Consider the following 51,473-nt stretch of genomic DNA (forward strand, 5'->3'; position numbering starts at 1 on the left):
GCCGCACCTGGTTGCGAACCTCTTCAAAGCGTGCCCAGTGGGTGCGTTGCTCAGCTACCGGCATACTGTTCCAATGTCTCAACGCCCTTCTGGCATCGCTAAAGAATCCCGCAACATTCTCTTCGGGCATATTCTCACTGATGATTTCGATTGCTTCTCCCAAAAATTCACGTACGTTCCGATTTAGGATGCCTTCTTTTCGCTGCCGCACATGCTCCAGCTCATGGGCAATGGTGTGTACAAGCGCTTCGAAACCCCGGCTAAAACCAGGTCTGCCAATCCTCACAGTGGAAGGACCGGGTATGATACCGCCGGTGCTGGCGTTTGAGGTAGTTAGGTTGTGATCATAGCTAATATCCAGCAGCGCGTCGAACGTGCTCATATTATAGAAATCCATAATCAGGTGGATGGCCACATTCTGTTGCATGCGCGCATCCAGATCGGCCACCATTTGCCGAAGGGTATCTTCACCGGTCATGCCATCCACAGTGAGGCCGTGACCGTGCTGGTAATCAGCAATTCGCTCTACGGTATCCTGTCCAAAAATGCCATCCGCAGGCGTACCTACCAGTCCCTGCATCCCCCTGATCGCTTTTCCAGTGGTGTATTTCGACTGATTGTAACGAATGGCTGCCTGTTCCTCGGCTGCATTCAGGTGCGTTGGTCTGGGTCCACCGGGGGCAACGGCCGGTGCAGCAATGGCCAACTCTGTTTCAATTACGGACTTGAGAAAATCGGCGGAAAGGAATGACAGCAGACCCAGTCTTATGACGCGAAGTCCACCGGGTTCAAAGGTGGTAGTGGCCAATGTTAACAGCAGTGAGGGGTCATGCGTGATGGTGAGCGTATCGGAGAGGTCGAGGTTATGGAAGTCAACGACCAGCTGGATGGCGTGCTCATGCAGTGTCGCGGCTACCCGGTTCTGGAACATTTGTTCCAGCGTATTGGGGCCTACTTTTCCATCAACGGTAAGACCGTTTGTATTTTGGAACGTGGCGATTGCTTCTACCGTCAACGGACCCATAATGCCATCCTGGTTGCTGCCCACGATGTTTTGGATGATCATGATTGAGCGCAGGTCGTAGCGCAGGTTGTTGTAATTGATGGCCGCCTGCTCCTGTGCTGGAGTCAGCAGTCCTTGCTTGGCCACTCGTTCTCCTGCTCCGTTTTGCTGAACAACATGCGTCAACTCGTGTGCCAGCAGGTGTTTACCCTTAGAAGATTCCGGATTATACTGGCCTTGATTAAAATAAATGTCGCTGCCGTGGGTAAAAGCTTTTGCTCCCAGTTCCTCATTCATCTGCACGGCTTTACTATCTGTATGGATAGCAACATTGCTAAAATCCGAGCCCATTTTCTGTGTCATCTCTCGCTGCAAGCCGGGCGACAGCGACTCACCAGCTCCTCGGCTGGATTGCAGCTGTTGACTGATTCCTTCAGGAGCAAATGTGCCCTGCCCGTCAGATTGCTGATTGGCTGATTTCATCTGCAGCTCTTCTTCCTCCTCCATCGGCTGCATCTGCAATTGTTCTTCCTCATCATCCATGGCTTGCATTTGTAGTTCCTCCTCTTCCCCGGAGGATTGCATTTGCACCATCTCCTCGTCTTCGTCTTGGGTCTGCCGCTGGACCTGTCCGTCTGGCTTGCGCATGACGGTATCAGCAACGCGGTTGGCTTCCTGCTCATACTTGTCGCGGGGGTTTCCGACCTTCAGTTTCGGTTGGATTATATGTTTTGACTTTGCCTTTAACATCGAAATTACCTCCATTAAAAGATTATCTAGGAGCTGGTAACTGCCTTGCTTCTCTTCTAACTTCATCTATATCAGGTACAGGCATCGGCAACACTTTTTGCCTGCTGCTCGTACTGGTCTCCGGGCTCACCTATTTTGAGACGCGACTTTACACTTGTTTCACTTTTTTTGATTTTACCAATCTGATATCTGCTGAAAAAGACACAGGCTGATTTTATGGCATTCCCGTTACTCGGCTTTCATCCAGTGTTGGAACAGAAGAAACTTGGGCCCTAGCCAGTTCAGCTAGATCCTCATCAATCCAGCGAACAAACCTGAATGTGGTGTTCGTATTTTCAATGTCCAATAACCAATGTAATATGCCACGGGAATGGGTGACCTGAGTATGCGTTATCAAGGCAAGCCGCGTGCTGCCGTCATTCATCCGCACATTAGCGGGAGTATTCCGATGGATATCAATGGTAGCACCAAAGGGGACGATTCCCGGAGATTGATCGCCGATGGCTAGAATCTGCTGTTCATATCGAGTCCATTGTTCTTGGAACCAAGTGCTCCAGGTATTTCTGTTGTTATTGGCTAAACTTTCCCAATACTGTTGCAGATCCCTGAGTTCTTGGTCTGAAATTGTATCACGATTGGTCTTATTTTCTCTGAGATACCGTATTTCTCGCCGGGCGGCCCTCTCCATAGCTTCCGTGATGATTACAAAAAAATTAGTGGGCTGAGTACCGGCATATGCGCTATCGATAGCCTCATTACCTAAACTTTTTGCTGCCTCACCTATCGCATTTCCAATGTTGGTGGCCGTACTGCCGGCAAGGTTAATTCCAAATCGTGCAAATCCACCGGCCACCACACCTCCAAAACCGGGCACGATGAGGGCCATCGTCATTGAAAAAATAGTTTTAGCGACATTTGCATCTGCTGCATTGGCCGCGGCAATAGCCTGTTCGGCCAGGGTTGCCCCAACATTATATTCGGTATGGGTAGTCCCCATTAAGTCTGAAATTTCTTCTACCATATTCCCCCGTTCGTCATCCGTCATAGGGTTGAATTGAATGATCGCCCCCGGCAACTCCTTCGCGGCAATATCTGTCTTCTTCCCTTTCTGCTGTTCAACATGGGTTAGTTCGTGAGCCAGTAAGTGTTTGCCTTGATGAGAATTAGGATTGTATTGATTATAGTTGAAATAGATGTCATTGCCATGTGTGAATGCCCGTGCTCCCAAATTTTCATTCAACTCTGCAGCCCTGCCATTAGTGTGCACCTGCACGTCACTGAAATCACTTCCCATTTTGGCAGACATCTCCTGCTGAATATTGGACTCTAAAAGAGTTCCTGAACCTTTTGAGGAGTTAATTTTTTGGGAGATTTCACCTGAAACCTCTGATGCTCCTTGGTTACCTGCCTCTGAGTTAAATTTCATTTGCAACTCCTCTTCCTCCTCCATCAGCTGCATCTGTAACTGTTCTTCTTCCTCTTCTTCCACAGGCTGCATTTGTAGTTCTTCTTCCATGGCTTGCATCTGCACCATTTCTTCTTCCTCTTCTTCGATGGGTTGGCGCAGAAGTTGTGGATTGGGCATCCGCATCACGCTGTCGGCCACGCGGTCGGCTTCCTGCTCGTACTTGTCGCCGGGTTCCCCGACCTTTAGACTCGGTTGCAGCAAGGATCCGTTGTCCGCGCCCAGAGAGCTGGTGTGATTGCTATTACTAGACAACATTTTGAATAAAGGGGCCATTATGTTCAGGTTTTTCTTTTTGGTATTTATTTATATGAACTACGATCTGCCATCATATTTCAGATGTAATTATGGGGCATTCGAAACCTCGTCAAGGTATACCTGCATAATCCACCCCACTTGGTTATTAAGTTCTACTTTCCACCATTGGTAGATTTCATCCGTATTATTAAATGATTCTCCGCTGCCTTTCTCCAGCAATTTGACCTTAGTTCCTTTTGCAAGCTTCGAAATAAGAGAACGTTTATCACTCCAGTGCAGTGGATCTGAGACAAACCAAACATTATCCGCATTGACAAGCAGCTCAGGATTCCCTTTTACAGGCTTTGAAGCGGGCGGGCAACAGTTGCAGTATTCTTGTTGCCTTTGCTTAAACGATCCCCAGCTACCCCAAGGCAATAAGTTTTCTGCCTTTACCACCGCTTTTAAGCATCTGAATTTGACATCAATTGGCTCACTGGACGCATTGCATACCTTCGCTGCATTCTTAATAAGCTCCTGGTCGCATTCTTCCCATTTTTGTTCCCACATATGAGACGGCCAGCAAGTCTGGTAACATTTATCGTGAATATCACATGGTAGTTTAGGGATAAAGCTTTGCGGTTTTGTACCATGGATGGAAGTATCGGAAAAGTGTGTATCAGTTCCATCAGCCGGATTATCTTTATCCTGACCGATCGAGAGCCACTTAGGCACGCTGCATCCATCATATTCATTCATCCTGTTGGTGTTTTTGGCCCTGTCCGGGCAATCCTCCAGACTTGTTATCGGATTTTGACGCGTCAATTGGCCATTGATACAGCAATAATACTTCGGATTATATTCTATATTATTGCATTTAGGTTTTGGATGAGCTTTGCGTTGGATCTGTTTTGAGTTGCCTGGGCTTTGCTGTATAACATAAGTCAGCTCATGGGCCAGCAAATGCTTTCCCGTAGCGGTACCAGGTGAGTATTGATGCTGATTAAAGTAGATATCACTTCCATAGGTAAACGCTTTAGCCCCCAGTGAATCGGTCATTTCGGCCGATTTTGAATCAGTATGCACTTTTACATCACTGAAATCGGCCACCATTTTGGTAGACATCTCTCGCTGCACCTTGCGAGGTAACCTATGCCCGCCTCCAGTTGACGATTGAAGCTGATTGTTTATTTCCCGGGGCGCGTAATCGGGACCATTTTTGGGGTTTGAACCAGATTTAGCCTGTAGCAGCTTTTCACGGCACTCGGGGCAGTCAATGGGTTTTCCCTGCCTGAAATGGTCCTGGCATCGCGGGCACATTTGATCTATTCCGTGAGACTGTTCCTCCTGCACAGCGATTGGGCGCATCTGGATTGCTTCTTCGTCCTGCATCACGTTCATTTGGAGCTCCTCATCCACTGGCTGCTGCTGAATGTGATGGTTGGGCATCCGCATTACCCAGTCGGCCACGTGGTCGGCCTGCCGTTCATATTTATCTCCGGACTTGCCGCCCTCCAATTTGGGCTGGATAAAGTGATTACCCGCCAGGCTGGCTGGTTGATGGGATATCGGCTGGAAAGGTGCTGCTGTCCCCATAGTAGGGCCTCATGTCAAATGGTTCTGCGGTTTTTATGGTACTCCCGTTTTATCCCGGCCATGATGTCAGCCAGGTGGATCTCGTTGCTGTCGCGGCCCAGTGCACGGAGCGAACTGTGCTGAATAATATTCACAATGGTGCCGCCGGCCAGTTCATACTCATTGGCAATGGCCGACAGGTCAATCTTGTCTTCCAGCCGGACGGCCTTACTGAACCCATTTTCCCATAGTGTTAATCGCTCTTTTATACCAGGCATGGGAAAGTGGACCATCAGCTGCAGCCGCCGAAGGAAGGCGTTGTCGATGTTGTTTTTGAGATTCGAAGCCAGTATCACTAACCCATTATGATCTTCAATACGCTGCAACAGGTAGGAAACCTGCTGGTTGGCAAAGCGGTCATGGGCGTCTTTGGTGCGCGTGCGGTTGCCGAACAGCGCGTCCGCCTCATCAAAAAACAGGATCCACTCCTTGTTTTCGGCACGGTCAAACACTTTGGCCAGGTTTTTCTCGGTCTCCCCGATATACTTGGAAACGGTCTGCGAGAGGTCAATGCGATACACATCGCGTCCGGTTTTTTTGCCCAGCAGGCTGGCTGTCAGCGTTTTACCGGTACCCGGCGGACCGTAGAACAGGGTCTTGTAGCCGGGCTTCAGATTCTTCTCCATGCCCCAGTCCTTCATCAGGGTATGATGATTCAGGATCCAGGTTTCAATTTCCTTGAGTTGATCCAAAATGTTATCGCCCAGCACCAAATCCGTCCACTCCATGTTGGTAGTCAGAAGTTTGGCGGGAAATTCCGTGCTGAACTGCGGCTTGCGATACTCCCCGATCGTCAGCAGATCCAGCACCTCCTTGGAGATTTGCAGGGCGCCACTGAGCCGCGGTTCTCCGTTCTCCATATCCTCCAGCCACAGAATATTTTCTTTGGCAAACGTGTGGGTGCTGTCAAACAGTCGCTGGATTGAAAAACGCCGTTCCAGGTCGCTGCCTGCCAGGATGAAGGCAGCCGTTTCTCCTGTTGGAATAAACCCGAGGTGGTTTTTGCCCTTCTTGCCGCCAAATTCGGTGTACACCTGCTGAGTCTGCTGATTTTTGGCGAGGAACATATCCAACAATTCCGGTTTGATGTGGGGGACCATCGCCAAGATGAGCAAAAAGCGCTCTTCGTAGTCCAGGTTGTGCTGCCTCACGAATTGGCCATAAGACGATTCCCGGCCGTTAAACAACGGGGGCGTAATATCATAGACGTCGCCGTAGGGCGTCTCTTCGCCGCCGTTCAACTTTGAGCGTGTTTTAAGAATCTCCCGAAACCAAGAAAGCTCAGTTTGAATATCACGGGCGTTATGTAAAATTGATGAGGCTACCATTGTACGTGAATCAGGTGGTCGTTCCAGGGCAGTTTGATTATGGAGATGGGCCAAGGGAGCTGGTCGAGCAAAATATCATAACTGAGGCGTTCCACCTGCAGCTTCCAGCCATTTATATCGGGCGTCAGAATTCCATCTCGCTGCAGAAACGCGTCGCGGAATCCCTCAATGGAGGTGTTCTTGAGCGCATCCCAGTTGTTGATTGCAGCCTGAATCATCGCTTGGGCCTCATCCTTTTCCCGGTCGGTCAGTTCTATTTCATAGGGTACAAAGCTTTCCGGCGGCAGCCCGCAGAGCAGTTTGTTGAGCGGCCATTCGTGTTCTTCACCGGTGTTCTCACCTGTACTGACAAAGTGCAGCAGGTGTATGGCCCGGTGAACGGCCTGCTCATTGACGAATTCCTGTTCATCAACATACCCGAGCGTACTAAAAAGCCGGGCAAGGTTGGTCCAAAGCAGTACCAATCCCGCATTTTCGATCTCCAAAAATTGTTCGCGGCTTGTATGCCTCGATGGTTCCGAGGCAGACTTATTGCCGGAAGACACCGGCGGTATATCCGATTTGCCCGCTGACCCTGAACCCGAATCAAGATCAGTCAGGTCATACATTTCTTGCCATTCATCGGGTGTGAATAGCATTGTTGTTTCGGTAAGACTGCGGATTGCCCGCTCCATAATGTCCTGAGGCAGATCATGTGACTTTTCCAGGGCACGAATCGTATGGGCTAATGCAATTTTTTTATGCCGGGACGAAAAAGTTGCACTGCTTAATTCTCCGGCCCCCGATTTCTGTATACCGCTCAATTTATACACCCATAACTGCTCCAGCAGTGTTTCCAGGAAGGAATTTCGAAGCTGTCTCCACGGTACGGTTCTGTGCTGTTGGACATTCTGTTGATGAATCTCATCCTTGATCGACAGGTATAACTGAAACAGCTTCTCCAGTCGATGATGCATGAAGAATAACCGGAACTGCTGATCGGAGAATGAGTGAACGGTTCGGCTTCTGAAGGCTGCCTGTCCCAGTTCATTTCCCACAGCGGTGATCAGTGATTGGGCATCCTCCCGGAATTGCTCCCTGATCCATTGGTTTGTATCCCTGTTGGAATAAGGATTCCACCACGGTACCGACCCATGACGGAAGAAATGGATCAGCAGGTCCACCCGGCTTCTGGATTCTTGTTCGGCCAATCCCGTTTTACTGCCCGCTTCGCCAAAAGAGGGATCAAAATCATACATAGAGGCCAGTTTCAGCTTTTTGACCTCCTCTTTGAACTGAGTAAGCAGCCGATCAGTGAGTTCGTGATCCAACGCGCCTTTGTTGAGCACACCGATGTCGAGCTCCAGTTTATCCACGATCATGCGGCCCTGTTCTGGCGAAAGTTCATCGCACAGCCGGGACAGCGCGGGAATAATCTGCTCATGACAGATACGCGATACGCGCTCCTGGATCTCGCCGGCACTCTTCTGCTCGCCCAAGTGCAGGTCCATCACGCAGCTTCGGATGATATGTTTGTTTGAGGACTCGATCTATTTGAGCCTGAGGTTGCTTTTTACATTGCTTTGGAAATCCTGGCTGACATAGCCTTTGGATTTTTTCTCCCATGCTTCCATGGTCGTCTTCATGTCAATATCCTCTGATGCATTGAAGATGTTGGCCGACTCGTTCAACACATCCTTGGTGGTGCTGGTCAGGTCGTCCGGCTGGGTATAGGCCAGGCGATCCAGGTAGGCCACCGTAACGTTATTCAGTGCTTCCTTGTGGAGCTCTTTCTCAGCACCCTTGGTATTCTGGATTTGTTCAACCAACTCGTTGCGGACGTTGTTATACTCATTGTTCAGGCGCACGACGCTGATATCCTCCTCATCCGAGAACTCTTTCACCGCATTGGCGGCCTTGGTGATGGCCGTTACCTCCTCTTTACCCTCCAGCTGTACCAACTGGTCGGCCTTCGCCTTGGCATTATTCATGGATGTGGAGTAGTACTTCCTGATCTTCCGAACTTCTTCTTCCTGCTCCTGAATCTCCAGTGTTTTCACAATACGCTCGAAATTTATGATGATATCCTTTGCGGGACTCATCACAAAGTCTATGGAGTTGGTACCCGTCGTAATGTCCACCGTTTTTCGGGCATCTACATATCCCACAAATTTGGCGATCAGGGTCTGCTGGCCAATGGGGACATTAGACAGCGTGTAGTTCCCGTCGGAATTGGTCGTAGTACCCCGGTCGGTGCCTTCTACCACGATATTAACGCCCTGCAGCGGTTCCTGGTTTCCTTCCACTCCCACCGTAGTAACCGTTCCTGTTACCGTGCCTACCTGTGGCTTCGTCTGTCGCTGTACAGGGATAAAGATGGTGATGGTATCGCTGCCAACCGTTTCCTGGCGGTTCACATCCTGGATCTGGTAATTGAACTCGTCGATAATGAAAAAATCGTCGGTTCGCTGTATCTCGGCGGCCAGCTTCTGGGGATCCACATCATAAACCAGCATCTGCTTGGTTTTGGTGTTGTCCGGCTCGTAGGGATCATCACGGAAAATCGTGCTTCCAAAGTTGGGCTGGCTGGTAAGACTGGCTTTATAAATATCGGGATCATACAGGTCGTTGATGAGCTGAATCTCTACGCTTTTATAGCTGGAAATTTCGAGTGCATCATCTGTCATGGCGATGGCCGTCACAGGCGGCGCGAAGGGGTCGAGCGTAACCACTTCGGAGTAGATGTCCTCGCACGGATCGCAGCAGGTGAAAGGCAGGGTGAAGTCGGCGACCACGCGGCCTTCCATCTCCGAAACGACCTCAAGGTATTCATCCATATTAAAATCCATATTCTCAAAGTCGATATTGAACCCACCGAATGAGGCAAATCGCTCCGCGAACTCGTTACCATCTTCATCCCGCAGTTCATCAAACTGGTGGGGGAGCTGGTAAACCAGCAGGAAGGTCTGTCCCGGCGCCACGCCCGCTTTGTGCTCCACGCCCGGGTGATTGCCCCGGAAACGCGAAAGCTGCATCGCCTCCACCAGGGCCTCTTGTCGTTCCTGCAGGGTATCGTTGAGGACCCGGATGGTGATGTAGGGATAGATCGCCAGGAAGTTGACGATCCGGTGGATAATCCAGGCAAAGTAGAGATAGATCGTCATCATCACCCGGTACTGCGCGTTGGTGGCCATACTGGCCATCCATTTCATAATCTTGACGATAACCCGCAACACACATTTGTAATGATTGAGCCAGGTTGACATCTCAAAATCAGCGAAGTCCAGGGGCATCGCATCGATAAGCTGGTGGATACAGGTATTAAACGAGGCGAATAGCTCTCGGATTGACGTATCGGTATTGCTTTCAAAAGAGGCCGAAAGCGACACATTTTCCCGGCTGCTGGCTCGTTCAAAATTGTTCAACGTGGTGTACAGCCGGTTGGCGGATTCAGTAAATCGCGTGGGATCTGCCCCCATAAATACGTTCGTAAAGTCGGTAGTATTGACGTTGAAGGCGCTCCGCCTGGAAAAGCTTGCCCCGCTGGTCCTGAAGCCGGCTTCCTCTGCAGACATAAACATCGCCCGGTTGAGAACCGCCCGTTCCGTGGTTTTGCTGGCCTGTACAATGTTCTTGAGGAACAGCAGAATCTTGTTGCGCCAGATTGAATACTGTGGCTGCAGGTCTTCAATAAGGCAGGCGGGCATGGGATTTTCCTCCATCAAATCCCCGAAGTATACTTTCTTGATATCAAACGATAGGTTGTGCTCCGACTTCAGAATGTGGAGGCGTGCTTCCACCTGTCTCACCTGCTTGCTGATGTGCCCCTCAATACGCAGGAAGTTGTAGGAGTCCAGGTCGTAAAACAGTGGCGTTTTTATGGGATGAAAATCGTCGGTAGCAGTTTCATGATTGTCGTATGAAATCTGCTGGGGGTATTCGCTGCTTCGGCACTGGCGCTGCAGGTCAAAGTTCCAGTTCTCCTCCAGCGTGCCCAGCCCCTCGATGCTGCTTTCTCGTTTGGAATCATAATAATATGGGATAGCCCGCTCAGAAAGGGTGCTCTTTTTCTCGCAGCTGGGTGTTATTTTAATTTCCCGCTCCGAGGTGTCTTTCAATCGCCCCAGGTCAAAACTTTCCCACAGCAACACTAATCGTTTGTGCAGCATCTGTACTTTTTCAGCCATGTAGCGCTGATCACTGAAGGCCGGGGAGGCCACAAATTCATTGCGGTATTCGACCTCGGCACAGAGCCCGCCGGCTTGTTCGCAGGCCAGGCCCAGCAGCAGGTGTTTGGGGAAGCGAGTCATATCAGGGCAGCAGGCCCCGCTCAGCTCCATGGCCGTCATGCGGAATTCTTCGTAGGCCAGGATCAGATCCTTGACAAAATCGTAGAAATATTGAACGCCATAAATCGACTCCGAAAATGAGCTGTAGGCATCACGGTACTCTTCCAGCTGCTCCCTGGTATTTGTGATCGCCTCCATTTCAAATGGATTCTGTTCGTTATAGAGATCCTCCAGCACCGGTGAATACACGGAATATGATTTGATCATCGCATCATACAGCGGATCCCACACCTCGTCAACCGCCTTCAGGTATTCGCTTGCCATGCCGATATAAAAAAGGGTGGCTGGAGTTGCGGGCTTAAGCAGTGGGCGACGAACTTGAAGAACGGGCAGTTCATATTTATCGGGATATGCCTCATCCAGCATGCCGCCGTTTAGACGTTCTTTCACCTTGTTGTTGTACTCCTCTTCGGTGATCACGAGTTTCCGAAGCGTCAGGATTCGGTCGATACCCAGCTCGTCACAGCTTTTGCCCAAGCACGATTTCAGGTCCTTGTCATAGCATTCCAGGAACAGTAGCACAATTTTGTCAGACAGAAATTCCGCGTTTAGATCAGTGACGTCTTCCTCCTCTTCAGGATCTATATCCGCTTCGGCCGTCAGCAGCTCGTGTAGCTCCACATCCTGAAGCTGAGTCAGCGGATCTTCAAACGGCGGGTAACTGACGGTGTTGGGCTTCGAATAGGTGCGATATTGTGTAGTCACGCATTCGCCGATGGTAATCAGGTACCCTTCGGAGGTGACGCCCACGCCTTTTGTAATCGTCAGCTCATCCTGGTCGTCGTTGCAGATGATATCCATGCCGCACACCACGCCGATACCGATCAGGCTGACGCGGGTCAGGCGTGTTTGCTGGTCCAGGTAGTTATGCATCTGGTTCAGCTGGGAGCTGGTAAGAACCTGGTTATCTTCAAATACGGGATAGTTCTTGATTAAGGTACTCATGGCATCAGTGATTAAAAGGTTCCTAAAATAGTATTGTTCAGTATGATGGCGCCTTCCAGTGAGTCATCATCTTCACAATTGTGCAGTGTGCCCGTGGGATACACGTTGCGCATGCGGGTGAGTATGTCAATCAGCTCATCCAGTGCTTCGGATACGGAATCCGGGCTGGCCTCCCGCGTGTTGGTGGCGATCAGCCATTGTTTGTATTTTTCCTCAAACTCGGCCATATGTTCGCAGTTTATCCAGCAGACGTTCAGAAATACGTGTGCGGGCGCTTCCATGCGGAGCCTTTTTTCGGCAAACTTCCGGAAATCCATATCGATAAATCGCCCGGGCCAATAGGGCACCACAACGGTGGCGATGTGGGAATAGGGATCGGTGATCTTGCAGGATTCGCACTCTTCCTGGTCCAGGTGGATTGGCAACAGGCGATCCTGGACAAGCTGCTCCACCTTGTAAATAGTGATAATAACCTCATCACTTTCCTCATCCTCAGACTCCTCGGCAGTAGCCACCAAATAGTTACCATCATGGGCTGCATCCTGGGATCCCTGTATTTCAATATGAAAATCTGATTCCAGGGCAGCTGCATCCAGATCAGAAACAGTAATCGTATGATCGGCGGCCGTAACGCTGTCGATCGTGACTTTTTTGCGGAATGAGAGCATGCCGGCCCCGAACGGATCATCCGGCAGATCAAAAAGGATGACATCTTCGCCTTCAGCAGTTTCCACTTCAATCACGGTGTTGCCATCCTGCAGGCTGACCGATTTTTTCAAAAACTCTCCGTCGTTAAAGCTGCCGCCGCCAACGATGATCTGGTCGCCCTCAATCTCCGCCTGGATGTCACCCGCCACAGTAAAGGTGTTGGCTTCGGCATCCGCTTCTTGGATGGGTACCGTTTTCCAGAAAAAGAGGTCGCCCAGCGGAGTTGCACCCTCGTCCAGCACGGGTTCCTCAATATCCACAAACAACATCTCATCCGTCCGCGGGCGTAGCAGGATATGCTCCACCACGTGGAAGCCTTCACAGGAAAAGAATTTTTCAGTTACGAAGTTGATGGTATCGGTAATCGCCTGCTCATCCTTGCCGCCTTTTATGTAAAAAGCGCTGCCACCGATATCCACATCGGTAATTTCATAAGCTTTCCGCAACGCACCGACGGTTTCATCCTGCGTAAAGAGTTCATTCACTTTCAGGTAAATTTTATCGGTGGAGTGACGAATGGACTGAACCGTATAAAAGCCATCGTTACTTTCGGTGCCGGTCAGGTGGATGGCATCGCCCTCATAGATTTCCGGGTCGATTTCAGTGAGGATGATATTCCGGGTGCTTTTTTCAATAAAGGACACATCATAGCTGTCGCCAAACATCAGGTGCCCGTCAAAAATGGCGGTGGGTGGAGCCGGATCGACCTCAACCTCTACATTCGGACCTAAATCTACGGCCGTGGCATTGATGATGTCGTACTCACCGTCATTCCCGGAGGAACCCGAAACCAGCAGTTTGGCCGGGATTAGTGCATTCATGGCATCGGCCAGCGCCGTATTGAAATCGCTCTCCACGCTCTGGGCGATATCTTCACCACGGTTGTTGTGAATTTTAAATAGGTAAGGCGAGGTAAAGGGCGCCTCATCCGGGTCAAAGTAATAGGTTCGACGGTGGGCAGCATGATTCACCAAATCCCAAAGCACGTCATGGAGAGCCTCTTCGGCCTTCTGCTGTACCTCTTCTTCGGGATCATCAGTTTCGGTTTCTCGCGTGACGGACCCGGTCAGCAGCTCCTGCTCTGCTGTAAATTCAAACGCCTTTTCGTACAGCGTATAGCTGATGGTGAATGTCGGCGGTTCCTCGGGCAGGGGCAACATGTCTACCGTAATTTCGTAGTCGATGTAGTTGGTCAACGGGCAAGCCAGGTTTTTGCGGTTGGCCTCGGGATTTTCATACAGCTCGTCGGTAAATAGCTCAACGAGCTGGTCGATCACCGGATTGGGATCATCGGTTGGATCGCCGCTCGTCTCGTCATAATCCTGCCGCTCTGAGATAGCCAGCACTTCATCGTTGCAGGTCAAAACAAAATGCGAGCCGCCGCCATCCGTTGGACGAATCTCGAAATTATGCCGGAAGACGCCCACCACGATGATATGCTCCATCCGGGCCCGTGCTTCGCCCTCAGTAGCAAAATCCTGGTCAACGACCATCAGGGTGTTCGAGGTGCCATCGGTAATGCTTACCTGGAATACCCCGGGTGACGGATTATCGATAACCAGCTGCTCGCGGAACACGAGGTCTTCCGGTTCTTTGGGCGCCATCCCCAGTAGCAGTTCGCCGCGCTTGTCGAGACCCGCTACGTTATCGACGTGCCAGATTTTACAGGTGTCGCGGTAGTCAATGGCCATGCCGCGGCCACTGCTGAGTACCGGGTATTGGCCCAGGAATTTCAGCTTGTCGTCAATCAGCTCGCGCGGTGCTTTGGAGCCGGAAATTCTGGTGGCCAGCATGGCGTAGTCAGCAAACGATTCAGCAAAGCGGCCCAGCATGTGATCAAGAAACTTGTTCCGGCGCTTTTCAAAAAGCCGGGTGTCTTCAGTCATGAGCTGCAGCGTTTCTGAGTGATCGGTTGTATCGCGATATAGATAGTCATCGTCCGGGAGTACGCCCACCAGTGACTGCGTGTAATAGGTCTTGTCGATCAGCGTTGTTCCGACCTCGTCCTCCATTGTGAATAAGTACTTCACATTGGCGACTTGCGACAGGTAGTTGGCCAGGTACTGGTCGAACAGCAGCAGGTAGCCCTTCAGCTGCGCGACCTGTATTTTGCGCTGCTCCTGCTCGTCCAGTGTCAGTTCATCCATACCGGGGATGCCCTCCGAACCGACGCCATAGGCCAGGGGAAAATCCTCCCTGATACTTGTGTAATCTGCGGGATTGCGATAGCGCCCGGTCGGTACCGGCATATCCATCTTCGGGTAACGGATTTTCTGTTCCCGCTCGGCATCTCTCAGCTCCTTCATCAGCGTGTCAACTTCGGCATCGTTGGCCAGGAACGGCAGCTGTTCTTTGTAATAAGTCATCTTGGAGCCCTCCACATCCAGCCGCGGCACGTAGTTGTGATCGAAGGCCAGCTCGAGGCACCAGCGCACGCTTTTGGATTTGATGCCAAACTCGTTGTTCTGCGGCACATTGGCGATCTGGATATCCTTGACCGCAATAACGCCCTCCACGTCCATTATAATCTGGATCAGGTCCGACACGCGAATCACCTTCTTGCGGTCGGCCGCGGCCAGCTCTTCGTCATCGATGAAGCCGTGCTCCAGCAGTGGACCTTCAAAAATATGGTCGATCGTAAAGCACTCGTCCTCATCGAACCGGCCTTTGATCAGGTAGGCCTCCTCCTGCAGCTCCTCCTCAGGGAGTTCCTCCATGACCTCCAGGTCGAACTGGTTGACCTCATCGGGATTTTCATCCACGCAGTGCACGGTAAGCTCAATGGGACTCGTTCCCAGCCCAAACACCGTGATGGTATCATCCTTGACTGGGGGCGCCTCGTCCGCTGCTTCGATGGTGATTATCTTCTTGGCAGAATTGATATCTACGATGGAATATTGCGTATCAGCGTGACACTTGTTGCGCATCTCCTCCAACGTATAAAAATAGACCGTGGGCGAAAGGAATAGTTCGATGAGATGAAAAATGTGAGCCTCCACCTGCTCCACATCCGCCGATGCTTCGATCTCGATATCTGCACAAACGATGATCTCCTCCACACGCACCGCACGGAAGCGGAAGAAGTCCTCACAAAGATTCCGGTTGGCGTGCAGCCGCGCTTTAGCAGCCTCCACGATCTCGAAAATCTTGTTTACTTTTGCTATGTACAGCGCCAGCAGGCCATCTTCATCCCCATACAAAAAATCATTGAGCTGGTCGATGATATCTGTGATCCCGGCAATGGGGCTTGTGGTGGCGCCCTCGGTTTTATTGCCCTTGAGGATCACCTCGTTTAGGTTGGTAATCTCCGGCGTCAGGGTGTAATTGCCGGGCAAATTGTCGATGCTAACCTGGATCGACTGAATATGGCTGCGCACGCTGACGGGATTCGCCCAGTCGATATCCTGCGCGTCCCACGCTGGAAACTGGATTTTAAAATTGAACAAGATTCCCTCGAGCTCTTCCTCCAGGTCATGCTCGTAGAGCGTAAAATCTTCTTCAATCGTATTTTCGTTGAGGTCCCCAAACCGATCGCACTCATCAAATTCCAGCAGCACATCGTAAAGGGTCTTCACGTAGTAGCTTTCCTGCTCCGTTTTGCCCGGTACGGGATCCAGCGAGAGCAGGCTGTCTTTGCGATTGACAAAGATCTCCTGCTCGGCCTCATCTGATTTTTCCAGCCATGCATTCTTGATGCCGGCATACTTGCATTCCTCATCTTCCTCATCCACCACCTCCACATCAATAAGCAGCTTTCGGTAATCCTCGAGCGTAAGCGGGCGGTTGGGCAGGATCTGGGCGGCGGTGTAAAAGTTGCGCGGATCAGGATCGCTGTGGAACTCCTTGGCCAGCAGGTCTTTGATGTCAAAACTGGTGCGGTAGCCCAGGTCGGTCAGCGCATAGCTGAGCACCTCCAAAATGGTAATGCCCGGATCATGGGTGTTGTAGTCGGTCCACAGCTGACCGGCCAGCTCCTGGATGTGCTGGATGGCGAGCTCCCGCAGCGTGTCGTACTGCATGCTCTTTAGTTCGGGCGGCTGCTTCGATATGGTCAGTGAGCTGTTTTCCATGTTCTTGATTAATCTGTTTGCCGGACTATTCTCCGGGCAGTGATGTTATCTCTTCCTGGCAGCCGCAATCGTCGGCCGAAGCCCATTCGTCAGTACTCTTAATTTCGTTGTCCTCGCAGTCGCATTCTTCGCTGCCAAATGCGATCGCTGTAATGTCGTGGTTCTCTACGGATCCGAGGATCGAGACAGCCGTGGTAGCCTCGGCCTCGTCCACATCCTCATTGGGATCGATATCGCTGCTGCCTTCCACTTTGTGATACATCTTGAAGCAGGTGACGTAATCCACATAAGAGCGTTCCTCCACAAAATTCAGGATCATAGACTTGTGGATGCGCCCGCCAAAGGAGATATCCGCGCCGCAATCCGATGACCAGGGCGCCAGGAATTCCTTGATATCCTCATTCAATTTTTGCAGGTAGAAACCGGTGTCTGCAAAGCGGAACTGCACATTAAACTCCACTTGGATCTCTTCATAAATCGGATTCTTGACGTGCAGCTCCACACTTTCTGAGATGATGGTCTGCAGGTACTCATCGATCTGCGTGAGGGTGTCCAGGCTGGTCATGGGGCGGAGCTTGTCCACCGCGTTTTGATTCTGCACGTTGGATACCACGATGCAGGTGACGTGCCCGGGTGCAATTTCGGAGTAGTCGGACAGGTTGCCCTCAAAACGGGTGTGATTGATGCATTTCACTTTATACACGGAGGGAAACTGCTGCAGGACCAGGTGCTCATAATCCCAGATGGCGATGGCGCGCTGTTTGTGGCGCAGCCGTTCGCTGGTGCGCGTGTAAAAGGCAGATTGCTGCTCTTCCATCTTCCCGCCAAATGAAGCGTAAGGCTGTATCACGCTGTCGATGGCCGAGTTACTCCGCTGCAGCTTGCTGATGGTCTCCGCCTCCAGCGGATTTTCCAGGTGATCGGGATCGTTGCCCTGGTCCTCAAACTCAGCGAGCACGGCCTGCGCCTGCACATCAATCAGCCGGCAGATGGCATCCGCGTTATTTGGCACCGAGGCCTTGAGCCAATGCTGCCCCGACGGCAGACGCGTGTTGTTGCTAGTCGCATCTTTCGGGATAGCAAACTGGATGATCCCGGAGGTGAGCAACCCGTTGGTGGTGTTGATCAAAATCTCTTTATCCTTGTCGAACGGCTTCCATTCATTGTTGGACAGGTAGCTCCACTCTATACCGGGATGCGTTTTTACGGGATTGGCGCTGCCCTCCAGCACCTGGAACAGCACCGAAAGACTCTGCGGCGGCGTCATATTGCTGATACCGATATACAGGTTGCCCTCGTCGATACGATATGTTTCCGCATTGTTAAATCGCGGCAGTAGGTAGGTGTTGGATTGCGTCGTATCGATCTGCCAGGCGCCAAACGGCTCGATATGGAAAAACTGCTCGACGTTGCTTTCTTCGCCCGAGAGGGGAAAACTCACCTCAGATTCGTAGTCTACAGACAGGTTCTGGATCGTGGGTGTGTAGGGCTGATTGGGCAGGCTTCCCGTCCCTCCGTCGGCCAGGTCAATCGCTTTTTCTGCATAGGAATTGGGAAACGCTTTGTGCCCGAAATCCTGGTTTTGTAAGGTAATACGCAGGAATCCCTTTTTAGTATCGACATTGAAATCGGTAAATGGCTGTAACTTAGTTTGCCGTGGTATGGCATTCAGTTCCGGGTCGGACGAGGTTCCCACAATAATTTTACTGGGATCGGCGTCAGGAGCCGGGAGTGTGGCAAAAGTATATATGGAGTTCCCGTCGGGGTCTGTTAACAGGCGGGCATCATCTTTCAGTGTCTCCCATTTCTTTTCGTGAAGAAGGCTGATGTCGATTCTGAACTCATCATTGCTTCTGTATACAAACCCTGTATGATCATTATATCCCAAATAATGAGAATAAAACCCGTAGGTACCTTGTGGCAATTCATTCCATTTGAAATGAATATCGAGTGATGTCAGCTTTTTCTGGAAAACTTCCCAGCTGCCGACGTAAAAATTGCTGCCCAGGTAGGGTTGATTCCCAAACGGCAGAAATGGTTTGCTGGCATCGAGCACGGCTTGGTCGTTTTGCAGCACCAGGTTTTTGACGCCGTCCACGTCAACGGAGATCGTCACGCTGCCGGCCAGTCGTTCTTTAAAATATTGATAGGTAAAGGGATCGTTTTCCGCCTCGGTATTAAGCAATACCTTGATGATCGGCCAGTTGGTGGAATAGGGTTCTCCCAGTACTTCTTGGTTGTAGCGTACGACGGATGGATCTTCAGCTCCCAGCTTGCACACAAATTTCAGGTATGGATCGCCACCATCGGTCCCACTCTCGGCATCATCGGGATCTGCGGGAATCCACTCCTCTTCTCCGCTGAACAGGAACTTGAAATCATCCGCACTTAGTGTATCAGTAATCTCCTGGTCCAGGTCAAAATTCAGTGTGATGGTCCGGTCACCCTCCGCCAGGAACAGGATGGGCGAGGCGATGGCAAATCCTATTTCGGCCTGCTCGCGGTCGGGAACCGGCGGGGAGGTGTCTTTCGAGAACTGTGGTTCTCCAAAGGTGCGCCAGCTCATGTTCTCCGTTTCTATGTCAGCTCCGAGTCCATCGGCTGAGTTGGCCGTAGGGGACTTGAAAATACGATGATCGACCAGTGGATCATAATCCAATTCTGTGCTGAAACGGTCATTAACATCTATAAAAACCGATTTAAGTGAAGTGATCTCCGCTTTGCCAACCACCAGGTCCCGTTTCAGCTTGTAAATGCGCTCCACGCCCAGCGCATCCTTGCCGGCCTTCAGAGCGGTGCCTGCTTTCACCAGGTGCTGATCCACATGCTTGGCCAGCTTGAATATGATGGCCACCTGGTCGGGCACGGCGGGTTTTTCCTTGAGCTGCAGGACGTCGCGATAGTAAAACTCGAGGTGCCGGCGGGTTAGCGTATTAAGGTCATCCTGTGCTGTCTGGAACATGTACAGGAATCCGAGAAAAAGGGCGATATGGGGATCGGTCTCCCCGGTCTCCTTAAGCTGGGCGATGAAATCTTCCAACGAAAATGACGACCAGTCTTCATCGGTAAGCTTGAAAAAGACATCCCACTGCCCGTCATCTGATGTGCTGCTGGACTCAAAATAATTGACCTCACCGGTAAATTTTCGGGCGAAGTTGACCAGGTCCTTCATACTGCGCTCATCCACCGGCACATAGGAGGGGAGCAGCGTCTTCAGCAGTCGCTGACGTTGGCTGGTGCCATCGCGCACCAATGGATTTTTTGACAGACAGTGTTCACTCATTGTTCAATATCGGTTCCTTCATTCAGGTAAAACGGGAAGACCAGGTTAGCCCGGGTGTTGGTGGCAATGATGGTATATTCGATGGTGACTTCGATAAATCCGGTCAACGACTCCTGCACGGCTTCTACATTTTCTACAAAAACACGGGGTTCATGCAGCAGGATCGCCTTTTTGATCTCCTCGCCTACCAGCGTAGCGGTGGAAACATCCAGCGGCTCAAACATCAGGTCGTGGACAGTTGTGCCGTAGTCGGGACGCATCACGCGTTCGCCCCTGGTCGTGGAGAGCAGAATCGTCAGGCTCTCTTTGATATCACGCTCGTATTGGCTGAGATTCGCCGATCCGTTTTTAAACTGCACGGGGAATTTCCAGCCCCGCCCCAGAAATGCTTTGCCCTGTTCTTGCTGCTTTGCCATCGTATTTATCCTATAATTACGGTTGGTTCTCCCAATACAGAAGCCGCCCCACAGCCACACACATCCCCGACCCGGATGGCCGGCTTCCCTTCGATAAGTACCGTGGCACTACCCATAGAAAATGGCGAAGGGGGGTGCGGTCCAGCCGGTGACGGTGGAATGGGACACACATGCATGTCCCCGGCCACGGCTGCCGGCATCCCGCCGATCAGCACCGTGGGGGCGCCTGGTCCTACTATGGTACCGCCGTGATTTGTGACATCTCCTAGTTTTGCAGCTGGTGGCATAATGAGGTTGTTTTGATTTACAAGGTAGTGGATTGTTCTTGCTCTATGTTTATGATCTCTTTAAATCTCTTCTATTGTCCCCCTTTGAGAGACTGTGAGAAAATTGGATGTCAAATTTTTCTCGTACTTATTTTTTTAACCGCAAAGACCGCGACGTGAGCGCGAAGGTCGCAAAGGAGCTTTTTTCGCGCCTTTGCTGATCCTCTGCGCCCCCTGCGGTTGATTTTCTTGAACTGTTTTAATTTGCACTTGAATATTTTCACAGCCTCTTGAAGGGGATGCAGGGGGATGACCCGCCACAAAAGGCATATTCGATTACTTCACTAATTTTACCGGAATATCTTGCTAAGCCATGTTGTTTAGTTAATTTGAACAATAGATCCTTTGATCACAGCCGATGCACTGCTCGAGAGTTCGGCTCCAGAGGCACCTTCGGCCTTAAACTGCATGTTGGCCTTTTGGTTTATGTTGTTTCCTTCGATGGTAATATCGCCGCTGGCCTTAATCGTGATATCGCCAACACTCTCCAGGGAGATCGCCGAGGAGTCCATCACTACTTCATTTCCATTTTCATCGGTGAGGGAGATACTTCCTTCATCGTCGCTGATGACTACTTTGTTACCGTTTGGTGTTTCGATGGTAACGCTCTTCTTGTCATCATCAAACAGCAGTTTTAGCTCATCACGTGTGATGATGCCTTTTTCATTGTTCTCTTCCGTGGCAGTGATCGGCGCAGGCTTGGCACTGCTGTTCATCATACCGAGGACTACCGCGTCACGAGGATCGTCATTGATGAAGCCCACGATAACTTCATCTTCTACCTCGGGACGAAAAAAGGTGCCTCTGCTGTCCCCGGCATCAAGTGTGGCCACGCGGGCCCAGATACCGCTATCTTCCGGATCAATGATCGGCACGCGCACCTGCACGCGGTCTTCGCCGTCAGGGTCGTCGTGGATGGCGGTCACCACGCCCACCTGCAATCCGTGAATACCCGGCAACAAGCCGGATGAAGGCTTTTCCATAACGTTATTATACAGCTCAATCAGCCACTCCGGGGAGAGCCCGATCTGGATGTCGGTATACCAGCTGGAATCCAGCCCGTAGTAATGCCCCACCGCCGATACAAACGCCACGCCGTTAAATCGCTCGCCCAGCCCGCCGAGCTCGACGACGTCACCCGGCTTAATTTTGGAAAGTCCAAGGATGCGGATACGACCACGAATTTTGGCCAGCCGGCTGCGCAGGAACCGGGCGTCCACCCAGCTCTGCATCTCCTCACCTTCCACCTTGCCACTATGTTGGTAGGGCAGCTGGTCCAAGCCGATGACAGAGGCGAGGTCGCTGGCATTCACATTACCCTGTTCCGGCAGGCCTGGATCGGTGGCTTCCGACTCAATCACCGACTGCTGGGCAAAATCCCATGACTTGCTGGTAATGCCGCCAAACTGATCGCGGGCATCCATTTCAGCATCAAACTCGTTGATGTTCTGACCGTAGACCAGCTCTGCTACCGGCTCGCCGGCCAGTGATGGGGCCTTGACTGAAATCGTCCCGTCATCCACAAACACCAGCTTGCCGTTGGCCTCTGCACGGGTCACCATAAAATCCCAGTCAGTGCAGTGATACTGCACCATCTCGGCGTGGGTTACACTCGTCGTTTCCACATCCGCCGAAAGACCATATTCACCGATAATTTCCTGGATAATGTCGCTGTCGGTCAGTTCCTTGAAATACTTGTTCTTGCGGCCCACCGTCATTTTTATAGCCGGATCCTTAAGCTCTACAGTAAGCTGGGATGATGCCTTGTACTGGCTTTTAATCCCGTGTTTAATCACAATGCCCGAAAAAACGGTTTCCTGCTCATCGCGGTAGCCCATCTGGATTTCGATCTCGGCGCCGGGTACGAACTCTTCACGGTTGCTGGTCGGAAAATCTTCGTTGGGGATATCTCCATCTTTGAGCACCAGCTGAGCGGTGGGAATTTTATTGACCGACTTGCTGATGGAAATGGAGTGCACCACAAAATCATAGGACAACTCTGTCCCGTTTGAGAGTATCGTGAAACGGGGATTGTCGATGACACCGGTATTTAGCAATCGGTTTAGCATCAGTCGCTCTGTTTGTCAATGGGCGGCAGGATGAGCTCCGTGCCCGGGGTTACATTTCGGATGTTGGTGATGCCGTTCAACTCGGCAATCTGAAGGTAGTATTTGGTATCGCCGTAGACTTTTTCGGAGATCAGCGGCAGCGTTTCTCCGGCTTTCACTACTCGCACGTGGGTTAGGTCAGAGGAGAACAGCTTGTCAAGCGCAGCCTGCAGTACGCGGGGGCGGTCGCCCTTGAACGTAGCATTGATCTTGGCGCGCAGTGGTCGCCCGGTGGAGTTGAACATCATATACTCGATGTCGGCACTGACCATCCGGCAGTCAAAAATGAAGGTGCCCCACACCAGCGTCAATTTCGGCGGCTGGTGCTCCTGTGGATCGCGTTCGTGGGTAAGCTGCAGGAACAGTTCTATCTGGGCATCTACGCCACCCAGCTGCTTGGCCACTTCTCCCTGGATGGAGTTGACCGACCCGCCGGTGGCATCAAACAAAAATTCAAAAGATACCTCTTTCCCTTCAATACGATCAAAGGCAAGCTCCTCGGCGCTGTCGCCGGGCTGGGTTTGGGACTGGTAAATGGTTTGAATGCTGGTGGAATATCGCTCCGGGTTGTACATTACCGGGAAGGGGCGCGGTAGACCCTTGGGATTGCCATCACTGTCGGTGGCAAAGGAAAGAATCATCATTTTTGCAAGCTTTCCATCCATAGCGTCAGTTACCGTTCATTTTTTTGTTTGATCATCTTCTGCAGCTCTTCAACTCTTTGGGTCAACTTGTTGATCTGGCTCTTTTCTTTATCGTCTCCGCTCAAATAGGTGCGGCCTTTTGACGAAGATTTTTCGGTATCGATGGTAGCTCGAATAACGAGCTCTTTTATCTCAATTGGCATTGGTGCTCCCTCTTTTTAATCCATGCGCTGGAAGTATTGAAATGACAGTTCAATGGTCTCAATCACGATTTCATTTTGCTGGGCATTAAAATTCCCGATCGACCATTTGACCGGGTAGGCTTGCACAAAGCTCCAGCTCTCCAGGGGTTCATGCTCGCTGTTGAGGAGTGTCACAAGTACATCCCGGGGATCAAATTTAAAGGCTTCCACGGCATCCCGGAACCAGCCGATCAGCTCTGACCCGACGAGCATCCCGCGCTTGAGTGTCAGTTTTTCGTAGGTGACGCGGTCCGGCAGGCGATGTACGAACCTGTTTTCGCCGCCCTCATTGTAGGTAAACTCCCCCACCGTTGCGTTTATACCGGAGACCTCCTGGAAGTTTATATCATCGGCAAAGCCGTCAATATCGACCCTGAAATGAAATCCGACCGGTGGATAGTAGTTGGCCATGGCGACTACGTGAATTCAATGGTTAACCCTTCATGGCACAGTTCGATGGTCTCGACGGCCACTTCGTTGCCGGTTGAATTCAGGGAGGGGCCTTCCACCTTGCACGGCCAAGCCTCCTTCACCTTCCAGACGGTTACTGGTTCATGCTCCTCGTTCAGCAGGCTGATGGTGAGATCCCGCCGCTCGATGTTATTCATCTGAACGGTATTGAGCCACTGGAAAAACTCATTGTCGCCCCGGTAGATGCCGCGCTTGAGCGTAATATTGCTGTACTGGGGAATGCCCGGCATTTTAGTGACCTGATACTCCTTGGCGTTGCCCTCGCGATAATCGATGCTTTGCAACTCGACGGTAAGCCCCGACACCTCGGTAAACCCGATGCGGGTGCCGCCCCATTCTACGGTAAAGTGAAATACGGATACTGGATAGTTCTCAGCCATGGTCTTGTCTGTTTGTTAAATGAAATGGTTAGGATTCCTGAAGCTTGTGCATGAAGCGGATGATGATAAATTCGGCGGGTCGTACGGCGGCCATTCCGATCTCCACGATCATACGTCCCTCTAAAATATCCTGGGCGGTCATCGTCTCGCCCAGCCCCACTTTTACAAAAAAGGCCTGCTCGGCGGTGGCACCTGCCAAGGCACCTTCGCGCCAGAGTCCCGAGAGGAAATTCTCGATCATAGCCCGCACACGTACCCAGGTGTTGGCATCGTTGGGCTCAAACACCACAAACTCAGTGGCTTTTTTAACCGATTCCTCAACATAAATAAAGAGGCGTCGTACCGGCACGTAGCGCCATTCGTTGTCGTTACCGGCCAGCGTGCGGGCACCCCACACCAGTGTGCCCTTGCCGGTAAACGTGCGGATGGCATTAATCGACTTGCCGGAGGTAGCATCTACGTTCAGAGTTCGCTGGTCCTCATTGGTAATTTTTTCGATCGGCTTAACCACGGAGTTTACGCTGACATTGGCCGGTGCCTTCCAGACACCACGGTTGCGGTCTACACGGGCATAAATACCGGCTACGGCCCCCGAGGGAGGCAGCGTGATGTAATTCTTGTTGATCTCGGCTTCCAGCGAGCGATAGATGCTGGGCTGACTGCTTTCAATCGAGGCCAGGTCTGGACCCGCGGTAAGATCGAGCGCACCAGTTGGCGGCGTGCCCGTAATATTATGTGTGATGGTGGAATTGGCAGCATCGAATACATAGGTCAAAGAGGTCTCCAAAAACGGATGATAGACAGCCCCATATTTTAAATATGAGGTACCCACTTCACCCCGGAAATTCTCAATTGGGCTGGAAGAATCGTCATCGTACATATCGGAGATAGTAAACCGGTCTTGCAGCTTGTTGCACTGGGCCAGAGCTTCTTTGACGACATTTCCATATGCGGTTAATGTGCCCAGATTTACAGCATCGGGAAACACGATCAGGGTGGGCTCATCCACCTTTTCCAGGGCCTTAACACCTCCCAAAATACCGGCCTGTGGCACTGTAGTACCTTCACTCACAGTACCGGCCGTGTCCTGATCCCCAACCGAAACGATATAACACGGACCGCCCCCGTTATTAAAATAGAACTGGAGGCTGTAGTACATGATAAACGGTGACGGGGAGGTCGGTGATGCGCTGAACGTCCGGGAAACGAGCACGGAATTGGTATCATACTCGTCGTCGATGGTTAGGTCAAACTGCTCGAGCACCGGGCCGCCAAATTTCTCTACATAATCCAACAGGGAACTGATCCTAGTTGGGATATTAAAAAGTGCAGTTTCATCGCCATCCTTTTCAGCTTTTTCGGTATAGCCGATAAACGCGGGAATGGCGGTCTCCACACCGGCAATGGAAGCCGGGAGGGTCGAAATCTCTTCAATAAATACGCCGGGTGTTTTGTAATCCATGTCAGTTGGGTTTTAGGCTTCTTGGAGCTTGTGTTGAAATCGGAGAATGATGAACTCGGCAGGTCGGACGGCCGCAATGCCCACATCGATGATCAGGCGGCCCTCCAGGATGTCGATAGCACTCATGGTCTGCCCAAGGCCCACTTTTACGAAGAAGGCCTGCTCGGGAGTAGGACCAGCCAGGGCTCCATCTCGCCAGAGACCTGTCAGGAAGTTTTCGATCATCGCTTTCATTTTGGACCAGGTGTTGGCGTCGTTCGGCTCAAACACCACGGGCTCTGATGCTTTTTCGATCGATTCCTCAATAAAAATGAACAGTCGGCGAACCGGCACGTAGCGCCATTCGTTGTCATTTCCGGCCAGTGTTCGGGCGCCCCAAACAATGGTCCCCTTCTGATAAAACTGCCGAATCACATTGATCGACTTGCCGGTGTCCGCATCCACGTTGAGCGGGGCCTGCTCTTCGGAAGTGACCAAAATATTGGGCTCATCCACCAGATTCAGGCTCACATTGGCCGGCGCTTTCCAGACCCCGCGGTTGCGGTCCACCCGGGCATATACGCCCGCCATGGCGCCGCTGGGATACAGGGTCAGGCGCTTCTTGTCAAACTCATCACTGATCAGATTGTACAGTTCTTTGTCGGCGGCTACGGTAGCCATGGCCGTGACCGTGGCCCCGTCATCAGCGTCATTACTTGCGTAATTCAACGTTACGGCCCCGCTTCCACCAGGTACGGCAGCAGTGATGAGTACAATATTGCTGTGGGGCAGATGACTGGCCTCAAAGTCAGTGCTCGCCAGCCCGTTGATGGCAGCCGCCAGGTTCTCGGCGCTGCCGGCTGCATCGCTTCCTACAGCGAAATCGGTATCGGCCGTCAGGGTATCGGTTCCAATTGTAAAATCATCACCGGAAATCTCATTATTGTTGGTGATAATAAACTGGCCCACAGTAAAGTCGCTGCCCTCTTTCATCAGGCTGAAGGGAAACAGGTGGTAGGGACCCGCACCAGCGCCTCCGCGGTTATCCGTGATAATAATAGAAGATTCGGTAAAGTATCGACGGATGGTGGTTTTCAGGGAGGGGTAGTAGGCGGCCCCGTACTTCAGGTCGTTCATGCCCACCTCACCCCGGAAACCGGTGGCATCAGCCAGCACATCGTCGTCGCTGGTCGTCTCTACTACATCCATAATGGCAAATCGATCCTGCAGCTTGGCGCATTGCCCCAGCAGGGCATCATTGATAGTTTGGCGATCATTGGCGTCGGTCAGCAGTGCAGCCTCGGGTACAACCAGGATGGTCGGCTCGTCTTCCTTTTCCAGCGCGTTGATGCCTTCCTCCAGGTCCGTTACGTCCAGATCGTTGTTTGCCGAAGGATCCTGAACATCGGCGTAGGTCTCATCCCCAACCGAAACGATATAGCAGCGTCCACCCCCGTTGGCAAAATACATGCGTACCTGGTAGTACATCATGTAAGGCGACAGGCTGCCGGGATCGGTAATGGTGAAGCTGGTGTCCTCCAGGGTGGTGCTGGGGCCCGTCAGTGTAATGCTAAAGGCTTCATCATAGGCCCGGCCAAAAATCTGCTCATACTCCAGCAGGGAACTGATCATAACCGGGGTGTTGGGATCCAATGTTTTTCTGTCACGAACACGTTTTTCGGTGTACCCCACAAACGCGGGTATGGCGGTGGCAACAGGGGCCACCGATGCGGGTAGCGTGGAAATTTCCTCAATATAGACGCCGGGTGTTTTGTAATCTGCCATTTGTACAGGAATTAATAGTTAAATGAATACATAGATTTCGCTTTCCAGGGCGCCACTCTGCTCTTTCACAACGCCGTTGTGGGCGGGATTAGGCATGTTGCTGACTAATATGGTGTCGCCGGGATTCTTTTTGAGCTGCACTGATGCTTTCGGGATCTCAAAAAACGGAATCGGGGTATCGGACCTGAAAATGACCGTTTCCATCCCGTTGATGCTGACGGTGGCGTGCGGTTCGTCGCCCTCCCGCGTAAAGGTTATCGGGCTGTAATGGGCCGAGGGCAGGCCGAGATCCTCAATGAACAGGTCTTCACTTGCCAAGGTGACGTGCTGGTTTTTGTTGACTACGAAATACTTCCAGATCGTCTCCTTCCGTGAAAACTGCAGTTCGTACTGTTCTGTATCCGCATACAGGTGCCCGGTGGTCGATTCGTAAATGATATCCACAATGCCGAGCACGTTCTGGGATGCCAACTCATCGCTTACATAAAATGTTTCCTCCTTATACTGCGTGGTATCATCGGTGATGTGCAGTATGGTGATGGTATACAAGCCCGTTGGCTTATTGCGGAGGTCGATCTGGCGACTGTAGCTGTCGTCGTCATTTTTGGCCACTTCCAGCTCAGAGGGCAGCGGCGTGCCATCCACCTCCGTCCCTGCGGATACAACGTTGCCATCCTCATCACTGACAATCAGCCGAACCTGGTTGGGCGAGCCGGAAACGGTAAAATGGTAGGTGAACAAGCTGTTTTGGGTCCCGTCAATTAGTACATGGCTTATGGATTCCGGGCTTTCAGCATTGATGGAGACGGCCCCGGGGTTATTGGTAAAGTATAGGATGTTTCCCGAGCGATATGATTCGGTGGGGGATTCATCAAGGTTGGTGATATTGAGGAATTCCGCTTTGTTTTCTACGGCCATAGTGAAGGTCAGCGTCAGTTCAGCGGACAGTTCCACAATGGGTGATATCTCATCGGCCTCAGCTTTGTAAAGTATGGTAAACCCGGTAGGGATGGTCTTAAACAGCATTTGGCCGCCGCGCAATATACGCCCGGTCTCGCGGGTAGGGGCGAGCTTCATCCCGCGGAGTTTCCCATCCTCAAAATAATCGTGAGAAACTCGCAGGTTAAATAGCCGATTGTAGTTTATGCTAACCATTATGTGCCATGACTGGTGATTCCAATTTTTTCGATCGGCAGGTTCTGATCCTTGAGGTCGCGTTCCTGGAAGCGGACCAAACGGATCCGATACAGCACCGACGGCAGATACTTGGTGCCCACTACCGTCCAGAAGTTGTAGAGCTGTTCAAACGAGTAAGAGTAGAGCTCTACAATCAGTTTTTTTAGCTGTGGATCAAAACCTGACAAGGCCGGGGAGTTATCGGGCGTAAATACAAACTTGGATTGGAAAAAAGAGATCACATACGACAGCTGCTTGAGTCCCTCCACGTAGTCATCGGAGGGGTCCTGCTGGCTGGTATCCTGGAAGTTGGCCGAGATCAGGATATAGAGATTCAGCTTGAGCTCGGGGTTCATCCTTTCGGCGATCCCATCTTCATTAATGAAGGTGGTTTTTTGATCTTTAAAGACGCGTTCTTCCTCAATATTGATCAGCGACAACCCGAGGGAGCCTTCTGGAATCACAACGCCATCCGACTCAGTGGCGACACTGGTCAAAAATACACGATTAACGTCCGGAGTGTCCGTTTTGAGTTTCAGGTATTCGTTTAATTCCTGTGTAATAAAAGATAATGCAGAGTGAATCATCCCGTGACACTCTCAGTATTTTTAGAGGTGAAACTTGATTTCTTTTTCTAAAGTGATGAACCGAATCTTTTGACAACTTTGAAAAATAACAGCTGACTAACACTACCGAACTTTACTACCTAATCTTTCTAATTTCTCCCGAATTTTTTGCTCCGGCATTTTCTTTAAATCTGTTGGCGAAGAATCCAAATGGTAGTTTGTAAATTTATTAAGTCCTTTTTCATCCGGTATGCCATGGGTTCTGGCTATGTCGAAATTAGACCTGTTGGTATTGCGGAGCTGATCGATAATACTTTTTAATCGTGTGTACTCGAGCACGGGTTGAGGGCGGACGGTATAGTGGCGTAAAAATCGACGTGAAAATTTCTTTGGGTTTTTATATCCCATTAAGTTTGCCCACTCTGTAACTCTCGCAACGTCCATAAGGTTTGCTTCCAACAGGTCAACAGCTCTTGTGATATTGACGGTTTCTCTACGCATACGTTTCTCCTTTACTTTATTTTTTGTTATAAAATAGGTGCCGAAAAGTCGCTGATTAGCGGTGAGGGAAATGGAATATCAGCTGTAATAGAGCGGGATATATTACACTCTCTACCCTGACCCGGGTATATATCACGTTCTCCTTGAATAAAAATAAATAAGCGCGGTTCTTCCCGCACTATGACGACTCTCCTCTCCATCCCATTTCTGCTTAGTTTTTTTATTCTCTTGTATTGCCAAGAGAAACCAGCCAATAAATTGTTACACTTTAATTGCTTTTCAACTATTTGATTTAATTAAACTTATAACTGGTAATTTATAGGCTGGCCTTACCAGGTTCAGGCTAAAAAACACCCCAAAACTATCTTGGCTTGAATATTGTTAACTGGAAAAATCGACTCTTGTTCCGGTCTATACGGGTTTTAGATGGGTCAGCTACGAAGTTCTTTTTTTGCTGATATTTTATTGAAACTCTCATAATATTCCGTATCTTTGGTGCCCTGAAATTCATGGTGGCTCAGTAATAAGTTTGGCAGTAGCTTTTTTTATCTGAATCACCAAGGAAATGGAGCTCGTAGCTCAGTTGGTTAGAGCGCCAGGTTGTGGCCCTGGAGGCCGTGGGTTCGAATCCCATCGGGCTCCCCATCTTCGTTACTAGTTATTGGTTAAGAGTTATTTGTCGAAAGGCGTAACTAATCCACTAATAACCAAATGCCGCGTTCGTCTAGGGGTTTAGGACGCTGCCCTTTCACGGCAGTAGCACGGGTTCGAATCCCGTACGCGGTACACGAGCCCTTGCAACATTGTCTGCAAGGGCTTTTTTATTTGAGAAAACTTCTAATTCATAATCCTGGAAAGGTAAATCCCACCGCTAAAGGATGGATTAAAGCTGTCATAACTCTTTAGGAAACAGGATTTTTTAATCGGATAATTCCACTACAGTATTTACCGCTTTAAGCGGAATAAAATAGGCCTCTCTCTCCCGCTCATAGTCACCCACAACATCGTAACTCCCGACCCCATCCAGATCAGCGGGTTGTTCAACATTAAGTTTTGCCACGGGAGTATGGCCGGTTGACGAGGCCAGCTCAACCTGGACATCTCCACTTGATGAATTGATCGAAACCGTTTCAAATTTACCTGAATCCAGGGTCAGCCACAGTCCAACAGACGCCAGGTATACTCGCGAACGGGCGGAGTCCAGCGGTTTGACTGTTATCCAATCTCCATCGCTATGGAGATTCCCGCCAAAGGCATGCCAGCCGAATTTCGGGTGTTCAACCAGATATGTCCCTGTATTTACGGCATGACCGAAAAAGCCGGGCCCATAGTCCCCGGAATAGTAATCAATGCGCAGCGTGGAGGGATAGGCATGAAATCCGGCGGGCCCAAAACCATCTTGTGTAATATTGGAAATTGCCCCCATCACACCGCCATAGCCAACGCGCAGCAGGTACATATCCTCGGGGTTATCACGGAATTCTGTTAACACGGGGATCGCATTGAGTCCCGACCCGTAGTGATGCAACTGTCTTTCTATGCGTGAGAGATCCCCGGCAAAGAGGAAATCCCAGTACCGCCGTGCACTGCCGTTGTAACCCCAGTGAGGAACGGTCGGCATATACCCAAGGATAGCATTCAGCGTCACCTGCGCTTTTGCGTCAAACCCGAAATAGCGACACCAGGCGTACACCTCTTCCTGGCCGGTGGAATCCCAGGGCATCTCGCTGCCGAATGGGAAGCCCAGCGACCGCCAAACCTCGGCACGTTCTCTCATTGTGGATTCAAGCGCTTTGGCTTTCTCGGTCCATCCTTCCCGCTGCATATCCTTCAGAATGAGCAAAAAGACGGTTCCCTCCATCTGCCCGTATTGCGCATAATGTGGAGCGTGATCCACCATCGCTTCTCCCGTCTGGTAGGCACGTTCAAGGTACCAATCCCAGCTGTGATTGGTTACAAGCCCTTCGTGATTGCGTGCCAGGCGATACATCACCCAGTGCAGTGCGGCTACATGCGGATAGTTATAGGACCGACCCACAGAACGTGCTTCTTCTCGGTCCCAGCTGGACCAACCGCCATAGCGGACATCCGAATTATAGGTGCCCTCCGGCATCTCTTCCGGTTCGTAGTAAAACATGCTTTTTCGGACAGCAAATTTTTGTTCCCCCTCGCTGTATTGAAGGCCACCCCACACCACGTCATCCACAAATTGTTCCAGCTTTTCGATTTCTTCTTTCTCCGGCTGTACCAGCTGTTTCATGATGGCAGCAAGCCATGCCCCGGCACCGCCCTCGTCACTGAGACCTGCTATCCAGGCCCGGTTATCTTCCGTAACTTTTTCACTGGTTCCATAATCATAACTGATTACCGAATTCGTGCGATTAAAGGGGTCATCGGGATTGTCATACCACTGAACAGTAGTTAAAAATCGCCCGAGATCATCCACTACCTGTGTCTCAGGTTTTATAACTTTATAGTTGATCGATTGCTTAAGCCCGTCTTCATAAGTAACAGTCACACGGCTTCGCCCCCATTCCCGACCCCGCACGGCATAGGCCTTCCACCCGTTTGGAGTTGTTCCCTGCTCACTCAAAACAAGCGAGCCGGTCGGTTCCACATCGATCCACTGAACATCGCTACTGTGTTTTAAGTAAAGATGTCCCTGCTGGTCCATCGGCAACACGTAGCCGGGGAGTCCCACCGCCACCGGGCGATCATTATCTGTAAGGGTTTGCTCAATATTTCTGATGGAATCAGAAAGCAAAAACTTAACGCTGTAACTGCGGCTCTGGGTCGGTTCGAGGATTTCCGAGCTGGGTGGATTCCAAGGTTCAGCACTGCTCCACTCGTCCTCCGCAAATGCTTTGCTATGCACCATCCACTCATAGAATCCCTCAAACGTGATGCCCCGCTGGGTTCGATCTTCATTAAGAGGTTTATATGCTTCAAATGGTGTTTTCCCGTTCGGAACGACCAACAGCGCCGGCCCATGGCCATTCAACCGAGTTACCTGCAGATAACCAGCATCCCGCCCGATGTAGGGATCATAAAAAGAACAAACGGCATGTGCCGTATCCAGGTCTTTGCCACTCAAAATGTTATTAAACACCATCGGCATGCCCAGCGCCCCGATCTCTATCGTCTGGTCGGTGTTATTGGTCAGCTCAAAGCGAAGAACGAGGTTACTGTTATCTATCTCCCAGTATCGTGTCACATCCAGCGGCATATCCCACGAAAAAGTGGGCCCCAAATCTGCAGCTGCCAACGTGTTACCTGATACATCAATAGAATTTACCGGCTCCCTGTCCTCGGCTGTTGAATACTCCTGCCACTGTTTTGAGCCTTCCATTCGCAAACGCATAGTCAAATCCCCAAGATGATAAAAACCATTTTCATCCCGGTTTTCCAGTTCTCCACTCGGGGTAAAATCGAACCCATCTGCGCCCTTGGGCTGCAGACCTGCTACCGTCTGTGAAGACCGCACCAGCCTGAAATTGAATTGAGGAGTTTCCAATTCCATAACCCCCTCATCCAGCCGCAATGCCGGTGGATCACTCTCACCTTCCCGCCCCTGTTGGGCATTAACCTCCGTACCTGGAATGAAACAGATTAAAGCACAACACAGTGTTAAAAGAAAACAACCAGATATTTTAAAAAATCGTAGCATGATGCTTGTTTATGCGGGTTAAAAGAAAATTCTAATCCCAAAGGGACGACAAATCGTTGGTGTAAAATATGTTTGGTTAGCCTGTCATTTTACTCGACATTGTTTTGAATAAGCTACAATTGGAATTTAATTTCTAACAGTAAAATTGCTGATTATTATACAATCCTTGATTAAAGAATGCGTACAATTTCAATTATCAGGCCATCTGAATCTCCAGTAATTAACACTGTATGATAAAACCGTATACAATCCTCTTACTTCTCTTCTGCAGTATGCTGTTCATTGGCTGTTCACAGACGCCCCGTAAGCAGTTAAACTGGCAGCAAGAGGATGGATACCGGTGGTCGGAGCTGGAACCCGGAACAGATCAACGGGCCGGCTTTGTAGAAAAGTCATCGTCGCAAACCAATATCCAATTCACGAATAATCTCACGGATGAGGATATTACGGGAAACAGGCACTACCTGAATGGGTCCGGCGTGGCGCTGGCAGATGTCGATGGGGACGGGTGGACGGATATCTACCTTGCTCAGCTAAACGGGCCAAACAAGCTCTACAAAAACAACGGCGGCTTTGAATTTACAGATATCACTGACTCCGCAGGCGTGGCGCATGAGGATTTCTTTTCTACCGGAGTAGCATTTGCTGATGTTGACGGTGACAATGACCAGGATCTGATTGTGGCATCTATGACCCAGGATAACGTGCTCTATATTAACGACGGCTCTGGCCACTTCACCCCGAAGCCAAACAGCGGTATCACTCAAAGCAAGGGGGCACAGACCTTGGCACTTGCCGATATCGACAGCGACGGCGACCTGGACCTCTACATTACAAACTACAAGGAGCGTTCGGTGCTCGATCTTTTTGATGTCACCGAACTGACATGGGAAAAGACGGTCAAGGAAAAATTCGAGCAGGATGTAGATAAAACATACACTCTTCTTCCACCTTATGATGAACATTATGGCATCATTTACAAGAAGGTGGGCTTGCCGGAACGCAGGGAAATTGGCAACCGTGATGAGCTGTACTTGAACAATGGTGACGGAACCTTTGAGAAGATTACCGACCTTGAACAGCGTTTTTTGGATTCCGAAGGCAATCCCAAGGGACTTGAACGGGATTGGGGACTCACCGCACGATTCCATGATATCAACCGGGATGGGCTTCCCGATCTTTATGTTTGCAATGATTTCTGGACCAAAGACCGACTGTGGCTGAACCAGGGAGACGGGGTGTTCAGGGAAATCGATCCGCTGGCGATGCGCAATCTTAGCTTCTCGTCAATGGCGGTAGACTTTTCGGACGTCAACCGGGATGGTTCCTGGGATTTTTTTGTGACGGAGATGCTGAGCCAGGAGCACGAGGGGCAACTTCGCCAATACACCCCGGACGATCCCTATTCCTCGATACCCGGGCGGTATAATGATCAGCCACAGTATAATCGGAACTCATTTTACCTGAATCGCGAAGATAATACATTTAGTGAAACCTCCTATTTCAGCGGCCTGCATGCCTCGGGATGGTCGTGGGCTTCCCGTTTTTTGGATGTAGACCTGGATGGGTATGAAGATCTCCTCATCACCACCGGTTATTCCTACGATGTGCAAGACCTGGATGCCCAGGATGAGTGGAGAAATGATATGGCGCGTACTGCAAAACGAGGTGACGATATCCACATTTTCCCGCCGCTCCGGTTGCCCAACAAAATATTTCATAACAATGGGAATGCCACATTTAGCGACACCAGTTCAAGCTGGGGATTTACCGGAAGTGATATCTCCCAGGGAATGGCCGTGGCCGATCTGGATCACGACGGAGATCTCGACGTGGTAATGAACCGGCTGAATGAGGAAGTCGGAATTTATGAAAATAGGAACTCAGCTCCCCGAATTGCCGTCAGGCTGGTCGGTCGAGAGCCCAACACACAGGCCATTGGAGCTACAGTTGAGTTACAGGGTGGCCCAACACCACAAATGGATGAAGTAGCTTCTGGCGGCGAATACCTCTCGCACTCCGCTTCCCAAATTACCTTTGCCGCCGATCCCGCCAATCCAAACCATATTTTAAAAGTAACATGGCCAAATGGTCAGGTTACGAGTATTGACAGCGTAAGGACTAACAGGATTTATGAAATTCACCAGCCAGAGAATCATGAGAATCCTGCGGTAAAAATGACTTCCAAAGAACAGGTGGAACCAATTTTTCTGGATGTTTCTGACCGGATCGATCACAGGCACCATGAATCGCCATATGACGACTTTCGAATCCAACCACTGCTCCCAAAGAAACTAAGTCAACTGGGACCCGGAATATCCTGGATTGACTTTGACGGCGATCAAGATGACGACCTATTTATCACATCCGGGCGGGATGGGCAGCTTGGCCTTTTTGAAAACAGCGGCAATGGGCAATTTGTTGATCGTTCGCTCGGGGAACTGACCGAGACAACGCCGGGTGACCAAACCGCGATCCTGGGATTAAGCACTAAAGCAGGAACCCAATTACTACTGGGGAACGCCAACTATGAACCGGGAGATATCAAAACGCCTTCCGTCCTAGCCTACACGTACAGCAATGGGGGGGGTACCACAGTGCAGAACATTCCCGGCATCTTTTCCACAACAGGTCCGATCGCCTCGGCTGATTATGACTCTGATGGAGACCTCGATCTATTTGTCGGGGGACGTTTTGTACCGGCCCATTACCCGATGAATGCTACTTCCAGGCTCTTTAAAAATGAAGATGGCCAATTCGTACTGGATCAACAGAATTCACGAAAATTGAACGAGCTGGGTATGGTAACAGGGGCCCTGTTCTTCGACTTTGAGCAAGATGGCGACCAGGACTTGCTGCTGAGTTTGGAGTGGGGACCGTTAAAACTCTATAGAAACGATGCCGGTAATCTGCAAGATATTTCCGAATCAGTTGGACTTGCCTCCTACAGGGGTTGGTGGAACGGCGTAGCAACCGGCGACTTCAACAATGATGGCCGCATGGATATTGTAGCCACTAACCAGGGACTGAACAGCCCATACCAGCTTACCTCGGAACATCCACTGAAAATGTATTACCAGGATTTTAACCGTGATGGAAGAGTCGATATCATTGAATCCTATTACAGTCCTGTCCAACAGGGATATGTCCCGAGAAGGCAGATGCAGGAATATCAATCGATTGCCACGGTTTTCGCATCCGGAATAAGCAGTAACAAGGCCTTTGCCAATGCCACTGTAAATGATCTTTTGAATCGGAATCCTGAACAGGTTCCATCACGTGAGATCAATACACTGGCTCATACGCTCTTCATCTACGAAGGGAATCATTTCTCTGCTAAACCGCTGTCGGCAGAGACACAGTACTCAGCCGCGTTCTATGCAGGTGTCGCCGATTATGATAATGATGGCAATGAAGACCTGTTTTTAAGCCAAAACTTTTTTGATGTGAAACCCAATACCCCCCGATTGGATGGTGGACGCGGTCTACTGCTCAAAGGTGATGGAACCGGCAATTTCGATAGCATTCCGGGGCATATAAGCGGTATTAGGGCGTATGGAGATCAACGGGGTGCCGCCCTGAGTGATTTTAATGCGGACGGAAAGGTGGACTTTGCACTTTCACAAAATGCGGCAGAAACCAAACTCTTTCTCAATCAAACAAGTAAAACAGGAATTACGGTTCGTCTCCTGGGTCCATCCGGCAATACCAAAGCCTATGGGTCAAGCCTACGATTAATCTATTCCGATGGTCACAAGGGGCCCCGTCGGGAAGTCCAAGCCGGCGGGGGATATTGGTCACAAAACAGTGCAACCCAGGTAATGGGATATGATGATGAGGTTGACGCAATCGAGGTCCAGTGGTTTGATGGGCGTATTCAAATCGTGCAGATTACTTCAGATACTAATGTTTACCAGATTAGCTACAAACGATGATAATGTGGTTGTTGTTTTAGCAGTGCAAATAAAATAAATGTGCTTTTTTCTATATATTTAATCATAACACATAGGTATTAGGCATTACTTTTTTACACTAATCAAATACGATGGCTGGGTCTCAATCTATATTCTTCAAGCTTCCTAAAACAGGAAAGGAAGGCTTTTTTGTGCAGTATCATGATCTGCCGCATTTCTATGATCAGCTGCATCATCATCCGGAATTCCAGCTAATTCTGATCCTGGAAGGTACCGGGGATCTCTATTTAGAAGATTCCATCACTTCCTTTGGACCAGGTGATCTCTTCCTTGTTGGATCCAACCAAAACCACCTGTTTAAGAGTGATCCGGAATATTTTAAAGATGATTGCCCTAAAAAATCGCGCTCCATTTCTATCTTCTTCGATGACCGTTCACTTGGTGAAAAGTTCTTTGACCTCTCCGAGATGTCTACCATCCGTTACCTGTTGAAACGTGCCAGCAGAGGATTACACTTTTCATCCAAAACCTCTGAAACCATCGAGCCAAGGTTGTCTGGCCTTATCAATAAGAGTGGATTTGATAAATTCGTCGAAATACTAAGGATTCTCAACAAGCTATCTGAAGCCGATGACTACGAATATCTGGCTCAAAACAGCCGCCTGCATCCACCCTCAGATAAAGAAAGTGAAAGGGTGAATAATGTGATTAACTACATACTTGAAAATTACAAGGAAGATATTGAGCTGGAAACTATTGCGGATATAGCTCATTACAGCAAAGCTGCATTTTGCAAATTCTTCAAGCAGCGTACCCGCAAGACCTTCTCTGAATTCTTGAACGAAGTGCGTATCTCCCAGGCTTGTAAAATGCTTCGGAAAACAAATCTTAATATTTCAAGCATCGGGTATGAATGTGGGTATAACAATATCTCCCATTTCAACCGACAGTTTAAAAAATATACCGGGCTGACCCCGAGGGAGTACTCCCAAAAGTTTGAGTTATCAAAAGAGGATCCATCGCGATCCACCTACAATCACCTGGAAGATTAGCCGAAACGTTTAAGCACCGCGGTTACTTCAATTTACCCATTATTGAAAACGAACTTCTACTAATTTCCCGGAATAATTAACCGTTCTCTCCTTGCCTGTTCCCACCAGTATAATCCGAAACTCCTTCGTCATCTCATTCCCCTGACCCTGCGATATCGTCAATGTCTGCGCACTGTTATCCCACACAAGCCGGGTAAGACTATAGTCTCCTTCGAGGTACTCGAGTGTTCCCCCATCATCCTGGTAAAGATCAAACTCACCATCGGTTCCCGGATAAATCCGAAGCGTCGTCGGTCCATCAACGGGCTGGCTGGTGTATTGCCGCAGGGGATCCATTGGAATGATGGAACCGGCCCGGACATAAAGCGGCATCGTGGCAAGATCTACTTTTCGGGCCACCGTTTGCCCGCCGTCTTGCTGCTCATTCGTCCACCAGTCATACCACTGTCCCTCTGGCAGGTAGACTTCCCGGAATTTAGCATCCTTCTCATAAACGGGTGCAACCAGCATATTTCGCCCCCACAGGTATTGATCGCCAATCCCACGGGCATACTCGTCATCCGGATAGTGCAGCCACATCGCCCGCATCATCGGCATACCGGAATCGCGCGCCTGCCATGCGAGTGTGTAAATGTACGGCATTAGCCGGTACCGGAGCTCTGTATATTTTTTAGCAATTGGTTCAATCCGGGGATCTCCCAATGCTGTTGTGTCAGGCGGGAAGCCCTCATCTGGTCCCAGCTCATCCAATCCCCATCCCCAGGGCAGGCGCGTCCACCAGGCACGGCCATGTGACCGGAAGGATGGACAAAACGCACCAAACTGAAACCAGCGGGCATAGAGTTCACCGGTTAGTTCCTCCGTAGAAAAGAATCCACCGATGTCGGAACCCCAGAAGGGAGACAAGCTGAGCGAATGGTTAATACCCACTGCAATCTGCCCTTCCAGCGTCTTCCAGGTTGACTGTGGGTCGCCCGACCAGATCCAGCCGCCCCATCGCGCTACGCCAAGATGTCCATTGCGGTGCAGGCTCCAGGGCCGCTCGTTGGGCGTGGTCGAAAGAGGGCCCTGGTAGTATAGCTGGTGGCGTTTAACCCGCTCAAACAGGTTGAACCAATCCCCTTCATCAGGCCAGAAAGCATCGATACCGTCGTTGACTAACTCCACATGCTGTTGCCAATAATTCTTAATATGTCCCGCGTCAATACTTTCCCCGGATTTGGGCGGAATAGAGCCATGTAGGGTTGGCAACTTGTCGCGATTCCAGGGCACCATGTGCACAACCACCTTCACATTATGATTATGGAGGTCTTTGATAACCTCCTCAGGATCTCGCTTGAACACTTCCGGATTATATTCAAAAGAGGGCTGCTCTTTATTCCATCCCTGGGGCGTAAACCCAGTACCCAGGTAGATTACCGCATCCACCGGTATCTCCTTTTTACGAAACGTTTCTGCAATATCCACAAGCTGCTTATCATCCTCTAATGTGCGGTGACTCTGCATGTAGCCCAGTGCCCACTTCGGCGGCATAACGGCCCGGCCTGAGATCATCGAAACATCCTTCATGAACTGCGTTGGCTGGCTGGCATCAAACACAAAAATATCGTAGAGCCCCGGAATCATGCTGTCGAGCGGTGGAATGCCCTGTCCGCGGTTGGCATGCTGCCCTTCACGATCCTGTGGCGTATTCGAGAGCGTGGTGCGATCGCGCGGAATAAACAGTCCGTGCTCAGCATCACGCAGGTCTATCTGGCCCCACGGCGTAGGAATATACAATCCCCATCCACCGGTGCCTACCATCATCGCCACCGGGTTGCGGGAACCTTACGCATTGCTTTGCCAGCGCGGATGCATTTCGTGCAGACGGCCGCGGCGGTCAAACTCGATCGGGAGCAGCCGCCAGTTGACATCTTCCGGCGGTCGGGGACCACCCTCTCCCATCCCAAGCACCGGGCTGTCATCCAGATCAAACCTCACTACCCCGTTTTCATGAAAAACCAGATCCTGGATTTTTTCTCCTTCAGCATTTGTAACTGACACGGTAAGCGGATCCGGCGATACCTCCACCCTCAAACTCCCCACTTGGTCGCTGACAGTCTCACTAAGCTTTGTGATACTGAGTACCGGATCAGGATAATCATGGTCAGCCAGCACCGGTGTTTCGGGGAATTCCCTCTCAAAAAAAAGCGGCTTCAGGGTAACCCGAATACTGTTCTCACTTACGGGTCTGATATCCAGCTGGGCGGGCAGATTATGAGAGGTGATTTGTTGTGCATTCAATGCGCTTCCATCAAATAGCAGAAACAATGACAGCAAGAAAAATGCATACAAATTTGTGGTGTTGGAAATGTAGCTTTTCATATTGTTATGAATTTATATACCACAGCTGTTAGAAATATTTGAGTCAGAAATCACAAAATACAGGAGAGTTATTTCCCTATCCCTACTTCTTCTTTCAACTTGTCCCTATAAAATCATATTGAGTTGAATAATATTCAACAATATTAACCAGAAACAAGTCATAAAACCATCATAATATTGATTTGACAAGCCTTAATATTTGTAATTATCTTACTGGCATACTGATAATGTTGAACAATAGTGAACAATGGAAAGCTACTCTGTCTCCGACAACGGTATTGATTTAGAAAAAGATCTTGAGCAAAAAATTGGAAATCGGGTAAAGGCTCTTCGTCTTCTCCAGAAAAGGACGATCCAGGATTTGGCTAATGGCGCTGATCTTTCGAAAAGCATGATCTCCAAAATTGAAAACAACAAGACCATCCCCTCAATTGCGGCCCTGGTCAAAATCGCCTCGTCACTCGGCGTTTCGGTATCAGATATACTTGAAGCAGAGGAAGTATTATCTGCAGAGTTCATTCCTTCCAGCGAAGTTAAAAAGAGTATTACACGAACCGACAAAGGGTACAGCATCTTTCCTTTTGCTTCGAAGTATCACCACAAAAAGATGCAGCCGTTCTTGATTACAGCTAAGGAGGGGGAAGTAAAGGAACACAAACTTACTCACGACGGGGAGGAGTTTATTTATGTGATTAATGGCGTTTTAAACTTTAAAGTGGGTGACACTATTTACGAATTGAAGGAAGGTGACAGCCTTTATTTCAGTTCACTTGAACCTCACGGCATGATGCCTGCATCCCAGGAAGTGGTATATATCGACATCTTCGTTTAATCCTAAGTATTTAGTATGAAAATTAAATCTGTTGAAGCACTTCTGTACAAGTGGACTGGTCCGGTCAAAACTGACGACACCATTTTTGCGACACCATTGAGTATTCTCCCCTTCCAGGAAGATGCCCAGGCCCCGTTTCGTTTTTTCAGCTGGCTTGTCGTCAGGATCACCACCAATGATGGCGTGGTGGGATTGGGCAATGCGGGGTTGAGTCCGGATATCACCAAACAGGTGGTGGATAACAAACTTACTCCCCTGCTGGAGGGTGAAAATCCGCTGAATACTGACTACCTTTTTGAAAAGATGTATCGTTCAACCATTGCCTATGGTCGGAAAGGATCCGTCCTTGCTGCCATAAGTGCAATCGATATCGCACTATGGGACATTAAAGGTAAAGTAACGGGGCAACCTGTTTTTATGCTGATGGGCGGCAGAACAAAAGACCAGATCCCCGCTTATTACAGCAGGCTCTACACACGGGACCTCGAAAAGCTGGAAAAAGAGGCTTATACCTACAAGAAACAGGGCTTTAAAGGGATGAAACTTCGGTGCGGATACCCGATGCGGGATGGACTTAAAGGCCTCCGAAAAAACGTGGAGATGGTCCGTGTGGTCAGGGAAACGGTGGGGGATGATGTGGATATTATGCTCGAAGCCTATATGGGATTCAAACTTACCTATGCCAAACGATTTCTAAAAGAATTGGAGCCATACAATCTTCGATGGGTAGAAGAGCTCCTGATACCGGACGAGATACACAACTTCGCAAAATTAAGGTCGTCCACGGATATCCCGATCTCGGGTGGCGAACACGAGTTTTCGCGCTATGGCTTTCATGAACTTCTGCAGGCCGATGCACTGGATATTTTTCAATTTGATACCAACAGGGTTGGCGGATTTACGGAAGCCCAAAAAATTTGCAGCCTGGCGGAGACCCACGGTGTAGAAGTCATCCCCCATGGTGGCCAGATGCATAATTTACATGTTGTTATGAGTTCGTTTGCATCACCCATGGCCGAATACTTTCCCAAAACTGAAATAGAAGTCGGTAATGAGCTTTTTTGGTATATCTTTGACGGGGAAGCGGTGGCTGAAAACGGACATCTGCAGTTAGACGACAACACCGCAGGCGTGGGATTAACACTCAAAAAAGAAACCGAATTAGATAATTTTGAAGTAATCAAATAGGTATTTACAATGTCACGAAACAAGAAATCTGAGACTATGCCAAAAAGCATCCTGGAACAATTTAAGCTCGACGGTCAATCAGCATTGATTGTGGGTGGTAATCGGGGATTGGGACTTGAAATTGCCAAAGCACTGGCTGAAGCGGGAGCTGATATTACAATCGCTGCAAGAAGTGAAGAGCGGAATAAAGAGTCAGAAGACCTGATTCAATCCGAGTATGAGGTGGAAGCATTTTCGTATGGATGTGATGTGACAGAAAGCAGCGAAGTAAGCGGACTGATTGAGGCGACTGTTGAACAATTTGGCAAGATTGACATCCTGGTCAATTCTGCGGGCATTAACATTCGGGGATCAATCGAGGAACTTTCGCGAGAAGAGTTTGAGAAGGTAATGGACGTCAATGTGACCGGATCATGGCTGACCTGTAAAGAAGTGGTCCCCATCATGAAAGAGCATGGATACGGGCGGATTGTAAATATCGGGTCGATGCTCTCTTTGGTGGCGATCCCGAACAGGACGCCATACGCCACCAGCAAAGGGGCCGTCATGCAGTTAACGCGTTCGCTGGCACTGGAATTGGCCAAAGAAAATATAACGGTTAACGCCATGCTGCCCGGACCCTTTGCCACCGAGATGAACCTGCCGCTGACCAACGATCCTGAGAAGTATGAAGCATTTATATCCAACATTCCCATGGGACGCTGGGGCGAGCTCCATGAGATCGGGGGATTGGCACTATATCTTTCGAGTCCGGCCTGCAGCTATGTTACCGGTGCCGGCTTTTCGATCGACGGGGGATGGACAATAACATAAGCAACGATTTTTAAAAAGGAATACCAGGAAATATGCGATTAATCCAGTTACATCACCCTGAAAAGGGAAGGCGAATAGCTGTTGTCGATGAACCTTCGTTAACACTGGTTCATGAAAAGTTTAAGAGCTGTTATTCGCTGTTTGAGGAGATCATTAATAAGAATCATTCTGCCTCGGACTTTATCAGGGAACAGGCATCAAACGTGAAGCTTGATTACGATTCAATTTATGCCGGGATGGATCAATGGAAAATTCTACCTGCCTTTGATCACCCCTCAAGTCCACTAGCCTGCATGCTTTCAGGCACAGGACTCACCCACAAAGCCAGCGCAGAAAACAGGCAGAAAATGCATGAAAAACTGTCTGAAAATGAGAAGGTAACCGACAGCATGGAGGTCTACCTATGGGGAGAAGAAGGCGGGAAACCTGAACCCGGGCAGATTGGCGTGCAGCCGGAGTGGTTTTTTAAAGGCAACGGAACCGCACTCCGTGGACATGGCGATCCACTACACGTGCCAGCATATGCCAATGACGGCGGCGAAGAACCGGAAGTTGCCGGAATATATTTGATTGGGGATGATGGGAAACCATACCGCATTGGTTTTTCCATTGCCAACGAATTTTCTGATCACGTGATGGAAAAGAAAAACTACCTCTACCTGGCTCCCTCCAAATTGCGGTCTCCCGCGATAGGTCCAGAACTGGTGATTGACCATGATTTCCAGGACATTCCCGGCACCGTTTCTATTGAGCGGGATAATGAGCAGATCTGGGCCAAAGAGATCAAATCGGGTGAGCAAAATATGTCTCACTCCCTGCAGAACCTGGAGTATCACCATTTCAAGTATGATCAGCATCGTATCCCGGGGATGGTACATATCCACTTTTTTGGGGCCGACGCATTCAGCTTCGGAGAGAACATACTGCTTGAAGACGGAGATATCATGTCTGTATCGTTTGAAGGTTTTGGCAGATCGCTTCACAATCCGATCCATATTGAGTCGCGGAGTGAGACCCTCGTAACAGCCGAACAGGTGACTTGAGAAATCCCAACCCTTATGTAGAATTATGGTTAAGCAAGCCGTCCTCCATTTACTTTTTCTCCTGGTATTTGTGGGGACGGGTTGTGTTAGTGAGCGATCTTCCAGCAAGGACAGGTCAAATCCCAAACTGCTTGTTCGGCTGGCATCGGGCATGAGTCCCTCCACCCGGCTGTGGGAGCCGGCCAATCTCTTTAAAAACGCGCTTGAGGAAGCTTCACCAGAACACGGCATTGAAGCAGGCGAAATAAAGGTGGAGTTTTTTGACCAGGGGAAGATCGGCTCAGAACGACAAATCCTGGAAGCCACCTATTTTGATGTCATTGATGTAGTGCAGATCAACACCTCGGTCGTTACCACCGTTGAGCCGTCTTACGCTGTGCTGAATCTCCCCTACCTCTTTGTCAATGAACTGCATCTCAAGCAGGTATTGTATGGTGATATTGGCCAGAAAATGCTCCACAAGCTCCAGGAGCACGGATTACAAGGACTCAGCTTTTTCTCCGCCGGGTTCCGAAATATGTTTTACCGGGCCGGGCAATGCGCCGATACTCCGGATGAATTCAATGGATACAAAATACGGGTCATGGAGAGCCCGATCATGATCAGTGGTATTAATGCCATAGGGCCCAGTGCGACTCCCATCCCCTTTTCGGAACTTTACCAGTCGATCCGCACCGGGGTAGTCGATGGGGCTGAAAACAGTATCAACGTATTTGTAGCCAGCCGTTTTTACGAGGCGGGTATCAACTGTTTTACCTTTACCGAGCACACTACCGATCAGCATGTCTTAATCGCTAACAAAGAGTGGCTCGATTCCCTGCAGCAGAAATACCGGGACCGGATTATCCAGGTTTCCCAGCAGATCGTACCGGAGTTTAACAGCATTTGGGAAGAGGCCACACAAAACGCTCTCGAAGAGATTAAGAAACAGGGTGTAACTGTTAACCGGGTTACAGACAAACAGGTATTCCTGGATCGCGTGAGTAACATTGCAGGAGATTTCCTCAATACGCAGCCCGACTTTTCCCGGCAGCTTTACCAGCAGATCAAAGCACAGAACCAACAATTTATGACCCAATGAACGGCACAGTAAAAAAAGCTATCGACAAAACACTTGACTGGACACTGATCCTTATCCTGGGAAGTATGTCGCTGCTTGTTGCCATCAATGTCTTTTTCCGTTTTGTACTGAACTCTTCCATCTACTGGGGAGATGAGGTGGCACTGGTGCTCATGGTCTGGTTGACCTTTTTGGGAGCGGCAGTATCAACGCGTGAAAATGAACACTATGAGTTTAAATACCTGGTTCACAAATTGAGTGGAAGATCCTTGAAGGTCTACCTTTTTTCGCGGCATATCATCAATATTATAGCAATTCTCATCCTCGGATATTACAGTGGACTGGTGGCCATTCAAATTCACTCCTGGATTCTGCCAGCCACCGAAATAAGCAGATCTTTTGTATATGGGGCGTGTCCACTGGGATGTGTGTTTATGCTAATCTACAGCGTAGAGCAGTTTATCAGTGATATTAAACGATCCAGATAGGGATTTGGAGACATTATGACCATTATCTTACTCGTCTGCTTTTTTATTTTGCTCATCCTGAATGTGCCGATCGCATTCTGCATGCTTATTTCGTCTCTGGTTGCCCTCTTGTATGCCGGTGTCAATCCAATCATGGTCGGCCTGGAAACTGCCCGCTCCCTGGCCTCCTTTTACACCTTCCTGGCTGTTCCCTTTTTTATCTTAGCCGGGGAAATTATGAGCTACGGCGGACTGTCCAAGCGGCTGGTACAATTTGTTAAATCGATGGTCGGGCATCATAAAAACGGTCTTCCGGCGGTTACGACGATCTCTTCTCAACTATTTGGTGCGGTTTCGGGAGCATCTGCTGCCACTTGTGCTGCAGTAGGAGGCGTTATGATTCCTGCCATGGAGAAACAGGGATTCAAACGTACATTTTCTACGGCCCTTGCCGCATGTTCGGGGACTACCGGAGCCCTGATCCCCCCTAGTATCGTACTCGTCATTTATGGGACGGTGGCCAATGTCTCAATCGAAAAGCTCTTTGTTGGTGGCGTAATTCCGGGTCTCGTGGTAGGGTTGGGACTTATCCTTGTCAGCTGGAACTACTCCCGCAAACGAGAGATCATAAAGGAACAGAAAAGTTCTCTTTCAGAAATTGGAAAAAGCCTGTACGAATCTTTTTTCACCCTGTTTTTAGGCGTTATCATTTTTGGAGGCATCATCCTGGGGATCTTCACCGCTACTGAAGCTTCGGCCGTTGCCGTAATTTATGCTGCCTTTATCGGCTTATTTGTTTACAAAAAGCTAAAGCTCAAAGACCTGCCGAAAATTCTTCTCTCCTCAGCAAAGTTAACGGCGGCGCTAAGTTTCCTTATTGCCTGTGCAAGCCTGTTTGCTTGGACGCTGAGTATCGGTAATGTGCCAGCTGTTTTGACCTCCAACCTGGTTTCTTTTAGTGAATCCGTTACCGGCATTCTTGGGACCAGCCTCTCCCCTGAAACGTTGGCTATTCTTAAAAAAGTGATTATCCTGCTGGTGTTGAATATTTCCCTGCTGATGGTGGGAATGTTCATCGATATCGCCCCCGCACTGCTGATTGTCGTCCCCGTGGTGCTGCCGATCAGTGAAGCAATTGGCATGGCAGAGGGACTGGCGGCGATCCATTTTGGCGTGATGGTCGTGGCAAACCTGATTATCGGGTTGGTGACTCCACCTGTGGGATCGACTCTCTTTGTGGCCAGTGCCGTTGGAAAGACGGATATACTGGCGATGACGCCCTATGTACTTCGCTTTCTGGGGATCATGCTCATCGTACAGCTGATGATCACGTTTATCCCGGCCATCACAACCTATCTGCCTTCTTTTATGGGATAACTATTTTTATGTCTCATCCTCCTTTTCAGCTTCAGTTTTCGTCTTCTCGATGTAATCTTCAATATTTTGCTCCAGAGCTGTCAAAGGTACCGGACCATTCAGCAATACCGCATCATGGAACTTACGAACATCAAAATTATCTCCTAATTCCTGCTCCGCCTTTTCTCTCAATTCACGGATTTTCAGCTCCCCTATCTTGTACGCCAATGCCTGGCCCGGAACGGCAATGTAGCGATTAATCTCGGTATTTATTTCGTGGTGAGAGAGCGCGGTATTCTCCGTCATAAATTGAACAGCTCGCTCCCGACTCCATCCAAGGGCATGCATTCCAGTATCAACCACCAGCCGGCAGGCCCTCCACATCTCATAGGTTAACCGGCCAAAATTGCTGTACGGATCCTGGTAAAACCCGGCTTCCAGGCCCAACCGCTCAGAATACAGCGCCCATCCCTCGACAAATGCGGTAACACCAGCCTCCCTGCGAATTTCCGGGAGATCCAGCTCCTTCGCCAACGCTATCTGCAGGTGATGCCCCGGAACGGCTTCGTGAAACGTGAGTGCTTCAAGCGTATAGAGGGGGCGGCTGTCCAGATCATACGTGTTAACCCAGTAGTTTCCGGCATCGGTCTCACCATCAGCGGGCGAATAACGACCCCCGGTATAGCGCGGTGCAAGATGTGCTGGTACAGGTTCAACACCATATGGTTTCCTGGGCATCATATTGAAAAGCCGGGGCAGCTGACCATCCATGCGCTTGGCGATATACGTAGCCTCCTTCAACAGCTGTTCAGGCTCTTCAACATAAAATTGGGGATCGGTACGCAGGAACTGCAAAAACTCATCGAACGTACCCTCAAACTCAACGTCTTTTATGATAGCTTCCATCTCAGAACGGATACGTTTCACTTCCTCAAGGCCGATCTGATGGATCTCTCTCGGTGATAAATCGAGCGTAGTGTAGTACTGAACCAAGAAATTATAATACTTTTCTCCTCCAGGCAGGTCAGTGATGGCTATACTTTCACGCGCGCCGGGCATATACTCCTCTTCCATAAAATCCAGGAAGTCCTGGTAGGCCGGAACCACCGCTTCTTGAATCGCAACCCATCCCTCTTTCCTTAACCGCTGCCGTTCATCCTGGGAAATCGATGTTGGAAACTCCTGAAAAGGTTTGTAAAAGTCACTTTGTGTAGGATCATCAACAATTTGAGAGGTCATCATCACCTTGTAATCATCCGTCAACACTTTTTGGGGAAGTGTTTGTCCTGTGGCCAGCCCCTTGCGCATAAGCTCCATATTGCCTTCAAAATACTTCGGCACCGATTTGAGGCGTGCAATATATTTCTCGTACTCTTCCACAGATTCAGGATCCGCGGAGTTGGCTCTCCCTACGATCCGCGTATGGAATCCTCCCTCGTGGTTTATCGGCACCAGGTAATCCGCAAATTCATGATCCTGGATCTCCCTCAGCAAATCGCGTTCAAACAGGTCGTAGCTAACTCGGTCGCCCCATTCCAGCGCTCCGCGATCGATCTCTGAAAGTCGCTCCAGCTTCTCCTTCCAGTATTGATCCTGTTCTTCTCTTTCTGCTATTGAAAACGTTGAGAACGCTGTCTCCTCCCCTGCTGACCGAAGCGAATCCTCATACTCCTCTACTTCATCGTAGAGATCATATAACCGGGTCTTTGCATCCTGTGCATGGATGGTAGTACAACAGAATACAAAAATTAGAACGTTTAGCAGGGTACATGCATATTTAGTCAGTAAGGGATTCATCATCACCAATTTTTTTAGCATTGTTAGGTGAACAAATTCAACACTTTTTCGGCACAATAGATACCAAATTTGTGTTCAATATTTGTAGATAATTCTTCAATTATTTTGAGAGTGGTGCTGTAGAATGGCCAAAATATTGTAGAATTAGCTAAATAAGATACTATATTAATCAAACCAACAATGTTAAACTCCGGGGTTCCCAGTAGTATAACCAAAATCATTTTACGAACTGGACTAATAAAATGACGGGTAACAGATTATCTCAAATTTGAGGCTATTATTTTGAGTCTGAACTGGAAAACAACACTATACATCTTCCTCTTCCTGGGAATTGCATTCGTTGTCGTTTATTTGTTGCCAGATTCAGCCAATAACTCATCGAAACCTGAGACAGATCCAATAACAGAGAGTGCAGCAATTCCTCCACAAAATATAGCCAAAGGCAAAAAACTTGCTGATGTTCACTGCCAAAGTTGTCATTCTTACCCCGCCCCTGGCCTCCTTCCCAAAGGAGTCTGGCAGGAACAAACCCTCCCTCACATGGGACCTCAACTGGGCATCATTGAGCACAATGGCGATAAATACCCGGTTGAACGCACGCCCAACCTGCCGGAAAATTATTATCCAGCCGAACCGCAGATCAGCCAAGATGAATGGCAATATATCACCGACTACTACCTTGCTTCTGCCCCGGAACAGTTGGAAACAAAACAGGATCATCCACCAATCACAGAAGATTCGCTCTTTTTCAGGGCAAGGACGCCCAATTTCCGTGAACAAACACCGCCGATGGTATCCAGCATCCGTTTTGATCCGGGCAACCAGTTGATATACCTGAGTGATGCCAGCAATTCCATGTTTTACGTTTTTGATCAAAACCTTGCTTTTAAAGACCGCTATCAGCTTAGTTCTGCCATCTCGGATATCCGGTTTAAAAATGACGGGCAAACAGCGGGCAGGCGTGAACTATTGACAACGTATATTGGCGATGTTAATCCTTCAGATGCTAAATCAGGTTTTATCCAAGAGGTTTGGTATGAACCGGAAGTAGAACAGGGTGGTGCCGGTAAGATGTTGCAAGAAGATCTTGCTCGACCTGTGGAAACTCAAATCGCGGATTTTGACCTGGATGGCAGTGATGACCTGCTTGTTAATGAGTTTGCCCACCGGACCGGAAAGCTATTCTGGCTGAGCGATGCATGGGGAGACAGCCCACAAATGAATCTGCTGATTAACAGCTCGGGCTGTATTGAGTCGAAAATTATGGACTATACGGGCAACGGTTTCCCTGATATACTGGCACTTTGCACGCAGCTGGACCAATCGATCTACCTCTTTAAAAACCTTGGTGAAAGTGAATTTGAGCGAGAACGGCTGCTCCAGTTTCCAATTACAGCCGGTTCCAGCTCCTTTAAACTGGTCGACTTTAACGGAGACGGGCACCTGGATATCCTTTACACCAGTGGGGATAACGCCGACTATTCGATCACATTTAAACCTTATCACGGAGTTTATATTTACCTGAATGATGGACAAGGTAATTTTACCCAAAAGTGGTTTTATCCCATAAACGGGGCATACGATGCTATAGCGAAGGATTTTGACAAGAATGGAAACCTTGATATCGCTGTCATTTCTTTCTTTGCGAATTACCAAGAGAAGCCGGAAGAAGGATTCGTTTTCTTCAAAGGGGATAGCATCCTTGATTTCACTCCCTATCACCCACCTGCCGCCAACACCGGACGCTGGATTGCGATGGATGTAGCCGACTGGAACAGTGATGGATATGATGACATTGTTCTGGCCAACTTTTCAAAGGGACCTATCAGGGTTGTCGACCGAATCCAAGACAGGTGGTTCCAAGGACCGCATTTCCTTTTGCTGGAAAACATTGCTGGAACTTTAGAATAGAGGTATCATTTAGCGGTGACAGAACCCTTATCCTTAACCTAATTAACGTTAGTTCTATAAAAGAATTACTAAAAGAGGCCTTTGAATTACCTGCCGATTTGGGTCGTGTTTAATTTTGCGGGTACAAATAGGTAAAAACCGGCAAAATAATCCATAAATGCACCTTGCATTTTTCGTTTTAGGCCGAAATATCGGCCTCAG

The 51,473-nt window shown here is 49.7% G+C and carries 34 protein-coding genes and 2 tRNA genes (1 of these 36 cut by a window edge); 12 read left to right on the forward strand and 24 right to left on the reverse strand.

All coding sequences use genetic code 11. The annotated features are described in order from the left end of the window. The 20 genes from NC796_RS05675 to NC796_RS05770 form a co-directional block, all read right to left on the reverse strand. Positions 1–1,753, reverse strand: the 5' portion of a protein-coding gene (locus NC796_RS05675) for a DUF4157 domain-containing protein (RefSeq protein ID WP_310682884.1). It extends 83 nt beyond the left edge of the window; 1,753 of the gene's 1,836 nt are visible here — the first part of the coding sequence; it begins with the start codon at positions 1,751–1,753; the stop codon falls past the left edge of the window. A gap of 214 nt (positions 1,754–1,967) precedes the next feature. Next, entirely contained in the window at positions 1,968–3,494 is a 1,527-nt protein-coding gene (locus NC796_RS05680) for a DUF4157 domain-containing protein (protein ID WP_310682886.1), read from the reverse strand. Between the two features lie 69 nt (positions 3,495–3,563). Beyond that, complete coding sequence (locus NC796_RS05685) at positions 3,564–5,051, reverse strand: DUF4157 domain-containing protein (protein WP_310682888.1); 1,488 nt, start codon at positions 5,049–5,051, stop codon at positions 3,564–3,566. Between the two features lie 14 nt (positions 5,052–5,065). Then, entirely contained in the window at positions 5,066–6,418 is a 1,353-nt protein-coding gene (locus NC796_RS05690; protein ID WP_310682890.1) for an ATP-binding protein, read from the reverse strand. After that, the gene (locus tag NC796_RS05695; protein WP_310682948.1) at positions 6,412–7,908 is read right to left on the reverse strand and encodes a contractile injection system tape measure protein; all 1,497 of its coding nucleotides are present in this window, start codon (positions 7,906–7,908) and stop codon (positions 6,412–6,414) included. Before NC796_RS05695 ends, NC796_RS05690 begins: the two co-directional genes overlap by 7 nt. Positions 7,909–7,947: 39 nt before the next feature. Beyond that, positions 7,948–11,691, reverse strand: a complete 3,744-nt coding sequence (locus tag NC796_RS05700; RefSeq protein WP_310682892.1) for a carboxypeptidase-like regulatory domain-containing protein — start codon at positions 11,689–11,691, stop codon at positions 7,948–7,950. Positions 11,692–11,702: 11 nt separating this feature from the next. Then, positions 11,703–16,469, reverse strand: a complete 4,767-nt coding sequence (locus tag NC796_RS05705; RefSeq protein ID WP_310682894.1) for a hypothetical protein — start codon at positions 16,467–16,469, stop codon at positions 11,703–11,705. 25 nt (positions 16,470–16,494) lie between these two features. Further along, entirely contained in the window at positions 16,495–19,752 is a 3,258-nt protein-coding gene (locus tag NC796_RS05710) for a baseplate J/gp47 family protein (RefSeq protein WP_310682896.1), read from the reverse strand. Continuing rightward, the gene (locus tag NC796_RS05715) at positions 19,749–20,168 is read right to left on the reverse strand and encodes a GPW/gp25 family protein (protein WP_310682898.1); all 420 of its coding nucleotides are present in this window, start codon (positions 20,166–20,168) and stop codon (positions 19,749–19,751) included. The genes NC796_RS05710 and NC796_RS05715 overlap by 4 nt, the downstream gene beginning before the upstream one ends. Positions 20,169–20,173: 5 nt before the next feature. Next, complete coding sequence (locus tag NC796_RS05720; protein ID WP_310682900.1) at positions 20,174–20,455, reverse strand: PAAR domain-containing protein; 282 nt, start codon at positions 20,453–20,455, stop codon at positions 20,174–20,176. 359 nt (positions 20,456–20,814) lie between these two features. Further along, positions 20,815–22,563: a type VI secretion system tip protein VgrG gene (gene vgrG, locus NC796_RS05725; RefSeq protein WP_310682902.1), complete on the reverse strand. Its 1,749-nt coding sequence runs from the start codon at positions 22,561–22,563 to the stop codon at positions 20,815–20,817. Further along, positions 22,563–23,267, reverse strand: coding sequence for a LysM peptidoglycan-binding domain-containing protein (locus NC796_RS05730; protein WP_310682904.1), 705 nt, complete (start codon positions 23,265–23,267; stop codon positions 22,563–22,565). The genes vgrG and NC796_RS05730 overlap by 1 nt, the downstream gene beginning before the upstream one ends. Positions 23,268–23,275: 8 nt before the next feature. Continuing rightward, positions 23,276–23,449: a DUF5908 family protein gene (locus NC796_RS05735; protein WP_310682906.1), complete on the reverse strand. Its 174-nt coding sequence runs from the start codon at positions 23,447–23,449 to the stop codon at positions 23,276–23,278. Positions 23,450–23,464: 15 nt separating this feature from the next. Then, a complete protein-coding gene (locus tag NC796_RS05740; RefSeq protein WP_310682908.1) occupies positions 23,465–23,899 on the reverse strand; it encodes a phage tail protein in 435 nt (144 codons plus the stop codon). Positions 23,900–23,904: 5 nt separating this feature from the next. Next, a complete protein-coding gene (locus NC796_RS05745) occupies positions 23,905–24,339 on the reverse strand; it encodes a phage tail protein (RefSeq protein WP_310682910.1) in 435 nt (144 codons plus the stop codon). Positions 24,340–24,367: 28 nt separating this feature from the next. Next, the gene (locus NC796_RS05750; protein WP_310682912.1) at positions 24,368–25,801 is read right to left on the reverse strand and encodes a phage tail sheath C-terminal domain-containing protein; all 1,434 of its coding nucleotides are present in this window, start codon (positions 25,799–25,801) and stop codon (positions 24,368–24,370) included. 12 nt (positions 25,802–25,813) lie between these two features. Next, the gene (locus NC796_RS05755) at positions 25,814–27,565 is read right to left on the reverse strand and encodes a phage tail sheath C-terminal domain-containing protein (protein ID WP_310682914.1); all 1,752 of its coding nucleotides are present in this window, start codon (positions 27,563–27,565) and stop codon (positions 25,814–25,816) included. An 18-nt stretch (positions 27,566–27,583) separates the two neighbouring features. Then, positions 27,584–28,720: a hypothetical protein gene (locus NC796_RS05760; protein ID WP_310682916.1), complete on the reverse strand. Its 1,137-nt coding sequence runs from the start codon at positions 28,718–28,720 to the stop codon at positions 27,584–27,586. Next, positions 28,720–29,328 (reverse strand): DUF4255 domain-containing protein, encoded by a 609-nt coding sequence (locus tag NC796_RS05765; RefSeq protein ID WP_310682917.1) that lies wholly within the window; start codon positions 29,326–29,328, stop codon positions 28,720–28,722. Before NC796_RS05765 ends, NC796_RS05760 begins: the two co-directional genes overlap by 1 nt. Positions 29,329–29,430: 102 nt before the next feature. After that, entirely contained in the window at positions 29,431–29,808 is a 378-nt protein-coding gene (locus NC796_RS05770; protein ID WP_310682919.1) for a hypothetical protein, read from the reverse strand. Between the two features lie 568 nt (positions 29,809–30,376). Here NC796_RS05770 and NC796_RS05775 point away from each other — a divergent pair. Both NC796_RS05775 and NC796_RS05780 read left to right on the forward strand, forming a co-directional pair. Beyond that, positions 30,377–30,453, forward strand: a tRNA-His gene (locus tag NC796_RS05775). A 68-nt stretch (positions 30,454–30,521) separates the two neighbouring features. Next, positions 30,522–30,594: transfer RNA gene (locus NC796_RS05780), tRNA-Glu, on the forward strand. A gap of 133 nt (positions 30,595–30,727) precedes the next feature. On the opposite strand, the gene NC796_RS05785 is transcribed toward NC796_RS05780, so the two are convergent. Continuing rightward, on the reverse strand, positions 30,728–33,475 hold the full coding sequence (locus NC796_RS05785) for a DUF5695 domain-containing protein (protein ID WP_310682921.1): 2,748 nt from the start codon (positions 33,473–33,475) through the stop codon (positions 30,728–30,730). Between the two features lie 230 nt (positions 33,476–33,705). On the opposite strand from NC796_RS05785, the gene NC796_RS05790 reads away from it, so the two are divergent. Both NC796_RS05790 and NC796_RS05795 read left to right on the forward strand, forming a co-directional pair. Beyond that, positions 33,706–37,410 carry an FG-GAP-like repeat-containing protein gene (locus NC796_RS05790; protein WP_310682923.1) on the forward strand — a complete coding sequence of 1,235 codons (3,705 nt, stop codon included), beginning with the start codon at positions 33,706–33,708 and terminating at the stop codon, positions 37,408–37,410. A 110-nt stretch (positions 37,411–37,520) separates the two neighbouring features. Then, entirely contained in the window at positions 37,521–38,441 is a 921-nt protein-coding gene (locus NC796_RS05795) for an AraC family transcriptional regulator (protein WP_310682925.1), read from the forward strand. Between the two features lie 39 nt (positions 38,442–38,480). On the opposite strand, the gene NC796_RS05800 is transcribed toward NC796_RS05795, so the two are convergent. Continuing rightward, positions 38,481–40,247: a TIM-barrel domain-containing protein gene (locus NC796_RS05800; RefSeq protein WP_310682926.1), complete on the reverse strand. Its 1,767-nt coding sequence runs from the start codon at positions 40,245–40,247 to the stop codon at positions 38,481–38,483. 21 nt (positions 40,248–40,268) lie between these two features. Then, entirely contained in the window at positions 40,269–40,805 is a 537-nt protein-coding gene (locus tag NC796_RS05805) for a hypothetical protein (RefSeq protein WP_310682927.1), read from the reverse strand. 247 nt (positions 40,806–41,052) lie between these two features. On the opposite strand from NC796_RS05805, the gene NC796_RS05810 reads away from it, so the two are divergent. The 7 genes from NC796_RS05810 to NC796_RS05840 are packed head-to-tail and all read left to right on the forward strand — an operon-like array spanning position 41,053 to position 47,585. Beyond that, complete coding sequence (locus tag NC796_RS05810) at positions 41,053–41,637, forward strand: XRE family transcriptional regulator (RefSeq protein ID WP_310682928.1); 585 nt, start codon at positions 41,053–41,055, stop codon at positions 41,635–41,637. A gap of 15 nt (positions 41,638–41,652) precedes the next feature. Further along, positions 41,653–42,825, forward strand: a complete 1,173-nt coding sequence (locus tag NC796_RS05815) for an enolase C-terminal domain-like protein (RefSeq protein ID WP_310682929.1) — start codon at positions 41,653–41,655, stop codon at positions 42,823–42,825. Between the two features lie 9 nt (positions 42,826–42,834). Beyond that, a complete protein-coding gene (locus tag NC796_RS05820; RefSeq protein WP_310682930.1) occupies positions 42,835–43,638 on the forward strand; it encodes a glucose 1-dehydrogenase in 804 nt (267 codons plus the stop codon). A gap of 32 nt (positions 43,639–43,670) precedes the next feature. Beyond that, on the forward strand, positions 43,671–44,681 hold the full coding sequence (araD1, locus tag NC796_RS05825) for an AraD1 family protein (protein ID WP_310682931.1): 1,011 nt from the start codon (positions 43,671–43,673) through the stop codon (positions 44,679–44,681). A gap of 25 nt (positions 44,682–44,706) precedes the next feature. Beyond that, positions 44,707–45,762, forward strand: a complete 1,056-nt coding sequence (locus NC796_RS05830) for a TRAP transporter substrate-binding protein (RefSeq protein WP_310682932.1) — start codon at positions 44,707–44,709, stop codon at positions 45,760–45,762. Further along, positions 45,759–46,229: a TRAP transporter small permease gene (locus NC796_RS05835; RefSeq protein ID WP_310682933.1), complete on the forward strand. Its 471-nt coding sequence runs from the start codon at positions 45,759–45,761 to the stop codon at positions 46,227–46,229. Before NC796_RS05830 ends, NC796_RS05835 begins: the two co-directional genes overlap by 4 nt. Before the next feature lie 15 nt (positions 46,230–46,244). Next, positions 46,245–47,585 carry a TRAP transporter large permease gene (locus NC796_RS05840; RefSeq protein WP_310682935.1) on the forward strand — a complete coding sequence of 447 codons (1,341 nt, stop codon included), beginning with the start codon at positions 46,245–46,247 and terminating at the stop codon, positions 47,583–47,585. A gap of 6 nt (positions 47,586–47,591) precedes the next feature. Here the strand turns inward: NC796_RS05840 and NC796_RS05845 are convergent, their stop codons facing one another. Then, complete coding sequence (locus NC796_RS05845) at positions 47,592–49,364, reverse strand: DUF885 domain-containing protein (protein ID WP_310682937.1); 1,773 nt, start codon at positions 49,362–49,364, stop codon at positions 47,592–47,594. A 537-nt stretch (positions 49,365–49,901) separates the two neighbouring features. On the opposite strand from NC796_RS05845, the gene NC796_RS05850 reads away from it, so the two are divergent. Continuing rightward, entirely contained in the window at positions 49,902–51,272 is a 1,371-nt protein-coding gene (locus tag NC796_RS05850) for a VCBS repeat-containing protein (protein ID WP_310682939.1), read from the forward strand. Positions 51,273–51,473 lie beyond the last annotated feature (201 nt).

The sequence above is a fragment of the Aliifodinibius sp. S!AR15-10 genome (assembly GCF_031569985.1).
In the GTDB taxonomy this organism is placed as follows: domain Bacteria; phylum Bacteroidota; class Rhodothermia; order Balneolales; family Balneolaceae; genus JAMQKA01.

What these genes read in the sequence shown, in the direction of transcription:
- NC796_RS05680 (WP_310682886.1), bottom strand. Translation starts at nt 3,494, where the DNA reads ATGGCCCCTTTATTCAAAATGTTGTCTAGTAATAGCAATCACACCAGC.
- NC796_RS05685 (WP_310682888.1), bottom strand. Translation starts at nt 5,051, where the DNA reads ATGGGGACAGCAGCACCTTTCCAGCCGATATCCCATCAACCAGCCAGC.
- NC796_RS05690 (WP_310682890.1), bottom strand. Translation starts at nt 6,418, where the DNA reads ATGGTAGCCTCATCAATTTTACATAACGCCCGTGATATTCAAACTGAG.
- NC796_RS05695 (WP_310682948.1), bottom strand. Translation starts at nt 7,908, where the DNA reads ATGGACCTGCACTTGGGCGAGCAGAAGAGTGCCGGCGAGATCCAGGAG.
- NC796_RS05700 (WP_310682892.1), bottom strand. Translation starts at nt 11,691, where the DNA reads ATGAGTACCTTAATCAAGAACTATCCCGTATTTGAAGATAACCAGGTT.
- NC796_RS05705 (WP_310682894.1), bottom strand. Translation starts at nt 16,469, where the DNA reads ATGGAAAACAGCTCACTGACCATATCGAAGCAGCCGCCCGAACTAAAG.
- NC796_RS05710 (WP_310682896.1), bottom strand. Translation starts at nt 19,752, where the DNA reads ATGAGTGAACACTGTCTGTCAAAAAATCCATTGGTGCGCGATGGCACC.
- NC796_RS05715 (WP_310682898.1), bottom strand. Translation starts at nt 20,168, where the DNA reads ATGGCAAAGCAGCAAGAACAGGGCAAAGCATTTCTGGGGCGGGGCTGG.
- NC796_RS05720 (WP_310682900.1), bottom strand. Translation starts at nt 20,455, where the DNA reads ATGCCACCAGCTGCAAAACTAGGAGATGTCACAAATCACGGCGGTACC.
- vgrG (WP_310682902.1), bottom strand. Translation starts at nt 22,563, where the DNA reads ATGCTAAACCGATTGCTAAATACCGGTGTCATCGACAATCCCCGTTTC.
- NC796_RS05730 (WP_310682904.1), bottom strand. Translation starts at nt 23,267, where the DNA reads ATGGATGGAAAGCTTGCAAAAATGATGATTCTTTCCTTTGCCACCGAC.
- NC796_RS05735 (WP_310682906.1), bottom strand. Translation starts at nt 23,449, where the DNA reads ATGCCAATTGAGATAAAAGAGCTCGTTATTCGAGCTACCATCGATACC.
- NC796_RS05740 (WP_310682908.1), bottom strand. Translation starts at nt 23,899, where the DNA reads ATGGCCAACTACTATCCACCGGTCGGATTTCATTTCAGGGTCGATATT.
- NC796_RS05745 (WP_310682910.1), bottom strand. Translation starts at nt 24,339, where the DNA reads ATGGCTGAGAACTATCCAGTATCCGTATTTCACTTTACCGTAGAATGG.
- NC796_RS05750 (WP_310682912.1), bottom strand. Translation starts at nt 25,801, where the DNA reads ATGGATTACAAAACACCCGGCGTATTTATTGAAGAGATTTCGACCCTC.
- NC796_RS05755 (WP_310682914.1), bottom strand. Translation starts at nt 27,565, where the DNA reads ATGGCAGATTACAAAACACCCGGCGTCTATATTGAGGAAATTTCCACG.
- NC796_RS05760 (WP_310682916.1), bottom strand. Translation starts at nt 28,720, where the DNA reads ATGGTTAGCATAAACTACAATCGGCTATTTAACCTGCGAGTTTCTCAC.
- NC796_RS05765 (WP_310682917.1), bottom strand. Translation starts at nt 29,328, where the DNA reads ATGATTCACTCTGCATTATCTTTTATTACACAGGAATTAAACGAATAC.
- NC796_RS05770 (WP_310682919.1), bottom strand. Translation starts at nt 29,808, where the DNA reads ATGCGTAGAGAAACCGTCAATATCACAAGAGCTGTTGACCTGTTGGAA.
- NC796_RS05785 (WP_310682921.1), bottom strand. Translation starts at nt 33,475, where the DNA reads ATGCTACGATTTTTTAAAATATCTGGTTGTTTTCTTTTAACACTGTGT.
- NC796_RS05790 (WP_310682923.1), top strand. Translation starts at nt 33,706, where the DNA reads ATGATAAAACCGTATACAATCCTCTTACTTCTCTTCTGCAGTATGCTG.
- NC796_RS05795 (WP_310682925.1), top strand. Translation starts at nt 37,521, where the DNA reads ATGGCTGGGTCTCAATCTATATTCTTCAAGCTTCCTAAAACAGGAAAG.
- NC796_RS05800 (WP_310682926.1), bottom strand. Translation starts at nt 40,247, where the DNA reads ATGATGGTAGGCACCGGTGGATGGGGATTGTATATTCCTACGCCGTGG.
- NC796_RS05805 (WP_310682927.1), bottom strand. Translation starts at nt 40,805, where the DNA reads ATGAAAAGCTACATTTCCAACACCACAAATTTGTATGCATTTTTCTTG.
- NC796_RS05810 (WP_310682928.1), top strand. Translation starts at nt 41,053, where the DNA reads ATGGAAAGCTACTCTGTCTCCGACAACGGTATTGATTTAGAAAAAGAT.
- NC796_RS05815 (WP_310682929.1), top strand. Translation starts at nt 41,653, where the DNA reads ATGAAAATTAAATCTGTTGAAGCACTTCTGTACAAGTGGACTGGTCCG.
- NC796_RS05820 (WP_310682930.1), top strand. Translation starts at nt 42,835, where the DNA reads ATGTCACGAAACAAGAAATCTGAGACTATGCCAAAAAGCATCCTGGAA.
- araD1 (WP_310682931.1), top strand. Translation starts at nt 43,671, where the DNA reads ATGCGATTAATCCAGTTACATCACCCTGAAAAGGGAAGGCGAATAGCT.
- NC796_RS05830 (WP_310682932.1), top strand. Translation starts at nt 44,707, where the DNA reads ATGGTTAAGCAAGCCGTCCTCCATTTACTTTTTCTCCTGGTATTTGTG.
- NC796_RS05835 (WP_310682933.1), top strand. Translation starts at nt 45,759, where the DNA reads ATGAACGGCACAGTAAAAAAAGCTATCGACAAAACACTTGACTGGACA.
- NC796_RS05840 (WP_310682935.1), top strand. Translation starts at nt 46,245, where the DNA reads ATGACCATTATCTTACTCGTCTGCTTTTTTATTTTGCTCATCCTGAAT.
- NC796_RS05845 (WP_310682937.1), bottom strand. Translation starts at nt 49,364, where the DNA reads ATGATGAATCCCTTACTGACTAAATATGCATGTACCCTGCTAAACGTT.
- NC796_RS05850 (WP_310682939.1), top strand. Translation starts at nt 49,902, where the DNA reads ATGGGACCTCAACTGGGCATCATTGAGCACAATGGCGATAAATACCCG.